Annotated in this window: 52 protein-coding genes and 1 tRNA gene; 19 read left to right on the forward strand and 34 right to left on the reverse strand. The window is 64.2% G+C overall.

What is annotated here, in order from left to right; translation table 11 throughout:
* Nucleotides 1-158: 158 nt before the first annotated feature.
* Complete coding sequence (gene murA, locus A9X01_RS15530) at nucleotides 159-1,412, reverse strand: UDP-N-acetylglucosamine 1-carboxyvinyltransferase (RefSeq protein ID WP_065038520.1); 1,254 nt, start codon at nucleotides 1,410-1,412, stop codon at nucleotides 159-161.
* An 82-nt stretch (nucleotides 1,413-1,494) separates the two neighbouring features.
* Here murA and A9X01_RS15535 point away from each other — a divergent pair, with 82 nt between their 5' ends.
* Complete coding sequence (locus tag A9X01_RS15535; RefSeq protein ID WP_065121642.1) at nucleotides 1,495-2,082, forward strand: cob(I)yrinic acid a,c-diamide adenosyltransferase; 588 nt, start codon at nucleotides 1,495-1,497, stop codon at nucleotides 2,080-2,082.
* An 82-nt stretch (nucleotides 2,083-2,164) separates the two neighbouring features.
* Here the strand turns inward: A9X01_RS15535 and A9X01_RS15540 are convergent, their stop codons facing one another.
* The 21 genes from A9X01_RS15540 to argS form a co-directional block, all read right to left on the reverse strand.
* Entirely contained in the window at nucleotides 2,165-2,617 is a 453-nt protein-coding gene (locus tag A9X01_RS15540) for a DUF2550 domain-containing protein (protein WP_065121601.1), read from the reverse strand.
* A 9-nt stretch (nucleotides 2,618-2,626) separates the two neighbouring features.
* On the reverse strand, nucleotides 2,627-2,992 hold the full coding sequence (locus A9X01_RS15545; RefSeq protein WP_065121602.1) for a F0F1 ATP synthase subunit epsilon: 366 nt from the start codon (nucleotides 2,990-2,992) through the stop codon (nucleotides 2,627-2,629).
* Nucleotides 2,993-3,026: 34 nt separating this feature from the next.
* Nucleotides 3,027-4,481, reverse strand: coding sequence for a F0F1 ATP synthase subunit beta (gene atpD / locus A9X01_RS15550; protein WP_065038517.1), 1,455 nt, complete (start codon nucleotides 4,479-4,481; stop codon nucleotides 3,027-3,029).
* A 26-nt stretch (nucleotides 4,482-4,507) separates the two neighbouring features.
* Nucleotides 4,508-5,425, reverse strand: coding sequence for a F0F1 ATP synthase subunit gamma (locus tag A9X01_RS15555; protein WP_065121603.1), 918 nt, complete (start codon nucleotides 5,423-5,425; stop codon nucleotides 4,508-4,510).
* Nucleotides 5,426-5,431: 6 nt separating this feature from the next.
* Nucleotides 5,432-7,099: a F0F1 ATP synthase subunit alpha gene (gene atpA / locus A9X01_RS15560; protein WP_065121604.1), complete on the reverse strand. Its 1,668-nt coding sequence runs from the start codon at nucleotides 7,097-7,099 to the stop codon at nucleotides 5,432-5,434.
* Nucleotides 7,100-7,180: 81 nt separating this feature from the next.
* On the reverse strand, nucleotides 7,181-8,524 hold the full coding sequence (locus tag A9X01_RS15565) for a F0F1 ATP synthase subunit B/delta (protein WP_065121605.1): 1,344 nt from the start codon (nucleotides 8,522-8,524) through the stop codon (nucleotides 7,181-7,183).
* Between the two features lie 8 nt (nucleotides 8,525-8,532).
* The gene (locus tag A9X01_RS15570) at nucleotides 8,533-9,051 is read right to left on the reverse strand and encodes a F0F1 ATP synthase subunit B (RefSeq protein WP_065121606.1); all 519 of its coding nucleotides are present in this window, start codon (nucleotides 9,049-9,051) and stop codon (nucleotides 8,533-8,535) included.
* Between the two features lie 9 nt (nucleotides 9,052-9,060).
* The gene (locus A9X01_RS15575; protein ID WP_003406686.1) at nucleotides 9,061-9,306 is read right to left on the reverse strand and encodes a F0F1 ATP synthase subunit C; all 246 of its coding nucleotides are present in this window, start codon (nucleotides 9,304-9,306) and stop codon (nucleotides 9,061-9,063) included.
* A gap of 46 nt (nucleotides 9,307-9,352) precedes the next feature.
* Nucleotides 9,353-10,108, reverse strand: a complete 756-nt coding sequence (atpB, locus tag A9X01_RS15580; protein WP_065121607.1) for a F0F1 ATP synthase subunit A — start codon at nucleotides 10,106-10,108, stop codon at nucleotides 9,353-9,355.
* Nucleotides 10,101-10,595, reverse strand: a complete 495-nt coding sequence (locus tag A9X01_RS15585) for an ATP synthase subunit I (RefSeq protein WP_065121608.1) — start codon at nucleotides 10,593-10,595, stop codon at nucleotides 10,101-10,103. The genes atpB and A9X01_RS15585 overlap by 8 nt, the downstream gene beginning before the upstream one ends.
* Nucleotides 10,596-10,823: 228 nt before the next feature.
* The gene (gene rfe, locus A9X01_RS15590) at nucleotides 10,824-12,014 is read right to left on the reverse strand and encodes a UDP-N-acetylglucosamine--decaprenyl-phosphate N-acetylglucosaminephosphotransferase (protein WP_065038512.1); all 1,191 of its coding nucleotides are present in this window, start codon (nucleotides 12,012-12,014) and stop codon (nucleotides 10,824-10,826) included.
* A 128-nt stretch (nucleotides 12,015-12,142) separates the two neighbouring features.
* Nucleotides 12,143-12,796: an L-threonylcarbamoyladenylate synthase gene (locus tag A9X01_RS15595; RefSeq protein ID WP_065121609.1), complete on the reverse strand. Its 654-nt coding sequence runs from the start codon at nucleotides 12,794-12,796 to the stop codon at nucleotides 12,143-12,145.
* Nucleotides 12,789-13,640, reverse strand: coding sequence for a peptide chain release factor N(5)-glutamine methyltransferase (prmC, locus tag A9X01_RS15600; protein ID WP_436405272.1), 852 nt, complete (start codon nucleotides 13,638-13,640; stop codon nucleotides 12,789-12,791). The genes A9X01_RS15595 and prmC overlap by 8 nt, the downstream gene beginning before the upstream one ends.
* Nucleotides 13,641-13,927: 287 nt before the next feature.
* Nucleotides 13,928-15,004, reverse strand: a complete 1,077-nt coding sequence (gene prfA / locus A9X01_RS15605; RefSeq protein ID WP_065121611.1) for a peptide chain release factor 1 — start codon at nucleotides 15,002-15,004, stop codon at nucleotides 13,928-13,930.
* 91 nt (nucleotides 15,005-15,095) lie between these two features.
* Entirely contained in the window at nucleotides 15,096-15,329 is a 234-nt protein-coding gene (gene rpmE / locus A9X01_RS15610; RefSeq protein WP_065038508.1) for a 50S ribosomal protein L31, read from the reverse strand.
* Between the two features lie 87 nt (nucleotides 15,330-15,416).
* Nucleotides 15,417-17,339, reverse strand: a complete 1,923-nt coding sequence (gene rho, locus A9X01_RS15615; RefSeq protein WP_065121612.1) for a transcription termination factor Rho — start codon at nucleotides 17,337-17,339, stop codon at nucleotides 15,417-15,419.
* 260 nt (nucleotides 17,340-17,599) lie between these two features.
* Nucleotides 17,600-18,553: a homoserine kinase gene (gene thrB, locus A9X01_RS15620; protein ID WP_065121613.1), complete on the reverse strand. Its 954-nt coding sequence runs from the start codon at nucleotides 18,551-18,553 to the stop codon at nucleotides 17,600-17,602.
* Nucleotides 18,553-19,635, reverse strand: a complete 1,083-nt coding sequence (gene thrC / locus A9X01_RS15625) for a threonine synthase (RefSeq protein WP_065038506.1) — start codon at nucleotides 19,633-19,635, stop codon at nucleotides 18,553-18,555. The genes thrB and thrC overlap by 1 nt, the downstream gene beginning before the upstream one ends.
* The gene (locus A9X01_RS15630) at nucleotides 19,632-20,957 is read right to left on the reverse strand and encodes a homoserine dehydrogenase (RefSeq protein WP_065121614.1); all 1,326 of its coding nucleotides are present in this window, start codon (nucleotides 20,955-20,957) and stop codon (nucleotides 19,632-19,634) included. The genes thrC and A9X01_RS15630 overlap by 4 nt, the downstream gene beginning before the upstream one ends.
* A 3-nt stretch (nucleotides 20,958-20,960) precedes the next feature.
* A complete protein-coding gene (gene lysA / locus A9X01_RS15635; RefSeq protein WP_253849149.1) occupies nucleotides 20,961-22,292 on the reverse strand; it encodes a diaminopimelate decarboxylase in 1,332 nt (443 codons plus the stop codon).
* Between the two features lie 83 nt (nucleotides 22,293-22,375).
* The gene (argS, locus tag A9X01_RS15640) at nucleotides 22,376-24,028 is read right to left on the reverse strand and encodes an arginine--tRNA ligase (RefSeq protein WP_065121616.1); all 1,653 of its coding nucleotides are present in this window, start codon (nucleotides 24,026-24,028) and stop codon (nucleotides 22,376-22,378) included.
* A 124-nt stretch (nucleotides 24,029-24,152) separates the two neighbouring features.
* Here argS and A9X01_RS15645 point away from each other — a divergent pair.
* The 4 genes from A9X01_RS15645 (at nucleotide 24,153) to A9X01_RS15655 (ending at nucleotide 26,250) form a co-directional block, all read left to right on the forward strand.
* A tRNA-Arg gene (locus A9X01_RS15645) sits at nucleotides 24,153-24,225 on the forward strand.
* Nucleotides 24,226-24,512: 287 nt separating this feature from the next.
* Entirely contained in the window at nucleotides 24,513-24,722 is a 210-nt protein-coding gene (locus tag A9X01_RS29195) for a helix-turn-helix domain-containing protein (protein ID WP_081282411.1), read from the forward strand.
* Nucleotides 24,723-24,808: 86 nt separating this feature from the next.
* A complete protein-coding gene (locus tag A9X01_RS15650; RefSeq protein ID WP_155772111.1) occupies nucleotides 24,809-25,432 on the forward strand; it encodes a hypothetical protein in 624 nt (207 codons plus the stop codon).
* The gene (locus A9X01_RS15655; RefSeq protein WP_128107515.1) at nucleotides 25,429-26,250 is read left to right on the forward strand and encodes a hypothetical protein; all 822 of its coding nucleotides are present in this window, start codon (nucleotides 25,429-25,431) and stop codon (nucleotides 26,248-26,250) included. Before A9X01_RS15650 ends, A9X01_RS15655 begins: the two co-directional genes overlap by 4 nt.
* Here the strand turns inward: A9X01_RS15655 and A9X01_RS15660 are convergent.
* From A9X01_RS15660 to A9X01_RS15675, 4 genes are all read right to left on the reverse strand, one after another.
* Nucleotides 26,237-26,461 (reverse strand): hypothetical protein, encoded by a 225-nt coding sequence (locus A9X01_RS15660; RefSeq protein ID WP_065121619.1) that lies wholly within the window; start codon nucleotides 26,459-26,461, stop codon nucleotides 26,237-26,239. The two genes, A9X01_RS15655 and A9X01_RS15660, sit on opposite strands and share 14 nt — an antisense overlap.
* A 15-nt stretch (nucleotides 26,462-26,476) precedes the next feature.
* Entirely contained in the window at nucleotides 26,477-27,970 is a 1,494-nt protein-coding gene (locus A9X01_RS15665; protein WP_155772112.1) for a hypothetical protein, read from the reverse strand.
* Between the two features lie 610 nt (nucleotides 27,971-28,580).
* Entirely contained in the window at nucleotides 28,581-28,841 is a 261-nt protein-coding gene (locus A9X01_RS15670) for a hypothetical protein (protein WP_065121621.1), read from the reverse strand.
* Between the two features lie 10 nt (nucleotides 28,842-28,851).
* Nucleotides 28,852-30,171, reverse strand: a complete 1,320-nt coding sequence (locus A9X01_RS15675) for a hypothetical protein (RefSeq protein ID WP_155772113.1) — start codon at nucleotides 30,169-30,171, stop codon at nucleotides 28,852-28,854.
* A 121-nt stretch (nucleotides 30,172-30,292) separates the two neighbouring features.
* Between A9X01_RS15675 and A9X01_RS29200 the strand changes: the two genes are divergently transcribed.
* The 3 genes from A9X01_RS29200 (at nucleotide 30,293) to A9X01_RS32375 (ending at nucleotide 34,281) form a co-directional block, all read left to right on the forward strand.
* Complete coding sequence (locus A9X01_RS29200) at nucleotides 30,293-30,565, forward strand: helix-turn-helix domain-containing protein (RefSeq protein ID WP_081282412.1); 273 nt, start codon at nucleotides 30,293-30,295, stop codon at nucleotides 30,563-30,565.
* Nucleotides 30,566-30,893: 328 nt separating this feature from the next.
* Nucleotides 30,894-31,781 (forward strand): hypothetical protein, encoded by an 888-nt coding sequence (locus A9X01_RS32370; protein WP_065121623.1) that lies wholly within the window; start codon nucleotides 30,894-30,896, stop codon nucleotides 31,779-31,781.
* Between the two features lie 1,480 nt (nucleotides 31,782-33,261).
* Nucleotides 33,262-34,281: an AICE element replication initiation protein gene (locus A9X01_RS32375; RefSeq protein ID WP_495524978.1), complete on the forward strand. Its 1,020-nt coding sequence runs from the start codon at nucleotides 33,262-33,264 to the stop codon at nucleotides 34,279-34,281.
* A 487-nt stretch (nucleotides 34,282-34,768) separates the two neighbouring features.
* Here A9X01_RS32375 and A9X01_RS29950 read toward each other — a convergent pair whose 3' ends face one another.
* Entirely contained in the window at nucleotides 34,769-35,749 is a 981-nt protein-coding gene (locus A9X01_RS29950) for a hypothetical protein (RefSeq protein WP_128107520.1), read from the reverse strand.
* Nucleotides 35,746-37,014, reverse strand: coding sequence for a tyrosine-type recombinase/integrase (locus tag A9X01_RS15695; RefSeq protein WP_366663644.1), 1,269 nt, complete (start codon nucleotides 37,012-37,014; stop codon nucleotides 35,746-35,748). The genes A9X01_RS29950 and A9X01_RS15695 overlap by 4 nt, the downstream gene beginning before the upstream one ends.
* A gap of 470 nt (nucleotides 37,015-37,484) precedes the next feature.
* Between A9X01_RS15695 and rimI the strand changes: the two genes are divergently transcribed.
* Nucleotides 37,485-37,976, forward strand: coding sequence for a ribosomal protein S18-alanine N-acetyltransferase (rimI, locus tag A9X01_RS15700; RefSeq protein ID WP_065121626.1), 492 nt, complete (start codon nucleotides 37,485-37,487; stop codon nucleotides 37,974-37,976).
* Here the strand turns inward: rimI and A9X01_RS15705 are convergent.
* The 4 genes from A9X01_RS15705 to A9X01_RS15720 form a co-directional block, all read right to left on the reverse strand.
* Nucleotides 37,973-38,278, reverse strand: a complete 306-nt coding sequence (locus tag A9X01_RS15705; protein ID WP_036357835.1) for a hypothetical protein — start codon at nucleotides 38,276-38,278, stop codon at nucleotides 37,973-37,975. The two genes, rimI and A9X01_RS15705, sit on opposite strands and share 4 nt — an antisense overlap.
* 113 nt (nucleotides 38,279-38,391) lie before the next feature.
* Nucleotides 38,392-38,979, reverse strand: coding sequence for a GNAT family N-acetyltransferase (locus tag A9X01_RS15710; RefSeq protein ID WP_065121627.1), 588 nt, complete (start codon nucleotides 38,977-38,979; stop codon nucleotides 38,392-38,394).
* Between the two features lie 100 nt (nucleotides 38,980-39,079).
* A complete protein-coding gene (locus A9X01_RS15715) occupies nucleotides 39,080-39,631 on the reverse strand; it encodes an MPT63 family protein (RefSeq protein ID WP_065121628.1) in 552 nt (183 codons plus the stop codon).
* Nucleotides 39,632-39,828: 197 nt separating this feature from the next.
* Entirely contained in the window at nucleotides 39,829-40,671 is an 843-nt protein-coding gene (locus A9X01_RS15720; protein ID WP_436405273.1) for a virginiamycin B lyase family protein, read from the reverse strand.
* Between the two features lie 191 nt (nucleotides 40,672-40,862).
* On the opposite strand from A9X01_RS15720, the gene A9X01_RS15725 reads away from it, so the two are divergent.
* From A9X01_RS15725 to A9X01_RS15750, 6 genes are all read left to right on the forward strand, one after another.
* Entirely contained in the window at nucleotides 40,863-41,453 is a 591-nt protein-coding gene (locus A9X01_RS15725) for a deaminase (RefSeq protein WP_065121630.1), read from the forward strand.
* Between the two features lie 76 nt (nucleotides 41,454-41,529).
* On the forward strand, nucleotides 41,530-42,054 hold the full coding sequence (locus A9X01_RS15730) for an Rv2253/PknI dimerization domain-containing protein (protein ID WP_065121631.1): 525 nt from the start codon (nucleotides 41,530-41,532) through the stop codon (nucleotides 42,052-42,054).
* Between the two features lie 70 nt (nucleotides 42,055-42,124).
* Complete coding sequence (locus A9X01_RS15735) at nucleotides 42,125-42,427, forward strand: ArsR/SmtB family transcription factor (protein ID WP_065121632.1); 303 nt, start codon at nucleotides 42,125-42,127, stop codon at nucleotides 42,425-42,427.
* A 16-nt stretch (nucleotides 42,428-42,443) separates the two neighbouring features.
* Complete coding sequence (locus tag A9X01_RS15740) at nucleotides 42,444-42,785, forward strand: DUF3703 domain-containing protein (protein WP_065121633.1); 342 nt, start codon at nucleotides 42,444-42,446, stop codon at nucleotides 42,783-42,785.
* A gap of 67 nt (nucleotides 42,786-42,852) precedes the next feature.
* The gene (locus A9X01_RS15745; RefSeq protein ID WP_155772116.1) at nucleotides 42,853-43,239 is read left to right on the forward strand and encodes a hypothetical protein; all 387 of its coding nucleotides are present in this window, start codon (nucleotides 42,853-42,855) and stop codon (nucleotides 43,237-43,239) included.
* A 92-nt stretch (nucleotides 43,240-43,331) separates the two neighbouring features.
* The gene (locus A9X01_RS15750) at nucleotides 43,332-44,078 is read left to right on the forward strand and encodes an SDR family oxidoreductase (protein WP_065121635.1); all 747 of its coding nucleotides are present in this window, start codon (nucleotides 43,332-43,334) and stop codon (nucleotides 44,076-44,078) included.
* A gap of 1 nt (nucleotide 44,079) precedes the next feature.
* Here the strand turns inward: A9X01_RS15750 and A9X01_RS15755 are convergent, their stop codons facing one another.
* Both A9X01_RS15755 and A9X01_RS15760 read right to left on the reverse strand, forming a co-directional pair.
* Nucleotides 44,080-44,604 carry a MarR family winged helix-turn-helix transcriptional regulator gene (locus A9X01_RS15755; RefSeq protein ID WP_065121636.1) on the reverse strand — a complete coding sequence of 175 codons (525 nt, stop codon included), beginning with the start codon at nucleotides 44,602-44,604 and terminating at the stop codon, nucleotides 44,080-44,082.
* Entirely contained in the window at nucleotides 44,594-46,243 is a 1,650-nt protein-coding gene (locus A9X01_RS15760) for an alkaline phosphatase D family protein (RefSeq protein WP_065121637.1), read from the reverse strand. Before A9X01_RS15760 ends, A9X01_RS15755 begins: the two co-directional genes overlap by 11 nt.
* 265 nt (nucleotides 46,244-46,508) lie before the next feature.
* Here A9X01_RS15760 and A9X01_RS15765 point away from each other — a divergent pair, with 265 nt between their 5' ends.
* The 4 genes from A9X01_RS15765 to A9X01_RS15780 all read left to right on the forward strand — a co-directional run.
* The gene (locus tag A9X01_RS15765) at nucleotides 46,509-46,895 is read left to right on the forward strand and encodes a hypothetical protein (protein WP_155772117.1); all 387 of its coding nucleotides are present in this window, start codon (nucleotides 46,509-46,511) and stop codon (nucleotides 46,893-46,895) included.
* Nucleotides 46,896-46,995: 100 nt separating this feature from the next.
* Entirely contained in the window at nucleotides 46,996-47,985 is a 990-nt protein-coding gene (locus tag A9X01_RS15770; protein WP_065121639.1) for an alpha/beta fold hydrolase, read from the forward strand.
* A 35-nt stretch (nucleotides 47,986-48,020) separates the two neighbouring features.
* The gene (locus A9X01_RS15775; protein ID WP_065121640.1) at nucleotides 48,021-48,740 is read left to right on the forward strand and encodes a DUF998 domain-containing protein; all 720 of its coding nucleotides are present in this window, start codon (nucleotides 48,021-48,023) and stop codon (nucleotides 48,738-48,740) included.
* Nucleotides 48,737-49,452, forward strand: a 716-nt coding sequence (locus A9X01_RS15780; RefSeq protein ID WP_065121641.1) for an alpha/beta fold hydrolase, incomplete at its 3' end; no start/stop codon positions are given. The genes A9X01_RS15775 and A9X01_RS15780, both read left to right, overlap by 4 nt.

The raw sequence follows: 49,452 nt of genomic DNA on the forward strand, positions 1-49,452 counted from the left end.
ACACACTATTGAGTTCTCAAACAACACTTCTAGCTTGTTTTTCGCCCGTTTTGGGGCAACCCTGCCAGCTTAATACAGATCCGGCAGGAGAGTCAAGCCCCGGTTTCGATCTCCTCCGGAGAGGTGACCGCGCCTGGTGGGCGTTGAACTGTCGGTCGCTACTGTACCCGTTCGATCTCAGCTCCCAAAATCCCCAGGTTCTCAACGAATAACGGGTAGCCACGGTCGATGTGAAACACGTCGTGGACCTCGGTATCGCCGTCCGCGACGAGCCCCGCAAGCACCAGGCCGGCGCCCGCACGGATGTCCGAACACCACACCGGCGCGCTCGAAAGTTGCGGCAGACCGCGCACCACGGCGTGATGGCCGTCGGTGCGCGCATCCGCCCCCAGCCGGATCATTTCCTCGACGAATCGGAAGCGCGCCTCGAAGACGTTCTCGGTAATCATCGAGGTTCCGTCGGCAATGGACGCCAGTGCGATCGCCATTGGCTGTAGATCGGTGGGAAATCCGGGGAACGGCAGCGTGGCCACATTCACCGCTTTGGGCCGCTCGTACTGGGCGATCCGGAAGCTGTTGTCGGTCTGGGTGACCGTGGCGCCCGCATCGTGCAACTTGTGCAGTACCAACTGCAGGTGGGACGGGTCTATTCCCGTCACGGTGATGTCGCCGCGGGTCATGGCGGCGGCAATGCCCCAGGTAGCGGCCACGATCCGGTCGCCGATGACGCGGTGCTCGGTCGGATGCAGCCGCGGAACCCCGGTGATGGTCATGGTCGGCGAGCCGGCGCCTTCCACCTGCGCGCCCATCTGGTTCAGCATCGTGCACAGGTCGACCACGTCGGGTTCGCGCGCGGCGTTGTGGATGGTGGTGACACCCTCGGCCACCACGGCGGCCATCAGGATGTTCTCGGTGGCGCCGACTGAGGGGAATTCGAGCTGAATCTCCGCCCCGCGCAACGTATCTGCCTGGGCCACCACACAGCCGTGTTCGATGTTGCACTGCGCACCCAGTTGCCGCAGGCCGGCCTGGTGCATGTCCAGCGGGCGCGACCCGATCGCATCACCGCCGGGCAGCGCGACCCTGGCCTTCTTGCACCGGCCGACCAGTGGACCCAGCACGCACACAGAGGCGCGGAACTGGCGCACCGCCGCGAAGTCGGCGTCGTATTTGGGCTCGTCGGGCGAGGTGATGCGGGCGACGTCGCCGTCGAGCTCGACGGTGGCACCCAGACCTCGCAGCACCTCGGCCATCAGCGGCACGTCAAGAATGTCGGGACAGTTGGTGATGGTGCTGGTGCCCTCGGCCAGCAGTGTCGCGGCCATCAACTTGAGCACACTGTTCTTGGCGCCCCCAACAGCGACTTCGCCTGACAACCGGTTGCCACCAGTCACCACGAATCGCTCCGCCACCCGCGTCAGTCTAGTGAAGCGGTATCGGGTTGTCAGTCAGCCCAGCCGCGTGCGGGCGGTGATCCCCGGTACGGTTTTGCTCATGGCAGTCCATCTGACCCGCATCTATACCCGGACCGGTGACGACGGGACGACGGGATTGAGCGATTTCTCACGGGTAGCCAAGACCGACGCCCGCCTGGTGGCTTACGCGGACTGCGACGAGGCCAATTCCGCCATCGGCGTGGCCGTCGCGCTGGGCGGTCCCGACGAGGCGCTCGCCGACGTGCTGCGTCAGATCCAGAACGACCTGTTCGACGCCGGCGCTGACCTGTCGACCCCGGTGGTGGAGAACCCGAAATATCCCCCGCTACGCATCAGCCAGGACTACATCGACCGGCTCGAGCGTTGGTGCGACAGCTACAACGAGAACCTGCCGGCGCTGAATTCCTTTGTGCTGCCCGGTGGTTCACCGCTGTCGGCACTATTGCACGTGGCCCGTACCGTGGTCCGCCGTGCGGAGCGCTCGGCGTGGGCGGCCGTCGACGCGCACGCGGACGGGGTGAGCGTGCTGCCGGCGAAATACCTGAACCGTTTGTCGGACCTGCTGTTCATCCTGTCCCGGGTGGCCAACCCGGACGGAGACGTGCTCTGGCGCCCGGGCGGCGGCAAGGATGCCGAGCAGACGTGAAAGCGCCTGAAAAGGGCACTTTTTAGGGGCTTTCGCGTCTGCTCGCGAGAGAACGCGCGGGAACGCGCGGGAACCTCTACAGCTACACGCTGCGGCGGCGGGAGCGCGGCGACGGCCGCGACTCCAGCCATGACTGGAACGCGGTCAAAGCCCCTCGGTCCAATGCGATTTCGTAACCCTCACGCCGATCCTGGGTGGTGTCGCGCAATTCCAGCACCACGATCTCCTCGGTCATGATGTCGAATTCGTCACCGCGCGGCGCCCGCCGGCCGACCACTTCCACCCCGCGCCGACTCAGCCGCCGATCCGGCCACAGGCGCAGGCTGGACAGTCGGTAGTACGCGGCTTCACCGCCGCGATAGCGGATCATGCCGTGGCGCCAGCCATGCCCACCTACCGCGGGGATGTCGCGCATGATGGCCGCCGTTCCGCCTTGGCGCAGTTTCCACAGCCGGTAGCTCAGCGCAAGGACGGCGGACCCCAACAGAACGACAAGGGCAACGAGCACGACCATGCCGACCATGGGCGCGCTCATCTTCGTCGATCAGTCGAGCGCGCCGATGGCGCGCAACCTCGCGCGCCCCCGAGCCGCGGTCTTCTCGTCGTCGGACTCCGAGTCCTGCCGTGCCGAGCTCTCGTCGATCTCCGACTCGAATTCGGCTGTCTCCGCAAGGATCGTGACGCCGTCCTCGGTCACCGACATGAACCCACCGTCGATGGCGACGCGCAGATCGTCCTCACCCTCGCGCTCCACCCGCACCATCGCGTCGTCGACCAATTGGGCCACCAACGGGATGTGGTGCGGCAGGATGCCGATCTCACCGACGGTGGTGCGGGTGAACAGAAACGTCGCTTCGCCCGACCAGATCTCCCGGTCGACGGCGACAATCGCCACATTCATTTCCGCCACGTCACACCACCTCTTGCCTCAGCCGCAGATCGAATCACAGCTTGACGTCGAAGGTCTCGGCCTTCTTGGCCAAGTCGTCGAGTCCACCGATCAGGAAGAACGCCTGCTCGGGCACGTGGTCGAAGTCGCCCTTGGTCAGCTTGTCGAACGCCTCGATGGTCTCCTTGACCGGCACCGTCGAACCGGGCTGTCCGGTGAACTGCTCGGCCGCCATCATGTTCTGCGACAGGAATCGCTCGATCCGGCGGGCGCGGTTGACGAGCTGCTTGTCCTCTTCGGACAGCTCGTCCACACCGAGGATAGCGATGATGTCCTGAAGGTCCTTGTAGCGCTGCAGGATTCGGATGACTTCCTGGGCGACGCGGTAGTGCTCGTCGCCGACAACGCTGGGGTCCAGGATGGTCGAGCTCGACGCCAGCGGGTCCACCGCCGGGAAGATGCCCTTGGAGAACACCGAACGCGACAGTTCGGTGGTGGCGTCCAGGTGAGCGAACGTGGTCGCCGGGGCCGGGTCGGTGTAGTCGTCGGCCGGCACGTAGACGGCCTGCATCGACGTAATCGACTTGCCTCGGGTCGAGGTGATGCGCTCCTGCAACTCGCCCATCTCGTCAGCCAGGGTGGGCTGGTATCCCACGGCCGACGGCATCCGGCCGAGCAGAGTCGACACCTCGGAGCCGGCCTGGGTGAAACGGAAGATGTTGTCGATGAACAACAGCACGTCCTGGCCGGCCTCGTCGCGGAACCACTCAGCCATCGTCAGCGCGGACAACGCCACCCGCATACGGGTACCGGGCGGCTCGTCCATCTGACCGAACACCAACGCGGTGTCCTTCAGCACGTCGGCTTCCTGGAGCTCGACCCAGAGGTCGTTGCCCTCACGGGTGCGCTCCCCGACGCCGGCGAAAACCGAAGTACCACCGAAGTTTCGGGCAATACGGTTGATCATCTCCTGGATCAACACCGTCTTGCCCACGCCGGCACCACCGAACAGCGCGATCTTGCCGCCACGCACGTAGGGCGTCAACAGGTCGACGACCTTCAGGCCGGTCTCGAGCATTTCGGTCCGGGGCTCGAGTTCCTCGAAGGACGGCGGCTTGCGGTGAATCGACCAGTGATCGAAGTCCTCGCCGTAGCCGGGCTCGTCCAGGCAGTGCCCCAAAGCGTTGAAGACGTGGCCCTTGACGTTCTCACCGACCGGCACCGTGATCGACTTACCGGAGTCGGTGACCTCGACGCCGCGCACCAGCCCGTCGGTGGGCTGCATCGAGATGGCGCGCACCAGGTTGTCACCGAGGTGCTGCGCGACCTCGAGCGTGAGGGTCTTCTTCAGCGACTCGTGATCGATCTCGGCATTGAGGGCGTTGAACAGTTCCGGCACGGACCCCCGCGGAAACTCGACGTCGACGACCGGTCCGGTGATCCGGACCACCCGGCCGTTGGTGTCGGAACTTCCCGACTTGTTCTCGGTCTTCTCGTCAGTAGCAGTCATGATGTGTACTTCGCTTCCTCGTGGGGCTACTTGGCGGCGTCAGCGAGCGCGTTTGCGCCACCGACGATTTCGCTGATCTCTTGGGTGATTTGGGCTTGGCGCTCGCGGTTGGCTTGCAGCGTCAGATCTTTGATGAGGTCGTCGGCGTTGTCGGTGGCCGACTTCATCGCGCGCTGACGCGAAGCCAGCTCCGATGCGGCGGATTCCAGTAGCGCCGCGTACACCCGCGTGGTGATGTACCGCGGCAGCAGCGCGTCGAACAAGCTGGTCGCGTCCGGCTCGAACGAGTACAGCGTGGACGGCCCGGTGTCTTCTTCGACGTACTCCACCACCAGCGGAGCCATCCGGTGGGCGACCGCCGCCTGCGACATCATCGACTTGAATTCCGAGTAGACGATGTGCAATTCGTCGACGCCCTGGACGTCGTCTTGATTACCTTCGTCGTCGTCCTCGCCCTTCATGAAGGCATCCACCAGCGCCGCGCTGATCTCGGCGGCGTTCTCAACCTGCGGTTGTTCGGAGAAACCTGTCCACGACTCGACGATGTCCCAATTGCGGAACGAGAAGTAGTTCTGCGCTTTGCGTCCCACCGTGTAGAGGACGGGCTGCTTGCCTTCTTCCCGCAGTAACGAGAACAGCTCCTCGGAGCGCCGGAAGATGCTCGAGTTGTACGCACCGCACAAACCGCGGTCGGACGACAGCACCAGCACACCGGCCCGCTTAGGGTTCTCCCGCTCGACGAGCAACGGGTGATCCAGAGCGGCTTCGGCCGACAACGTGTACAGCATGGTGGTGATCTGCAGGGTGTACGGCCGTGCGGCTTGCAGCCTCGTCTGCGCTTTACCGATGCGCGAAGTCGCGATCAGCTCTTGAGCTTTGGTGATCTTCTTGATCGACCCCGCCGAGCGGATTCTCGACCGTAGTTCGCGGAGTGTGGCAGCCATTGTTAGCTACTTCTTGTCCTTCTTCTTCGGCTCGTCCTTGGGCTTTTCCTTTTTGACCTGAACCGATTCCTTGCCGACTTCGTCCTCGTCCAGGGGCTCGACGTGCTCGTCGCGCACCACCGACTCGCCATCGCTGGCCGAGAAGCCCTTCTTGAAGTGGTTGATGATGTCGGTCAGCTTCTCTTCGTCCTCTTCGCCGAGCTTCTTGCTCTTGCGGACCTGCTCGAGGAACCCCTCTTCGGACGCCTTCATGTGGTCCAGGAGCTCGGATTCGAAGCGTTTGATGTCCTCGACCGGCACCGAGTCCAAGTGACCGCCGGTACCCAGGAAGATCGAAACCACCTGCTCCTCAACGGGCATCGGCTGGAATTGCGGCTGCTTGAGCAGCTCGACCAGGCGCTCGCCGCGGGCCAGCTGCTTCTTGGAGGTGTCGTCGAGGTCGGAGGCGAAGGCGGCGAAGGATTCCAGCTCGCGATACTGCGACAGGTCCAGACGCAGCGAGCCTGCCACCTCCTTCATCGCCTTGATCTGCGCGGCGCCACCGACGCGGGACACCGAGGAACCGACGTTGATGGCCGGCCGCACACCCTGGTTGAACAGGTCGGACTCCAGGAAGCACTGGCCGTCGGTGATCGAGATGACGTTGGTCGGAATGTAGGCCGAGATGTCGTTGGCCTTGGTCTCGATCACCGGCAGGCCGGTCAGCGAGCCGCCGCCGAGGTCATCCGAGAGCTTCGCGCAGCGCTCCAGCAGCCGCGAGTGCAGGTAGAACACGTCACCCGGGAACGCCTCGCGGCCCGGCGGGCGGCGCAGCAACAACGAGATGGCGCGGTAGGCGTCGGCGTGCTTGGTCAGGTCGTCGAACACGATCAGGACGTGCTTGCCCTCGTACATCCAGTGCTGGGCGATCGCCGAACCCGTGTAGGGCGCAAGCCATTTGAAGCCGGCGGAGTCCGATGCCGGGGCCGCGACGATGGTGGTGTAGTCCATCGCGCCGCCCTCTTCGAGCGCCTGGCGCACCGCGGCGATGGTGGTGCCCTTCTGGCCGATGGCCACGTAGACGCAGCGCACCTGCTGCTTCTCGTCGCCGGTTTCCCAGTTCTTGCGCTGGTTGAGGATGGTGTCGACGCAGACCGCGGTCTTGCCGGTCTTGCGGTCGCCGATGATCAGCTGGCGCTGCCCGCGGCCGATCGGCGTCATGGCGTCGATGGCCTTGATGCCGGTCTGCAGCGGCTCTTTCACGCCCTGCCGCTGCACCACGGACGGGGCCTGCAGCTCGAGCGCGCGCCGGGTGTCGGTCTCGATGTCGCCACCGCCGTCGATCGGGTGACCCAGCGGGTCGACGACCCGGCCCAGGTATCCGTCGCCGACCGGAACCGACAGCACCTCACCGGTGCGCTTGACCTGCTGGCCCTCTTCGAGCTGCTCGAAGTCACCCAGGATGACCGCACCGATGCTGTGCTCGTCGAGGTTCAGGGCGACGCCGAGAACACCGCCGGTGAACTCGAGCAACTCCTGGGTCATAACCGACGGCAGACCCTCGACGTGCGCGATGCCGTCCCCGGCGTCGACGACGGTGCCGACCTCTTCCCGAGAGGTCTCCGAGGTAAAGGACTCTACGTACTCTTCAATTGCGCTCTGGATGTCATTAGCGGAGATTGTCAACTCGGCCATGGCTTTTCGTCTTCCTACTTCGGGGTTGGTGCTGACTGGTTCGGGTTGTGTCGGGCTTCGTTGATCAGCTGGGGGTACTCGTTAATCGGGTAGTTGGGCCTCGGCTGCCGCCAACCGCGACTTGAGCGTTCCGTCGATAATCTCGTCACCCACAGCGATCAGCAGGCCACCGAGCAGTTCCTCGTCGGTCTGCAACTGGACTGTGACCGGATGACCGTAGATGCGGCTGAGCACTTCGGTGAGACGCGTGCGTTGTGCGTCGCTGAGGTCGGCCGCGGCACTGACCTGAGCGACGACCTCACCGCGACGGGCGACCGCAACCTCAGCAAGGAGCTGCAGCGCCTCATCGGCGGTCTGGTGACCGCGCAACAGGTCGATTGTGTGCGAAAGCAGTTTGGTCGCAACCGGATCGACACCACCGCCGGCACTGTCCAGGACCTTGTTGAGCAGGCCCACCCGACCTTCGGCCGGGGTGGTGTGGTCACCCAGCAGGATGGCCAGCCGCGGTTGCGCGTCGATGATGCGCGACACCCGGAACAACTGGTCTTCAACCTCGTCGACCTTGTTGTTGCGTTCGGCGACCGCCAGCAACGCCTGGCGCGAGAGATGCTCGACCGCATCCACCAGGTCGGCGTTTGCCGACCAGCGCTCCGCGACAGCCGTCCGCAGCACGCCGAGTGTGGAATCGGCGACCTTGCCGTCCAGCAGCCGCTCCAGCAACTTGACCCGAGGTCCCGAATCCTCGGCCGGCACAGTGAGGTAACGGGTGACCACCGTTTCGCGGTGCAGCAGCTTGGCCACCGAGACCAGTTCGTCCGCAAGCGATGTGAGGCCGTCGTCGTCCAGATCGCTGACGGCGGAATCGAACTGCTCCACCACGTTGCTCAGCGCCAGGCGACTGGACGAGCGCATCTTGGCCAGGACCGGATACTCGACGTCGGTCTCTTCCGGTGCCATCTGGTCGAGCTCGTCGAGGAACCGGTCGACGGTGGCCGATTGCTGGTCCTTGTCCGCGACGAAGCTGCGCACCAAATCCCCGGCCTGGCGGACGGATTCGTGCCCCAACTCCAAGCGGAGCTGGCGGCTCAGTTGCGCGCGCAGCAGTTCGGTCTGGCGAACGCCTTGGGCTTTGATGCGTTCCGCCTCAGAATCGGCCTGCGCCTTCATCTGCTCGGCAATGCGTTCGGAGTCGGCCTTGGCCTCCTCGACGAGTTGCTCGGCCTCTTCCTTGGCGGCCTGCACAGCCTTGCTGTGCGCCGTCGTTGACTCGGTCAGGCGTTGCGCGGCCTTGTCCGAATCTTCCAACTGCTGGCGCACCATCTCCTGCCGGTCGGTCATCAGTTTGCGCACTGGCGGCACGACGTACCGCCAGACCAGCGCCACGATGGCCGCGAATCCGATCAGCTGTCCGATAAATGTCGACATATGGTTGGCTACCTGGTCGCTGTTGAGGGGGTGACGTCGACTCCGAGGATCCGACTGGCCAGCGTCGCCGACATGGCACCCACGTTGGCCCGCAAATCCATCTCCACGGCGTCCCTCTCCCGCTTCAATTGCTCATTGGCCTGGGCCAGTGACTCCGCCACCTGCTGTTCGGCACGAGCGCGGGCGTCCTCGACTGTTTTGCGGCCCTCGATCCGGGCGTTGTCGCGGTAGGACCCCGCCTCGAGCCGGGCTTCCTTCATCGCTTCTTCGTAGTCGGCGTCGGCGGCAGCAAACTGCTCGGACGACTTCTTGTTGTCGGCTTGCGTCTTGGCGACCATCGCCTCGCGCTCCCGCAACACCTTCAGGATCGACGGCACGACGAATTTGCTGATGACGCCGAGCACGATCAGGAAGATGGCCAGCACGAAGAAGAACGTGCCGTTGGGGATGAGGAAGTTGCTTCCGCCGCCCTCCGCCGAGAACCTCACCGTCGAAGCAACGGTGCGCACTTGCCCGTTAGGACCCATCTCAGCGAATTACTTGACGGGAGTGGCAAAGACGAACAGCGCCATGAACGCCAGGTTGATGAAGTAGGCAGCCTCAACCAGACCGACGGTGATGAAGAACGGAGTGAACAGCCGTCCCTGGGCCTCGGGCTGACGGGCCACGCCGGAGATCAGCGCGTTACCGGCGACACCGTCACCGATACCGGCGCCGATGGCGCCACCGGCCATGATCAGTCCACCGCCGATGAGGGCGCCGGCAGCGATTGTGGGGTCCATTTTTTATCCTCCTTGATAACTCTGGTAGCGGTTTACCAGGATTTTTTTAGTGGTGGTCTTCTTCTAGTTCCATGGCTTGGCTGAAGTACAGGATCGTCAACAGCGCAAAGATGAAGGCCTGGATGGCGCCGACGAACAGGTCGAAGGACTTCCAGATCGCGTTGGGCAGCCACAGGATGTAGGGCGGGAACATCGCGATCAGCGCGACCAGGATGCCGCCGGCGAAGATATTGCCGAAGAGTCGCAGCGACAACGAGATTGGCTTGGCCAGTTCTTCGACGACGTTGATCGGCGCCAGGATCGCCACATGCCCCTTGAGCACCTTGACCGGGTGCCCGATGATGCCGCGGCGCCAGATCCCCGCCGAGTGGTAGCAGACGAAAACGAACAGGGCCAGCGCCAGAACGTAATTGATGTCGGCGGCCGCCGAGGAGAGCAACTCGCTTGTCTTGCCCTCCTCGTTCTTGTACTGCACCGGCAGCACCGACAGCCAGTTCGAGATCAGGATGAACACGAAGATGGTCACCGCGAGCGGCAGCACGAAGGGCGCGATCCGCATTCCGATCGCGGCTTCCACCTGACTGCGCATCTGGATGGTGATCGCCTCGAAGAACAGCTGCACCCCACCCGGCACACCGCTCGAGGTGACCTTGGAGCGCAACCAGAACGCCAGCGCCAGCACGATCAGCGCGGCGATCGCCGTCGACAGGATCGTGTCGGTGTTGACCGTCAAGCCGAACCACGTGGCGGTCTCGTGGTGGCCGACCTCGATTGAGCCCTCGGCCAGGATCGACTCAGTCATCGCCGGCGCTTCTCCCTTCCGTCCCGTCTGATCCGGTCAGTACCCCACCCTCGGGCGTCTCAAGCTGCCCGTCGGGATCCCCGGTCCGCAGCTTCTTCCACACCGGCAGGGCGGTCGATGCCACCAGTACCACCTGAAAGAGCGCCAAACCGAAGAGCACACCCAAGCCTTGAGGCCGGAAGATGAAAGCGATGACCAGCGCCAAAATGGTGATGATCGCGACCCGCGAGGCCGAGTTGATGGCCATCGACCTCTTCAGCGGGTGGTCCCGCGAGGTGATCGACTCCACCGAACGCCGCACCAGCAGCGCGTTGAGCAAACCCAGCAGCAACCCAATGCCGAAGAAGGCTCCGACCATTGGGTGGCCGGCGTACGCGGCGATCAGCGTCGCCACGGCGGTCAGCGCCATGCTGATGACGAACAGCCGAACGGGGCGGAACGCAACAGCGGGAAACACCAACGGCGCGTCCTGCGCTGGTGTCGTCACTGCAGCACCTCAATCCCGGGGTCTGGATGCGTGAACCACATCACTGTCTGATCTGTGGCCCGCCGAGCGTATCGCAAGGGTTCGCGCTGGAATCACCCAAGGGGTAGCTCCCTGTGTCGGTCGTAATTCGGCGCGACTGGATATGCATCCGACGGGCCGGGGGGCCGGCAACCCGCGAGGTTTAATTCGGGGCTCTACCAGGACCGTACCACACCAGACGCGGATCTACTACTCGTCGTCGTAGTCTTCGTCGCGACGGCGTAGCAGCGGGATCGCGGTGGCGACACCCGCGACGACGATCGCGCCCAACATCACCGCGGCGGTGTGGCGCGGGTCGAAAAAGATGGTGCTCGCCGCGCCGAAGGCCACGATGCCCACCCACAGGTAGATCAGCAGCACGACGCGGCGGTGGGAATGCCCAATCTGGAGCAGCCGGTGGTGCAGATGCATCTTGTCGGGGCTGAATGCGCTGCGACCGGCGCGGGTGCGGCGCACGATCGCCAACAGCAGGTCGAGCATCGGGACGAACATGACGGCCACCACCAGCAAGAACGGTGACAGCAGAGCAAACACGTCCCGGGCGCCGTAGGCGTTCTGGGAGATCGGGCCCGCGGCAGTCGTTGATGCCGCCGCAAGCATCAGCCCGACCAGCATCGACCCGGAATCGCCCATGAAGATCCTGGCCCGGTGGAAGTTGTGCGGCAGGAAGCCCAGGCAGGCCCCTGCCAAGACCACCGAGATCACCGCCGGCGGGTAATACAGCACGTCGCCGCCGTGGTCGCGCAGCAGGCCGACCGAGAACATGCAGATCGCCAGGGCCGTGATCAGGCCCAGTCCGGCGGCCAGCCCGTCGAGGCCGTCGACGAAGTTCATCGCGTTGACGATCGAGACGGTCAGCGCGAGGGTGAGCAGGATCGAAGAGGCCTGGTCCAGCACGATGGTGCCGACCCCGCCGACCGGGATGTACAGCACGCTCCAGGCGACACCCATGGTGACCAGCACGCTGGCGGCGGTGATCTGCCCGGCGAACTTGGTCAGGGCGTCCAGTCCCCACCGGTCGTCGATCAGGCCGATGCCCATGATCACCGCACCGGCGACCAAAACCGCGGGCATCCCGGTGGAATAGACGAACCCGCGCGTCAGGGCCGGCAACTGGGAGGCCAGGAAGACGGCGGAGACGACGCCCAGGAACATCGCCAGCCCGCCCATCCGCGGGGTGGGGGTGACGTGCACGTCGCGTTCCCGGGGATAGGCGACGGCACCCAGGCGGGTGGCCAGTACGCGCACCGGGCCGGTAGCGAAGTAGGTGATGATCGCCGCGGTCAAGCCGACCAGGGCAAGCTCCCGCAGCGGGACGCCGGCGCTGCGATCCGAGAGGGCGAGCAAACCACCGGCAAGGCTGGTTGGATCGCTGGACACCTCGAGACCCTACTTCACCGAGCTGAGCGTGCTCTGGGCGGCTTTGGGGCTCTCCCGTCGAGCGTGCGCCTTATGTACGCGATCCGCCGCGCGGAGGTACACAACCCCCACGGTCGGCGCAACGCGCGCTACTCGACGAGGCTGGCCGCGTCCACGCCGAGCACCTCGGCGACGCGGGCGACGCTCACCGGCCCCTCACGCAGGATGCGGGGTGTGTTGCCGCTGAGGTCGACGATGGTCGAAGCGGCTTGCTGGGCGGCGGGCCCGCCGTCGAGGTAGACGTCGACGAGATCGCCGAGTTGCTTGTGCGCCTCCTGGGCGTCGACGGCGGCCGGCTGGCCCGAGACATTGGCGCTGGACACCGCCATGGGTCCGACCTCGCGCAACAATTCGATCGCGACCGGGTGCAGCGGCATCCGCAGCATCACCGTGCCGTGCGCGTCGCCGAGATCCCAACGCAGCGAGGGTGCTTGGGTGACCACCAGGCTCAGCGCCCCGGGCCAGAAGGCGCGGACCAGGTCGCGTGCACCGTCGGGCATGCCGTACACCAGCCCCTCGATGGTGTGCCACGAGCCGACGAGCACGCCCACGGGCATGTCGCGGCCGCGGCCCTTGGCCGCAAGTAACGCGTCCACCGCGGTGCTGTCGAATGCGTCGGCTCCGAGGCCGTAGACCGTGTCGGTCGGCATGACGACCAGCCGGCCGGCTTTGAGGGCACCGACCGCGGCGGCGATCCCGCGGGCTCGCTGGTCGGGGTCGGCGCAATCGAAGATGTCAGACACGAGCGCCGCTCCTCTGGGCCGTCACGAATCGGGGCCGTCCGGCCAGGTCGTTGCGCGCCACGACGTCGTCGAAAGCCCCGGTCTGCGCGACGGCTTTCACGGTCGATCCCGATGTGCTGTCGTCGTGCTCGACGGCGAACAACCCGCCGGGTCGCAGCAGGCGTTCGGCCAGCTTCACCACGCTGGGTATCACGGCCATCCCGTCCGGGCCGCCGAACACCGCGCGCGGCGGATCATGTTGCGCCACTTCGGGTTCCACGTCGGTGCCGTCGGGCACGTAGGGCGGATTGGCGACGACCATGTCGACCCCGCCGTCGAGTTCCGCGAGCAGGCCTGGTGAACACACGTCGGCCCGGACCAGTTCGACAGCTGTTCCCGCGGCATTACGGCGCGCATAGTCAAGGGCTTCCTCGGAAACATCGACGCCGATTACCCGAGCGCCCGGCCAGTGCCGGGCCAACGCGATCGCCAGCGCACCCGACCCGGTACAGAGGTCCACGATGCACGGCTGCGAAGGAAGGCGTTGCGCGACAGCCCATTCCAGTAAGGACTCGGTCTCCGGACGCGGTATGAACACCCCAGGCCCGACGTGCAACAACAGCGGGCCGAACGCGACGGTCCCGATCAGATGCTGCAGGGGCACCCGTTGCGAGCGTGCGGCGACGGCATCGCGGAAGCGGTCGAAGAAATGCTCGGGCGGCGGCTCGAGCAGGGACAGCCGGCCGCGGTCGGTGCCGGCCAGGTGGGCGGCCAATTGTTCGGCGTCGACGCGCGCGGAGTCGATACCGGCTTCGGCCAGTTGCGCCGCAGCGGAGTCGATCGCCCGTCGCAGGCGGTCCTGGATTGTCCCGCTCCTCCTCATCGCTTCGCTCTGCATCGTCGCAGGGACGTCCTCTATTGTCCCGCTCCTCCTCATCGCTTCGCTCTGCATCGTCGCAGGGACGTCCTCTATTGTCCCGCTCCTCCTCATCGCTTCGCTCTGCATCGTCGCAGGGACGTCCTCTATTGTCCCGCTCCTCCTCATCGCTTCGCTCTGCATCGTCGCAGGGACGTCCTCTATTGTCCCGCTCCTCCTCATCGCTTCGCTCTGCATCGTCGCAGGGACGTCCTCTGTCCCGCTCCGCAGGGACGTCATGTCGCCTGTTGCAGCCGAGATTGTTTGTCCGCCTCGCTCAGCGCATCGAAGAGGGCATCCAGATCGCCGTCGAGCACCTGGTCGAGGTTGTGCGACTTGAAGCCGATCCGGTGATCGGTGATCCGGTTCTCCGGGAAGTTGTAGGTCCGGATGCGTTCGCTGCGGTCCACCGTGCGGATCTGGCTGGCGCGGTCGGCCGAGGCGTCGGCGAGGGCCTGCTCCTCGGCCAGCACCTGCAGACGCGCAGCCAGCACCTGCAACGCGCGGGTCTTGTTCTGCAGCTGCGACCGCTCGTTCTGGCAGGTGACCACGATCCCGGTGGGCAGGTGGGTGATTCGCACCGCGGAGTCGGTGGTGTTCACACCCTGGCCACCCTTGCCCGACGAGCGGTAGACGTCGATGCGCAGATCCGATTCGTCGATCTGCACCTCGCCCACCTCTTCGGGCTCCGGGTAAACCAGCACACCGGCAGCCGAAGTATGCACGCGCCCTTGGGATTCCGTGACCGGCACGCGTTGCACGCGGTGCACACCGCCCTCGAATTTCATCCGCGACCAGACCCCGTCGGCCGAGTCGCCTTTACTCGCAATGGCCAGCGTCGCGTCCTTGTAGCCGCCCAGGTCCGAAGTGGTCTCACCCAGCACCGTCACCGTCCAGCCGTGCCGCTCGGCATAGCGGATGTACATCCGGGCCAGATCGGCGGCGAACAACGCCGACTCCTCGCCACCCTCGCCGGATTTCACTTCCAGCAGGATGTCGTCGGGGTCGTGCGGGTCGCGCGGGGCCAGCATGTCGGTGAGCTGGGTGTCCAGCTCGGCGACCCGGGCCTCGAGCTCGGTGACCTCCTCGGCGAACGAGTCGTCATCGACGGCCAGCTCACGCGCAGTCTCCAGGTCTTCGCGCGCCGACACCAGTTTGCGGTGGGTGGCGACGATCGGGGCCAGCCGGGCGAATCGACGCCCCGCTTTGCGGGCTTCGTCGGGCCTGCTGTGCAGTTCGGGATCGGCCAGGGCGCGTTCGAGCTCCGCATGCTCGGCGAGCAGGACGTCAATCGTCTGCACCGGCTGCGTCATGTCTCACCTCCCACTGCGAAGCTCTTACCCCAAACGCGAACCGACGCCCGGCCTGTGCGGATGATGCACAGTTCGGGCGTCGGAAAGCCAGCTACTTGTCCGCGGCGTCCGCTGCGGTCTTGCGCTTGCCGTAGCGCTTCTCGAAGCGGGCCACGCGGCCGCCACTGTCGAGGATCTTCTGCTTGCCGGTGTAGAAGGGGTGGCACTGCGAGCAGACCTCGGCCACAATCCGTCCGCCCGGCTTGGTGCTGCGGGTCTGGAACGAGTTCCCGCAACCGCAGACCACGGTGGTCTCCTCGTAGGCGGGATGAATGTCAGTTTTCATGCTGTCCTCTTCGTCGTCGAGCGCCCATTATGCCAGGTCAACTACTGTCTCCCAAAACAGCGGGAGGCGCGCTGGTATTCCTGGGGACTAATCGTTGTCCATGCTGCCCGGTGTCGTCTTGGACACCTGCACCAGGAACTCGTAGTTCGTCTTCGTCTTGCGCAGCTGCGACATCAGCAGGTCGATGGCCTGGTGCGAGTCCAGACCCGACAGCACGCGGCGCAGCTTGTGCACGATGCCGAACTCGTCGGGCGAGAGCAACAGTTCGTCCTTGCGGGTACCCGAGGGGTTGACGTCGACGGCCGGGAACACCCGTCGCTCGGAGATCTTGCGGTCCAGCTTGAGCTCGGCGTTACCGGTGCCCTTGAACTCCTCGAAGATCACCGTGTCACCGGTGGATCCGGTCTCGACCATCGCGGTGGCGATGATGGTCAGCGACCCGCCTTCCTCGATGTTGCGCGCGGCGCCCAGGAAGCGCTTGGGCGGGTACAGCGCGGTGGAATCGACACCACCGGAAAGGATCCGGCCCGACGCGGGTGACGCGTTGTTGTAGGCGCGGCCCAGTCGGGTGATCGAGTCCAGCAGCACCACAACGTCCTTGCCTTGCTCCACGAGCCGCTTGGCGCGCTCGATGGCCAGCTCGGCTGCCTGGGTGTGATCGGACGGCGGGCGGTCGAAGGTGGAGGCGATGACCTCACCCTTGACCGAACGCTGCATGTCGGTCACCTCTTCCGGGCGCTCGTCCACGAGCACGACCATGAGGTGGCATTCCGGGTTGTTACGGGTGATCGCGTTCGCGATGTCCTGCAGGATCGTGGTCTTACCGGCCTTGGGCGGCGACACGATCAGCGCACGCTGACCTTTACCGATCGGCATGATCAGGTCGATGACCCGGGTGGTCAGCCGGTCGGGCGTGGTCTCCAGCCGCAAGCGCTGGTTGGGGTACAGCGGCGTCAGCTTCTGGAAGTCGGGGCGCTTCTTGGCGTCTTCGACCGGTCCGCCGTTGACGCTGTCCAGGCGGACCAGCGGGTTGAACTTCTGGCGCTGGTTGGGCTGTTCGCCGTCCTTGGGCACCCGAACGGCGCCGGTCACGGCGTCACCGCGGCGCAGGCCGTTCTTGCGCACCATGTTCATCGACACGTAGACGTCGTGCGGGCCGGCCAGATAGCCGGACGTGCGCACGAAGGCGTAGTTGTCCAGCACATCGAGGATGCCGGCCACCGGTTGGACGACGTCGTCCTCGCGTAGTTCGGCTTCACCGCCGCCCTCGCCGGTCCGTTCACCACGGCGCCGGCGGTCGCGGAATCGCCGTCCGCGCCGGCCACCGCGGCCCTCACCGTCGTCGTCCTGCTGGTTCGAGCCGCCGCGCTGCTGCCCGCCGCCCTGCTGGTCACCGCCCTGCTCGTTACCCGAGTCGGACGAGCGCTCTTCGGTCTTGGCGTCGCGCTCGTTGCGGCGCTCCCGGTCGCCTCGTTGCTGCTCATCGGGCTTGTCAGACTTGTCGGGCTTGCCGGCGCCCTCGGAGCTCTCACCCTTGCCCTGCTCGGCCGCACCGGCCTGCCGGTTGGCGCTCCGCCGTTCGCGGCGACGCGGCTCGTTGGGCGCGCTGTCCTGCGTGTCCTGCGCCGGAGATTCCGGGGTGGACTCGGCAGCGGACTGCGGTGCCTTTGACTCCTGGGGGGGAGCCTCGGTTGCCGACGGCTCGTTCTGCGCCGGCGTGTCGGCCTTCACGGTCTCGGTGGCCGGAGCGTCACCGGACGGCTTGCCGTTGGTCTGTCCGCGAATCTCCTGGATCGCGGCAATAAGCTCGTTCTTCCGCATTCCGGACGTGCCCTTGACGCCGGCTTGGTTGGCCAGGGCGCGCAGTTCGGGCAGCACCATGGTGGCCAGTGAGCCCGTCGGCGCGTTGGATTTCGCCTCCGGGACATCGGAAGTAGGTGTGGTCACGGCGCCCGACAGATTTTCGGAATCGGTGCTTTCGCCAGCCGTGATGAGGTCCGTATCAGTCACGGATTTCCTTTCTTGCCCCGCTGATCACATCAATCGGGGATTTCTGCATTGGACAGGCAACCAGGCGATTCGCCGAGTGCGCCCAATAATCGACTCTGAAACGATGGTCGCCAGGATCTGCGACGAAGTCCGAGAAGAATTGGTGTTTGTCCTAGCGTCAACGCAGTATGGATGCAGATGCAGATGCTGCAATTGCTGGACGGGTCCGAGGATAACCCGCTTCCTGGCGGGAAGCAAGCAACCCACCGGCAGGCTGTGGATCAACCCGAGACTGTCACTCCCGGCTTCCAGCGAACTCCGTCGCCGGCCGTCATCTTCCTGATGGTGAATCCGTTCGCGGTTCCGTATTCCACCGCTTCGACGGGCAGTTCCGGCTCGGTACTCAACACGATCAGCGAAGGACCAGCCCCGGACAGCGCCGTCGCAACATTGAGACGCCGCAGCAGCCCCAAATATTCCGCAGAAGACGGCATCGCCGGTGCACGTTGCGGCTGATGCAGCACGTCTTCGGTGGCGGCCATCAGCAGGTCCGGTCGCTGGGTGAGCGCGACGACCAGCAACGCGACGCGGCTGACATTGAACCGGGCGTCCTCGTGGCTGACATGGGCGGGCAACAGGACCCGCGTCTCGGCGGTCAGGGATCGCTCTTGCGGGATCGCAGCGAACAAATGGATGTCTCGATGTAGGGGCAGTGAGACCGCGGCGTAATCGGGCCGGCCGTCGCGCTGGTCGACCCAGGTGACCACCGCTCCCCCGAGCACGGCGGCCGCGGCGTTGTCGGGATGTCCTTCGAACTCCGAGGCCAGCTGGATCAGCTGGGTATCGCTGAGCGGCTTCGAATCCGTCTGCACGGCAAGGCCGTTGACCGCCGCCAGACCGCTCACCACCGCCGCCGCCGAGGAACCCAGGCCCCGGGAGTGCGGAACGTCGTTGCGGCACCGGACCACCAGCCCGGCAGCGTGCAGGCCCACCGCGTCCAGCCCACGTTGGATGGCGCGCACCACCAGGTGGTCCGGACCGAGCGGCACCTGGCCGGCGCCCTCCCCCTCGACGATCACCACCAAGCCGGAACCCGTTGTCTCCACGACGATCTCGTCGCACAGGCTCAACGCCAACCCGAGGCTGTCGAATCCCGGGCCGAGGTTGGCGCTGGACGCCGACACCACGGCACTCGCCACCAGGCCCGCGGGCAGGACCGTCGCGGCGTCGACCACTATTCCAGGCCCAGCTGCTCGACGACCAGGACCGGGTCGACCGGCAACGGGGACACCTTGGGCATGTCCTTGAGCGCCGTGTCGGGATCTTTGAGGCCGTTACCGGTAACCGTGCAGACCACGGTCGAGCCTCGCTGCACCCAACCGTCGTCGATCGACTTGAGCAGGCCCGCGATGCTGGCCGCCGACGCGGGTTCGACGAACACCCCTTCGGCGCTGGCGACCAGGTGGTAGGCCTTGAGGATCTCCTCATCGGTGGCGGCCAGGAAACGCCCGTTGGACTGCTGCTGAGCCTCGACCGCCGCGGTCCACGAGGCCGGGGCGCCGATGCGGATCGCGGTGGCGATGGTTTCGGGGTTAGACACCGGTTCCCCGTGTACCAGGGGCGCGGCGCCGGCCGCCTGCGTGCCGAGCATGCGGGGCAGCTTGTCGATCAGCCCGTCGCGGTGGTACTCGGTGTAGCCCTTCCAGTAGGCGGTGATGTTGCCGGCGTTGCCGACGGGCAGCGCGTGCACGTCGGGCGCGGTGCCGAGCGCGTCGACGATCTCGAAGGCTGCCGTCTTCTGGCCTTCGATGCGCACCGGGTTGACCGAGTTCACCAGCGAGATCGTCGGGAAGTCGTTGGTCATCTTGCGGGCCAGTTCCAGGCAGTCATCGAAATTGCCGTCGATCTGGATGATCTTGGCGCCGTGCATGACCGCCTGCGCCAACTTGCCCATCGCGATCTTGCCCTGCGGAATCAGCACAGCGCAGGTGATCCCGGCCCGGGCGGCGTAGGCCGCGGCCGACGCCGAGGTGTTCCCGGTGGACGCGCACAGCACCGCCTGCTGGCCGCGGGCCAGTGCGTCGGTGACGGCCATGGTCATGCCCCGGTCCTTGAAGGAGCCGGTGGGGTTGAGGCCCTCGACCTTGAGATGGATGGTGCAACCGGTCAGCTCGGACAGCCGCGGCGCCGGGATCAACGGCGTCCCACCCTCGAACAAGGTGACCGGCGTCCAGTCGTCGCCCACCGGCAGCCGGTCCCGGTATGCCGCGATCAGACCCAGCCAGGGTTGGTGCACGGCCGTTCGCGGGGCGCTCATAGGTCGGTTCCTTCCAGTCGCAGCACGCTTTCCACGCCCTGCACGACGTCCAGGTCAGCCAGCGCGTCAACGGTTTCCGACAGCGCAGCGTCGGTTGCCTGGTGGGTGACCACGACGATTCGGGCGCCCACGCGTTGGCCGCCCTGGTCCACCACGCCTTCCTGGCGGACCTCGGCGATGCTCACCTCGCGTTTGCCGAATTCGGCTGCCACCGCGGACAACACGCCGGGCTTGTCGGCGACGTTCATGCTGACGTAGTAGCGGGTCGCGATGAAACCCATTGGCGCGATGGGCAGTTGGGCGTACTTCGATTCGCGGGGGCCCCGGCTGCCCAGCACCCGGTTGCGCGCAGCCATCACCAGGTCGCCGGTCACCGCTGACGCGGTGGGCGCGCCACCCGCGCCCTGGCCGTAGAACATCAGCCGGCCGGCCGCCGCGGCCTCGACCACAACCGCGTTGAAAGCGCCGTTGACCGAGGCGAGCGGATGCGACAACGGCACCAGGGCCGGGTAGACGCGGGCTGAAACCCGTTGTTGGCCTTCGTCTGTGGTGATGCGTTCGCAGATGGACAGCAGCTTGATGGTGCATCCCAGCGACTTGGCGGACTCGAAGTCCTCAGGGGTGATCTTGGTGATGCCCTCGCGGTATACGTCGTCGGCGGTGACCCGGGTGTGGAAGGCGATGGACGCCAGGATCGCCGCCTTGGCCGCCGCGTCATACCCTTCCACGTCGGCGGTCGGGTCGGCTTCGGCGTAGCCCAGCGCGCTCGCGTCGGCCAGGGCGGTGTCGTAATCGGCGCCGGTGCTGCCCATTTCGGACAGGATGTAGTTGGTGGTGCCGTTGACGATGCCTGCGACCCGCAGCACCGTGTCGCCGGCCAGTGACTGGGTGAGCGGGCGGATGACCGGGATGGCACCGGCCACCGCGGCTTCGAAATACAGGTCGACGGCTTCGCTTTCTGCGGCTGCGGCCAATTCCCCGCTGGCGATGGACATCAACGCCTTGTTCGCGGTGACGACGGACTTGCCGTGCTTGAGAGCGGACAGGATGGCTTTGCGGGCGGGCTCGACCGGACCCATGACCTCGACGACGATGTCGACGTCGTCCCGCGAGACGAGTTCGTCGATGTCGTCGGTCAGCAGTTCCACCGGCACGCCGCGGTCCGCCGCGACGCGGCGCACTCCGATGCCGCGCAGCTTCAGCGGGGCGCCGATGCGCCCCGCCAGGTCGTCGGCGCTCTCGTTGATGATGCGCACGACTTCGCTACCGACTACACCCAACCCGAGTACCGCTACACCAACGGCCTTTTCGTCACCGGCCACGGGTCACCTCACCTCCAAACTCAGCAGATCGTCGACGGTCTCGCGACGCAGGATCAAGCGGGATTTACCGCCGTGCACCGCTACCACGGCGGGACGGCAGATCATGTTGTAGCGGCTCGACAGCGAATAGCAGTAGGCGCCGGTGGCGGCCACCGCAATCAGATCGCCGGGCCGAATGTCGTCGGGCACCCAAGTGTCGCGCACGATGATGTCGCCGGTCTCGCAATGCTTCCCGACGAGGCGGGCCTGGGTGGCCGGCGCATCACTCACGCGCGACACCAGCCGCGCGTCGTACTGGGCGTCGTACAGCGCGGTGCGGATGTTGTCGCTCATGCCGCCGTCGACGCTGACGTAGCGCCGGTGCGCGCTGGCACTCACGTCGACGTCCTTGACGGTGCCGACTTCGTACAGCGTGATGGTGCCCGGCCCGGCGATGGCGCGGCCGGGTTCGACCACCAGCTTCGGCGTCGGGAGCCCGGCGGCGGCCGATTCGTTGCTGACGATGGCGCTCAGCTTGGCCGCCAGCTCGGCGATCGGTGGCGGATCGTCGGCCGCCAGATACGAGATGCCCAGTCCCCCACCGAGATCGACGGTGGAAACTTGCGCGGTCTTGTCGACGCCGAATTCTTCGACGATCTGGCCCAGCAGCCCGATGACCCGGTGCGCGGCGATCTCGAATCCCGCGACGTCGAAGATCTGCGAACCGATGTGGCTGTGCAGACCGACCAGCCGCAGGTGGTCGGCGGCGAACACCTGACGCACCGCGGCCATCGCCGCGCCGCTGGCCACCGATAACCCGAACTTCTGGTCTTCGTGGGCGGTCGAGATGAACTCGTGGGTGTGAGCCTCCACGCCGACCGTCAGACGTACCAGGACGTCCTGGACGATGCCGGCCTCGGCCGCGATGGCGTCTAGCCGCTCGATCTCGAGCATGGAGTCCACAACGACATGCCCAACACCGGCTTTCACGGCTGCGGTGAGCTCGGCCACCGATTTGTTGTTGCCGTGCAACGTGATTCGCTCGGGCGGGAAGTTCGCGTGCAGCGCGACCGCCAGCTCGCCGCCGGTGCAGACGTCTAGTGAGAGACCTTCCTGCTCGATCCACCGGGCGATCTCGCTGCACAGGAAGGCTTTCGCCGCGTAGTGCACGTGGACGCCGCCGCCGAACGCGGCGGCCGTCTCCTGGCAGCGCGAGCGGAAATCGTCCTCGTCGATGACGAACAGCGGCGTCCCGTACTCGGCGGCCAGGTCGGTGAGCTTCACACCGGCGATTTCCGCAACCCCGGCCTCGTCACGAACGGTGTTGCGCGGCCAGACATTCGGCGCCAACCGCAGTAGCTCCTCGGCTGACTGCGGGCGGGGCGGTCCGCTGACGTGCCGGGCGTCCTCGGCGTGGCGAGGTCCGGCGGGATGGACGTTCACATTCGCTCCGGGGCGGTGACTCCGAGGATGGCCAATCCGTTGGCAATGACCTGGCGGGTCGCCTGGCACAGCGCCAGCCGTGCGATGTGTAGGTCGGTGGGCTGCTCATCGCCTTGCGGGAGCACCCGACACGAGTCGTAGAACCGGTGGTAGTCGCCGGCGAGGTCTTCGAGGTAACGGCATACCCGGTGCGGTTCGCGCAGGGCCGCCGCGGTTTTGAGCACCCGGGGGAACTCGCCGATGGTGCGCAGCAGCGTGCCCTCTTTGTCGTGGCTGAGCAGCTCGAGGTGGCCGGTGTCGGGAATCAGGCCGAGTTCGGCGGCGTTGCGGGCCAGCGCCGAGAGCCGGGCGTGCGCGTATTGCACGTAGTAGACCGGGTTTTCGTTGGACGCCGAGGACCACAGCGCCAGGTCGATGTCGATCGGGGTGTCCACCGAGGAGCGGATCAGGCTATAGCGGGCGGCGTCCACGCCGATGGCCTCGACCAGGTCGTCGAGGGTGATCACAGTGCCGGCCCGCTTGCTCATCCGGACCGGCTGGCCGTCGCGGACCAGGTTGACCATCTGGCCGATCAGTACCTCGACAGTGGCCGGGTCTTCACCGAACGCTGCCGCCGCAGCCTTGAGCCGTGCGATGTACCCGTGGTGGTCGGCGCCGAGCATGTAGATGCACAGGTCGAATCCGCGGGCCCGCTTGTCCAGGTAGTAGGCCAGGTCACCCGCGACGTAGGCCGGCTTGCCGTCGCTCTTGATCACGACGCGGTCTTTGTCGTCGCCAAAGGCGCTGCTGCGCAACCATGTTGCGCCGTCCTTCTCGTAGATGTTGCCGGTCTCACGCAGTTTCGCGATGGCCTCGTCGACGCGGCCGCTGGTGTGCATCGAGTCTTCGTGGGTGTAGACGTCGAAATCGGTGCCGAATTCGTGCAGCGACTCCTTGATGTGAGCAAACATCAGGTCGACGCCGATCTCGCGGAAGGTCTCGCGCATTTCGGCGGGCGGCAGGCTCAGCGCGTCGGGTGATTTCTGCAACACCTGCGCGGCGATATCGCTGATGTAGGTGCCCGCATACCCGTCCTCCGGTGCGGGCTCACCCTTGGCCGCGGCAACCAGGGAGTCGGCGAAGCGGTCGATCTGTGCGCCGTGGTCGTTGAAGTAGTACTCCCGGACCACGTCGGCGCCCTGCGTGGTCAGGAGCCGGCCGAGTGCGTCACCGACGGCGGCCCAGCGGGTGCCGCCGATGTGGATGGGACCGGTGGGGTTGGCGGAGACGAACTCCAGGTTGACGTGGTGGCCCGCCAGCAGCTGGGAATGACCGAAGCCGTCGCCGGCGTCGATGACGTCGTTGACGATCTTGGCTTGGGCGGAAGTCTCCAGCCGCATGTTGATGAAGCCCGGTCCGGCCACCTCGGCACTGGCGATGCCGTCGGCCTTCGTCAACGCCTCGGCCAGCCATCCGGCCAGCTCACGGGGGTTGGCGCCGACCTTTTTGCCCAGCTGCAGGGCCAGGTTGGAGGCGTAATCGCCGTGCTCGGGGTTGCGCGGGCGTTCTACGGTGACCGTCTGAGGCAACGCGGACACGTCGAGGTCATGCTCGGCCAGCACCGCGGAGGCGGTGATTTTGAGCAGCTCGGCGAGGTCGGCGGGGGTCACGAGCGTCCATCCTATTGGCTGAGGGCCTCGCGCCCCGAATCCATTACCGGTGGTCGGATGATCACCCGGATGCGTTAGTCTGGCGGGGCTGTTCAAGCCCCATGGCGCAACGAGTAGTGAGTGCGCCCCCGTAGCTCAGGGGATAGAGCGTCTGCCTCCGGAGCAGAAGGCCGCAGGTTCGAATCCTGCCGGGGGCACCCATATCACCGCAGCTCAGAGGTGGTTTTAGCGAACCTCTCGCGAATTTGTCTGATCCGCGTCTGATGCGTGCCTGCTCCGCTCGTTTGCTGGGCTCGCGCAGCTTGTCCGCGCCCACTGAGCCTCCGCGCGCTTGCCACCACGTGAATAGCGCATGGGGCATTTGGCACTAACATACCGGTATATTGATAGGTGCCAACCCCGGTTGGCGACAGACATAGACACTGATGGCGGCTCAGTATAAACGCACCTGAATTGCAGTCGAATTCTTCTGAGAAGGTGTCTCTTGTCGCGTCTCGATTCCGCCACAGTTTCCACACACACGCCCCGTTGGCTTTCCACGTCGCAAGCCGCCGAATATCTCGGCGTATCAGTCAACACGGTTCGTAATTACATTGCAGATGGACGCCTAAAAGTTCATCGGATGGGACCGAAGTTACTTAAATTCGACCGTGCCGAGCTTGATCGTTTCGTGGAGGGCAAGGCCAGGCGGTAAGCGCAATATCGGCACTCTGGCCTGCAGTAACGACGGGCAACCCCCTAGGGAGCGGGTAGACGACGCGTGTTGTTCGCGGCGCGGAAATGCAATATCTGGGAGAATTGAGAGCTATGGGAGCACGTATTCCGACCGGTCCTAATGCGCTGGCATTACGCTGCGATGAGTGCGACAAACGGGTTAGAAGCGATGGATACATCAAGCTTAATCGCGAGGCCGTGGCGCGGAGTGCAATTGCGGTCGGCGATCAGGAAGCAATTAGCCCCGCTACTCTGCGCGTTTACTGGAAGATCTTGCATCCCGACTGCGATGCCGACGCCAAGCCGAATGATTTTCGAATCTCAGCGCGAAAAATACCCACAGAAAGCGACCTACTGCAATGCACGGCGTGGCTTCTGCGCAATCAACCCGAGTTGATCGCCGCAAGTAACTGGCACGGGTTGATCGGTCGCGTCTTAGCCGACACCCAAGAGCATGCGGATCGGCTCGCTAGTCCCGGACGCACCGAAGCCAACGAAGCTAGAAAGCACCGCGCCGAGAGGCGCAAACGAGAACTAGACGACAACCCCGACGATCCACGACACGGCACAGTCACCGGCTATCAATACGGCTGCAAGTGTGACCGCTGCAAAGCCGCCAACGCGGAGCAATCGCGGCGAGACCGCGCCAACCGCAACGGACACAACGACCGCGAATTGATTTCAACATGACGACCGAAGCGACGACGCCCCACACGACAGCCACAAAAACAGCGAAGGTTCCCGCGAAATGGTCCGAAGACTGGTGGGCCACCGTGGCAAGTCCGACGACACAGCGTTGCACCGCGCACAGCTCGCGCACCGGCCAACGCTGCGGGAAAGCTGCGATGGACGGCCAACGGGTCTGTGGCTCTCACGGTGGTCGTGCTCCCCAGGCCAAGCGCGCAGCGCGCAAGCGTCTTGAGGAAGCCGCTGACCGGATGGCCCGCGAATTGCTCAAGATGGCAACCGACGGCAACGTGCCCGAACACGTTCGAATCAACGCGATCAAAGACGCCTTGGACCGTGCCGGAGTCTCGGCGAGAACCGCTGTCGATGTTGAAGTCACGGCCAAGCCGTACGAACGCATGTTGGACAGCGCGAGCCTTGTTGGCGGCAGCCGCGCCGAATGGCGCCGCTCCCAAGGCATTCCCGACGATCCACCGAAAGCGTTGCCGGTCACCGACCCAACGCAACCGATGGACGCCGAAGTGATCGACGTAGAACCAGACCAAACGGACTGCGATTCGCCCGTAGCGCCGGGTTACGGCAACGGTCGATCTAACTCACCAGACGGCGACGAAGCGCAGTCAGGCGAGCGTCCACCGCTTTACGATCCGTTAGCCGACACGCTGAGCCCGTTCGGAGCGACCGACCCGCCACCTGACGAACTTCTGACGCTCGATGAAGCCGTGATCCGTGCGGCTCGCATCAACAACATGGGCGCTGCCGGTCACGCACGCTTGCACCGACCGCAGCGAGCGTTACCGCGTGGCGTTAGTTCTCGATGACGCGGCGCACCCAATCGCTAATGTGTGCGTCGACTACCCGACCGGTTCCGTCCTCGGCCCAGAGCAGCACACGATCCAAGTGGTGCGGATGCCGAGAGACGCTGTGCACCCGCCACGTTGTTTCGGTGCCGTGTTCGTCGGTATCGAGCAACTGCGCACCGGGCGTAATTCCGTGTGCCATGACCGGCTGAGTCGCTGTGTTCGTCGTCATGGTGCCGACGTTAGATTAAACCGGTTTGTTCTGCTGCACAGCTTCGCCGTGGGCTGCCTGAGCTTCAAGCGAAGCTTCAAAGTCTGCGTAGGAAATGAGGTCTGGCAGAAGTTGCACTGAAGCCACCTTTTGAACGACGTCGTCGAGGCCTGAGAACTCGTATAGGGCTCGTTCAACCTCGCGAGACACCTGACTTGACGGCATGCCGAGGCGAAAAGTCTCGCCTGTAGGCCAAGCAACTTTACAAGAATAGGGATAAGCGTCGTCTCTTGGTTCGCCATTCATTCCCGTGACGTTAAAGCCCCGTTCGGCCAATGCAGCATCCAATAGGCCGTAATTAACCGTCGCTACCATAAGCAGACGATTCCGCAGGAGGTCGGCGATTGCATTTTGCGGAATCTTGTAGCTAAAGAAGCGCATGAAAGGGAAACCTTCTACGTCGTACTCTTCCGCCATGGGCAGCTCGCGAACTAGCAGAAAGCCGCCCCCTCCGTGCGCTAGCAGATCATTTTGAACATGTTCGACCATCGGCTCGCGGAATTTCGAAATGTGTTCTTCGGTGACACCTTCCTTTCGATAGAATATCGTGTAACCGATGAAGTGATCGATTGAAAAGAACGCGCAACCATCGCGCCGAGCATTTCGAATTGCGCGTCGAAGGTCTGCCCAGTGGTGCGTATCCTCGTGGGGCAGTCGAAAAACGACGTTCGGAATGCCGTCAACCGTGGTAATCGCGTTGTCTTTCATGTCCCGCTGCGCGATCATTTTGTCGAGCCGCTGAAATTGCTTCTTGAGACGGCGATCTTGTTTAGCAGGCACAGTCGCACCGAGATTTTCGGGCGTGGTCGATGCAGCTGCCTCAGCCTTGGGTGTATTTTCGAGTCCCTTTAAGAGATCCATGGGTTCGTTGCTGTACACGTTGACAGTGACGTTGGCCTGAATAACGCCGTCATCCAACGTCTCGCTATCATTGACCGAGCTCTTCAATTCAACCGTTTGGAAGCCCCACGACTTTCCCTCTTTCTTTGGCTGCATAAAAGTGATGTCGCCAATGCGCAACCAATTGGTTATGTCGTGAATGATCGGGACGCCGAACTGCTGACTCAGCAAGTATCCGGCCATTGAAACAACGGCCTGGTGGCTTGTAGTTATCGCCGCAATAGGCTGTCTGGTGCCCGTCATTAATGCGGCTATTGTCTTCCTATCGAAGAGAAGCACCTCCCAGGCCAGCGCGTCTCCTAAACACCGCGAATACCAGCGCAGCCGACGCAACCAATCCAGCGCTGGTATTGCTTTTTTGTCCTTTCGCACCGTTTTCTTTAGCTCACCGATATCTCTTTGAATCTCTGCTTGCAGACGAGCGAGATCGTCCTGAAAGCCGATAAAAGCATCGGGACCCTCGGCGAGCAGGTCCACCATGTGCACGCGACGGGCTAGCCGCTCGATCCTTCGTTGGAAGGCAGTGACTCTTCTGGCTGAGTAGGGCTCGCCAGCGACGTATCGCTTCACGACAAGCCATCGTACGAATGGACACAGACACCCGTCGCATCATTTCGGCTTTGTCGGTCACCGTGTCATCGAGAGTTTCGAGCCGCTTTCCGCACTGATCTGACACCCTTCCGGTACCCCTTCGTCAACGCGCGGCCTTCGGCCCTCGCGGTCCTGGCGTCGAACTTCGGCCCGGTCGACGTAGGGAACGCGCGAGCCCGGATCGAGGTCAGTCGCTCATGATCGGTGCGGGCTAGCTCGACATGGCGGGACACGATGCGGCGGCGCTGAACCCCCGTACGCGTGCGCGAGGTCGGTCGAACCTGACTGCCTGCCACCGCCCCGACCGCGACCGCTGAACCGGCCACAGCCACACGACGGCGCTTGCGTTTGCGCTTGTCGTGGTCGGATGCAACACCGCCGGTCGGCGCAAAACGACCCCGCGCGTCACGACGGTAAACGCGTTTTCCTCTGCGACGACCAGGACGACGGCGCGCCACGGCTACCGCCTCTTTTTGCGCCGCGTACGGCTCGCTGCAGCCTTGCCGACCCTGCTCGAACCCTTCGCCCTAGCCTGACGGGCGAATTTCGCTCTCGCGGCCTTCTGCTTTTTCGTAGCCATGGTTGCCTCTCAGTCAGCGAGCTTGATCGACGGCCCGTCAGGCTTGCCCACGGTGCCCCGATTCACCTTCACGCGCGTTTCGCCGGATGTGATCGGGTTGTAGTGACGCGGCTGACCTGGGCCACCCGACAACTCGCCGTCACCCACGCGCCGAGGTTCGCCGCGCATCGCGGCACCGAGCCCGACCGCAAGCGCATCAGGCGCAACCGGTCGGGGATCGCGCTGGGCGTCCAACATCGCGGATTCAACCCACGGAGGGAGCGCGGTCATAGTTCGATCCCTACCGGTGCGTGATGAAAGCGGGCGCGGTGTACGCCGGTTCGGTCGTGATCTGACACACCGCAGCACCGCCACGACGACGCACGCCGGTACCGAATCCGCGTGTTGCGAACGATTCCACCAGCGGGACACCCGACCAGTTACCGGGCATCAGACGCAAACCCTGTTGCGAAGCGTCGGGCCACTCACGGAAACCAACGACATTACGGTCGGAATTCGGCCCGTAAGTCGCAACAGCCGCGATGTAACCCGATGGCACGTAATCGCTTTGAATCACCAGAGCTTCGCCGTACGAGCCGAGAACGGGGATGTCGTGGAACGAACCGGGCACCGGTTCACCGATCAACTCGCCACCGTCACCCGACAGATACGGCGGTTGCGACTCGCTCGGTACGAAATCCCAGCGCGCCACGGGAACATCATCGATGGTCTCTGCGCCTTCGGGCGGACGCGACGGCTGATTGGCCCGCCAACTCATCACGTGCTCAGCCTCATCGGGATTGCACAACAGAAGCAACGTCGCCCCGGTCTCCTTGCTGAAACCCTTGCGAGTCACCAACCGAATCAGATGCTCGGCGTCCCCTGCGTCCACTTGCTCGGTGGCGCTTGTGATGTAATGCGTTTCCTCTGTGGGAAATTGCCGACCAAGGTACGGCGGGGGTCCCGGGGCAACACCGTCGTAAAGGTCATAGACGGTGAATCCTTCGGGATTCTTTCGCCGCGTCTTGCCGAAGATTGACTTGAGGATTTCACCGGTCGTCAATGTGGTGTCGCCGGTCAGAATATTGTCCATGATCGCGCGGACCTGACGAACGTCAGCACCGCGCAGGAAAAGCCGCGTGAGGCGAGTCGCGATGTCGTAGTCGGTGAACTGGTATCCCAGCATCAGCGAATCACCGGGCGTGCCAGCAGCTTGCGGGACACCGATTTCAGTTGCCTGTTCGAATAGCGCCGGAGTGATGTTCTGCGGTACCGCTTCGCCTGCGTTGACCGTGCGGAACGCCAACAGATCGGTGAGCTTGCGCCTGTCTTTGTTCCAGATGTCCAGAACCTCAGAGAATTCCGTCCACACTGCGGCCAGATCAGTACCGTCGCGCAGCGTCGAAAGAACCGGCGCGACTTCGCCAGTCGTGGTGATGCCGTACTGACCGGTGGGCACGGTGGCCCCGTAGATCGGCCATGCGGCCAGAGCAGCAGCCTTGGCGTTGTCGCGCAGTGTCGTCGTGTTCATCAGTGACCCCAATCGGTGCAGACTTGGCCTCGATTCTACGCCGTCTGAATCTCCGAATGCTGTTGGTATAGACGGAATGTCGGACCACACCGCACATGCTGAACCGTTCGCGCGCGCTCGTCATTGTGCTATTCTGGGACACAGCCGGTCGCGAGCCGTGCGGGTGTTCACCGGGAACCTCCACCAATGGTCCATAGAAGGGTGACACCGCATGTCTCGCACATCATCCCCGTTGACGCGCAGCGATTCTCAACATGACCGGCCCGCAGCAACTACCGACGCTGATCCTGTTGATTCTGTCGCTGAATTGATTTCCACCAAAGACGCCGCGAATCGCTTGCGAATCTCGCCGAACACTTTGCGCAAGTACGTCGCGCTCGGCTTGATTCCGGCGCATCAAGTCGGGTTGCGGCTACTCAAGTTCGATCCCAACGACGTTGACAAGCTCGTGCGAAAAATCGACAACCGCACGGCCGGCGCATGACAACGATTCGCGGTGTCACCGACTCGCAGGCGCGAGCGAGACAGTCGCGCGCTCGCCGTGAGCTTGCGCAGATACAACGCGAAGACGCCGCGCGCTTCGCCGCTGTCACTAAGGCACTGGCTGAATCTGACGCGATACCAATGCATATGAAAGCTATTTACGCACAGACGATTTGCAGCCACGACACACCACCACTACGAAAGGGCGAAATCCCATGAGTCGCAGACCACACCTAGCCGAAGTCACCACACCGCTTGACCCCGCAATCAGGCAGCGCATACACGACGCAACACGTCATTGCATCGACAGCCCACCGGATGCCACGCCCATGATTGCCACCGAACAACAGGTGCAAGACGTACTGCGGTCGTGGGTCGGTACCGAAGCGGTAGAAGAACGTTTCTATGAAACCAATCCCGAACGGCGCTGGATTCAACTGCTGACTCCGGTGGCCGATGCGTTGCGTCGTCCCGCCGATCAAGCCGCCGAAGCGTTTCGGTTTGCGACCGCTCCCGATCTTCCGGCGATCCTTGCCACATGCCGACCGCATGAACCATGGGTGATGCACAGCGCCGACGACCTTGATCATGCTTACGCGGCCGTCGCAAACGAAATCCACTGCGATTTGCAGATCAACGGGCCGGTGGTCATCGACCGTAAACGGCACGCCAGTTGTGTCGATTGGTTCGCGCATTGCCTGCAAACCGTGAGACGGGCGGACGGTCCCAACAGGCAACTTGAGCGCGACTTTTTCGCACAGAACTTTCTCACGATTCCCGTAGCGCGCGGCGATCTGGTGATCCTGATGCGGGTCTGCTGCTGGTGTTTGGGAGCGTTTCTCGGGCAAAACGCGGTCGATCCTGCGAAATGCATCGTAGAGCAGGGCTATTCGGATGGATTCGGGACGTTGTCGTGGCGAGTGATCGAGACGCCGGCCACCGACGAATCAACCGACGATCCTTCATGCAAAACGATCTGCGCCGATGACGACGACGACGGCCGAAAGTGGGAGAACCCGCCCGGTGACTACTCCGAGCGGGTCATGTCCCAGTCAACAGCTTCGAGTTCAGAGAGACCACACCATGATAACCCCCAGCACCGACAACCTCGATTCCGAAACGATGGAAACACCAAGGCCGGTGCTGCGGTTGGTGTGCAGCGACGCCAGAGCGCGCGCCTTCGCCGCGTGGCCAATATTCGGCGGCGAGACCTCTGAGCACCAGCCACCGCTCGACCTCGCCGGGTTGCTGCGGGTGCTCGGCTTCACCACAGGCGAGTTCGTGGCCTTCGGGTACAAGCTCGGTCCCGATGGCCGGTTCAACTCGCGGGTGTGTGACGCTTCCGATGCAGCGGCCACGTTGGCGAGCCTGCCCGGTGGCGCTGACATATGGTTTGGCGTCAATCCAACGCGCGGGCCAGCTCGCAAGAATGCTGGGCGTGGCAGCACCGCAGACGTAACGCGCCTGTCGTCGCTGTATGCCGATCTAGACGTCAAAGACGGCGCATGCACCAGCACCGACGTGGCGAACGCGATCATTGACGACTTGTCGGTGATTATGGGCACCGGGCCAGCAGCGATCACCTACAGCGGTAGCGGCGGTTTACATCCCTACTGGCCGGTCACTGACGGCCATGTGGACGGCTCGGACGACATCGACCTTTCGCACCTGTTGAACCGATGGAAGCGGTTGGTGAAGCTCGTCGCGAGGCAACGCGGCGCGCAGGTCGATTCCGCATTCGATCCAGCGCGGGTGCTGCGAGCACCGGGAACTTTCAACCACAAGCCCGAAGCCACCGGAGGTCGAGCGATACCAGTCACCTGCGTTGCCAACGGAGGCAGGCCGCTCACGCTGGCTGAAATCGACAAGCGTCTTGACGCCCACGGCATCCGCGAGATTGCCGACTATCCCCGCGACAACGCACGCAAAAGCGACCCGGATTCGTGGCGCTTCGCTGGCGAAACATGCGCCTACGCGCAGGCGATGATTCGCGGATGGGCCGACCCCGACACCATCCAACTCGGCACCGGACGCCACCAATGGCTGTTGGCTCAGGCCACCCGGTTGTATTGCGCGAAGTTCGGCGGCTGCATTACAGAAGACGACTTCAATCACGCCAGGGACGTTCTAGAGACGACGTTTCGTCATCTGCGCGCGACGCGTGAACCGGTTAACGTTGTGCCGCCCGGTGAATTGCCCGATGCCTTCGGTTTTGGTCTCGCGAAGGCCGCGACGAAGACGAAAGATGCCGCACGCAACGAACTTGGTGACCACGACCACGACCAGCCCGCACAACGCAGCCAAGCATCACGACTGGTGGACATCGCCCTAGAGTCCTACCGGCTCGGCGTGAGCACCGATGGCCGACCGTTCGGCTTTCACCCTGACACGCCGCATGTGGTGATGGATCTGCGCGGGACCAAGCTGGGTTTGCGTCAAGCGATTGCGCGCGACTACTTCAAACGGTTTGACGCCGCCCCGACACAATCAGCGGTGTTGGCGGCTATGGGTGTGTTGGAAGGCATGGCGCTAGAACAAATCCCCGAGCCACTGCACATTCGAATAGCCGGAGACGTCAGCAGAATTCATATCGACATGGCCGACCCCGATAACCGCGTCATCGAAATCAGCGGCGGTGCTTGGCGGGTCGTCTACGAATCGCGCTACAAATTCCGGCGAACCGAGCTGACAGCGGCGATGCCTGAGCCCAAGCAGGGCGGCGACGTGGATCGACTGTGGTCTTATCTCAACATCGCCGCCGAGGATCGACCGCTAGCGTTGGCGATTGCGATTGATGCGCTGATTCAACCGGGCACGGCCAAACCGATTACCGGATTCACCGGCGAACACGGCACGGCCAAGTCATCGACTTCAAAGCGTTTCCTTTCACTGATTGATCCGTCGACGCTTGACGAGATGCATGGCCCGCCAACCGATCTAGAACGCTGGCTGAGCATCGCCGGGGGTAGTTGGGCCGTAGGGCTGGACAACATGTCCCACGTTCCCGATTGGCTCTCGGATGCGTTTTGCCGCGCGTCCACCGGAAGCGGCAGCGCCACGCGCACGCTTTACACCAATGATGGATTGTCGGTGATCAAGTTTCGCCGGTCGGTGATCTTCAACGGCATCGAACTCGGTGGATTGCGCGGCGACTTCGCAGACCGATTGATTTCGTTCGAGCTGCACACCATTGAGAAGCGTAAGGCCGAAGCCGACTTGAACGCCGCATGGCAGACCGATTGGCCGGTTGTGTTCGGTGGCCTGCTCGACCTTGCGTCGAAGGTCCACAAGATGCTTCCCGACCTGGCAGACACCGCACCATTGCCCCGCATGGCTGACTTCGGGCGCGTACTCGCCTGCGTGGATCACATCACCGGCAGCACCGGCATGGCACGGTATCGCGAGCGCATCAGAAGCGGACTGCGGGAGAGCACGTCGACAAGTTCGTTCATTCAGGCCGCGATCGATCTGCGCTACGACACCGGCAAGGCAGGCAAGACCGCAGCCGAGATTTTGAACGACGTGAACCAGCGATGGCCGATTGTCGCGATGAGCGCCACGACACCGCGCGATTGGCCGCGTTCCCCGAGATCGGTCACCAGTGCACTCAAACGCAATGCGCCTGGACTGCGCTCGATGGGTTGGCACGTCGATGACGACGGCGCGCGCAATCTGGCCTGCGTGATGCGATGGACCCTGCGACCTCCTGCCGGCTGATTAGCTCATCTAACCGACAGGGAAACAAGGCAAATATTCCCTGTCTCTACTTGATGTCTTTGAGTCGGTGAGAGGGATAGGAACATGGGTAGGAAAGGAACAAGCGAACCCCGCAGTCGAGGTTAAGGAAATCAGACAGGGATTAAGTTCCCGGTATCCCTGTCTGACGGTCGTCACTCCATCCCATAACGCCACCCATGGACGTGCGCACCCATGGTCAACGGTCCCCCGCCCCCCGGCCCGGTTCGCCGCTGAAAAACGACGCACACACTCCGGTGGCCGTACGCAAACGGCTACGCCTTCGAGAACGGGTGTGAAATCTGTTGTGGCACAGGCTATTTCATATGAACACCGCGATGGCATCCGACACGCATCCGACACCCATAGGTATAGTATGTCGCTGACCTGCGAATACGTGCCTTAATCCGGCAGTTGTTGATCCTGCGGGGTGGCGACTACCGTGGCCGGTTTTCGCGGCTCCGGTGCCTCACGGTTTTGGCTTACGAGGCTGCGCAGCAAAGAATGCGTTTCCTTGCCACCGTGGAGGGTCATTGTCGAAACCGCTGAATTCAAAGGTGATTCCATTGTTCATGATCCACCCTCCCGGATTAGCCACGGACGGTCCGTAGATCATTCCGGGTGTCAGCGCAAAGGGCGTCGATATGGTCAATAGGCTCGCGAACTGTTCGTCTCCGTCAGCCATCGCCTGTTGGTGCAGTGCGGCCTGCCGTGCCGGATCGGCAACATGCAGCGCCGTTCGCACGTTGCGATTTTGATTGTCCAGCACAACCGTCATCACGTCTTCGCCCACAGATGCTGGTACAAGCGAATGGGTTTCTAGAACAGCATCTTTCAAGATATCGCGCACAGTGTCTGCGAGTTCTTCAGGCGGGCAGTGAAGTGCTCTTATTCGGTCCTGTGCCCGGTCGAGTGTCGGTCGGTGTGTCATTCCCACGGCATAAACGCGAAAGGCTCTGAAATCGTCAACAGTTGGCCCTAACTCTGCACTCGCCACGGAGTCTCCACGCGCAGTCGTTCGGAACATCACTTTGTGAACTTTGCCGCCCTTACGCTGTATGCCAGCGCCTAAAACGGTCGTCGCGTATCTACTCGCAACCGATTTCGGAAGCGTTGCGTAGGCGCTTCCTAGCTTCGCCTCGACGCGATCACGAATCTCGCGATAGTGCAGATCAGTCGGCGGTTGCCAATACGTGAATGCTGCGTCTGACAGGTCATCGTAACCACTGACCGCTTCCGCAATGAGTTGATCGGTCGGCCTACCGGCAAGGTATGCCAGTCCCGTGTAACCCATGACGACCCAGCACTCGCGGGCACAAACGATGACGGTCTTATTACTGTGCGCGTCGTGCTCGATTGGCTCAGCTGCGGGCGTCCGCTTTTTGCCGACGAGCCGGTCACTCGCATGGATTGCCCAATTGCCGACGACAGCCGAAACGATGAGCGTCAAGTTTGCGGCTCCGTTTCGATTGCATCGGCCACCGCATCAGCAACGGGCTTTGTCGTCGTCGCAAGTGTTGACAGCGCTTGGGCGATGACGGCCTGGCGCTCACTGACGGCAGCCTGATACATCAGCGACGCTCGCGACGTGGAATGACCAAGGCGAGCCATTGTCTCCGAAATCGATCCACCGACGCGCGCCGTCATGGTTCCCGCGAAGTGTCGCAAGTGGTGATGCGTGGCCGACTCACGCCCGATTGATTTGAGAGCCGGTTTCAAATACGAATCGGCGAAAGTCTTGTTATCCAAGTGGCAGCCCCCACGCACCGGAACGAACAGCGGCGCATCGGCACCGGCTTTCGTATGAGTGTCCAAGTGCGCTTTGATGTCAGCTCGTATGTGCGGAGGGATCACCACCAGTCGCGCCTTATCGCTCTTGGTCGTGTCAATCGTGCATGTCCCACTGCGATGGTTGACCGCACGGGAAACCGTCACCGTTTCGCAGCCAGGCCCGAAATCGCTGCGCCGCAATTCGGCGACCTCACCCCAGCGCAATCCGCACCACGCCGAGAGCAGCACCAGCGCGCGCCAACGCTCCCCGATTGCGTCAGCCAGCGCGGCAATCTCGCTCACTTCCAGAATCACCGGCTCGCGCTTGCGGTTGGAACTCATGGCCCGCTTGATTTGGCACGGGTTGCGGTCGATCAATTCATCTTCAAGCGCCGTCTTCAAAATCGCGTGAAGCAACCCGTATGCCGCGCTGTTGCGCCGTGGCGTGTCGGCGGGCAGGCCAGCGTGCCACCCGCGAATCACTTCGCTTGTCAGGGATCGCAGCGCAATCGGTCCCAGTTCCGGCAGAATTTCGTGCTCGGATAGCGATTCGTATTCCAGACGGGTCCGCGGTTTGATGTTGCGCTGTTCGATCCATGTCTTTGCGAAGTCTTCGAGCGTGATCGATTGCGCCTGCTGCGTGGCTGCGCGTTGTTTCGGTGAGGTCCACGTTTCGCCGGTCATGATCGTGCGCTCTAAGAATGCACGCTCGTTGGCAAGCCAGCCTTCGGCGGTCGTCTTCACGGTGAAAGTCTGTGGCGCGTAGTGGCGCTTTTTGTCCGGCCCGATGTAGCTGGCTTCAAATCGCTTGGACTTGTTCGGCAACTGGACGACGTAACCCCAGCTTCGGTGTCCTTTTCTGGCTGCCATGGCGTGCAATTCCAATCGGTTTCCGCTGTGATTCCTGCCGGGGTACTTCCCTACCAGCGGGATTTGCACATTCATACTACCAACATCGGATGCGTTGGGTAGAGCCGTTGGTATCAGTTGGTATCAAATGGTGCGTCCAGCTCGGATCTATGCCACAGAGCCACAACAGTTTTCGACTACTCTGGCTGTTCAGAGTGCCAATCCGCATTTCGCGTCGCCGCAGGTTCGAATCCTGCCGGGGGCACTCGTGGTTTGATTCGGCCTCGGCCGGATCGCCATCCAACGAGCGGGTAAGCACCTCGGTGCGGGTGAGCCACAGTATGCCGCCGGGTCCGCAACAGTGATCGACGGCTTGCTCTGCGGCCCAACCGGATAACGGACGAGATCAGCTGGCGTAGCATCGCAAGTCCAAGCAGGTCGGGCCGGTTCGCTGCACGGCCAGCATGAAGGGGACCTCGACGAGCGCTGACGATCCGATGCCGAAGCCGCTTCCTGAGCCCCCTCCTCGTCCCTCGATATCGGGCCACAGCGGCCGTCGTGGCCCGATGGCCGAGCCAGTGGAGCCGGTGGTGATCGGTGCGCTGTTGCCGTCGGACGTCAGCAGATGCGCCGAGTTGGACGCCGTTCTGTTCGCGGGCGACGAGCCGTGGTCGGCGGCCATATTTGAACGCGAACTGGCCAACACGGACGGTTATTTCGTGAGCGCACGCACGGCCGGAACGCTGATCGGTTACGGCGGCATCGTGCGTTTGGGCTCCACGGGTTTCACCGGTGTGTCGTTCTACGAGGTGCGCAATATCGGTGTGGACCCGGCGCACCAAGGACACGGCATCGGCCGCCGGCTGTTGAACGAGCTGCTGGAATTCGCCGCGGGCGGCACCGTATATCTGGAAGTTCGCTACGACAACGAAGCCGCCATCGCGATGTACCGCGATGTGGGATTCGACCAGGTTGGCCTGCGCCCCGGGTACTACAACGGCGTCGACGCGTTAACGATGCGGCGCGAGCCTCGGGTTAGCACCCAACAATCGTCCTAGCCCAGTTGCCGCCGGTAGCGGCGAACGGGCACATGGCCCCTGATCTTGACTTCGACATCAGCGCCGGCACCGCCGACCTCTTTTACGGTGAACTTGTACAGATCGCCCAGCGGACTGCCCAGCATGGGTTCCCCCAGCTCCTCGACATACCACTGCACCCCCGGCTGGTCGCACGGCGGCCTCGATGCCCTGTTCTCGTCGAAGTGCCACTTCACGTCTGGATTGCCCGCAGGGAATTCGATGTTGTCGTCGCGCTTGATCTCCGCAGCGGGAATCGTGTCAAAATCCTGGCCCGTCGTCACCGCTATGAGGGTAGTCCTGGGAGGTCGGTCGACCTCAGACCCTTGGAACGGCGCCGCCCAAACGATCGGGGTAAAGCGCGGCACTGGCTTGGACTCCCGGAGCACGCCCAAATTCAGCGCGGCTTGCGCAGCATCGGCCAGATTGGCGGCGAACCGCCGGCCTGGATGACGCCGAGCTCCTCAAACCCGTGCGCGGCGTAGAGCCGCCTGTTGCGAGGGTCGGTCGCTTCGAGGTAGGCGGGCAAGCCGTCACGGTCGCAGCGCGACGCAGCGTGCCGCAGTAGCGCCGAGCCGAGGCCGCCGCCCAGCTTGGGCGCGTCGACGCCGATCAGCGGGAGGTACCAGTGTCGTTCCGTTGGGTGGTATTCGCCCATCTGCCCCAAGACGCCAAAGACTTCTTCCTGGTCGTGCTCCGGTACGGCCTCTACCGCAATGGACGCCATCGCCTCGTCGTCCGAACCGACGTCGGGTGGCAGCCACAGGGCCACTCCTGCACAGTCACCGACCGAGTCAGCAGTGCCGGCCGCGAACGCATTCCCGGCCAGAGCACTCACGAATTGCGGCCAGTACGTCAAGTAGCGACTTGCATCAGGCAGAAACCAGCGGGCGACGGGATCGCTGCTGAACGCGATCGTAAGAGTGGCGATCGCGCTGCGCTCGTCGGTAGTCGGAGTTACTGGGCTAGCCTCCGAAGTTCTCATGCGCTGACGATACGCAGTGTTCGCCCGATGAAACAGCGGCTCACACCGCTGGAAACTCCCCGCGCCACTGCTGTGGCACGGGGAGTCGGTGGACAGCGGATCAGCTTGCCGGTGCGGGAAGCCCACCCGGTGCCGGACTCGACGGCGACTCGCTAGGGGTCGCTTCCCCGGGGATATTCGAAGTCCAGATGAGGATGTCCTGGAGTCCGTCGTTGTAGACGACACCGTTGGCCGGCGCACCCGTCACGTCGAAGTAGAGCGTGCCGGTCGATTCGCTGCCCTGCGGGATGGGAGCCGGGTTGAGGCCTCCCGGGACCTGTGCCTTGTCGATCAGCTTGTAGGTCTGACCGTTGGGTCCGCGGGCGCTGAAGTTCTTGACCATCGGAGTGACCGTGCCGGCGTCCGACCTGGCGGTGATGTCCGCCTGGTAAAGGGTGCCCTTAGGGGTGTAACCAGGAATTGCGACAGTGCTGGGCTGCAGATTGCTCACCGTGTAAGTGATAGTCATTGGCCCATTGATCAGCTGTTGACTGGACCCGAAGGGTTGGACATTCGGCGGCGCGGCAGAGGCGACTCCTGCGCCGAATACGGCTGCCGCAGCTATTCCCGCAGCACAAATGACCGCCTTGAGTGTGGCGATGGTGAACCTCACGATGGGCTCCTTTTTATTTACTCCGCGATTGTTCGAGCGGTCGCCCAAATGTCGGCGGGACAGACCGCACTTGAGTGGCATAACCAAAAGCAGCTGCCCCAAACCTTTTTGCCTCGGAAATTGCGTCGCCAGGTGCGGATTCTGACAAGTCAAACCGAATGGTTCTGCCGAGCAACGGGATTGACTGATTCTTGCCGTCAGACCGTGGGCAGTCGCATGACGTATCCCGCCTCGAGCGCTACCCACAGCGCACCGTCGGGTCCGATCGCCAGCCCGTGCGGCTCGCTGCCCGCAGGCAGGTCGATCAACGTGACCTCACCGTCGGCGGTGACACCGGCGATCTGGTCGCTCCCCCACAAGCTCACCCAGACACCGCCGGTGGGATTGGCGACCACCGCGTGCGGTTTGCCCGGCAAATCGAGTTCTTGGATGGCGTCGTCGATCGGGATACGGCCGAGCTTGTCGGCCAGGATCTCGGTGAACCACACCGCGTCGTCGTGGGTGGCGGCTATGCCGACTGGACCGGCGCCCGGCGTCGGCAGGTCGCGAATGATGAGGTCGCCCGACGGCTCAAGTCGGCCGATGGCATTGGCCTGGTTCAGTGTGAACCACAGCGCTCCGTCGGGACCGGTGGCGATCATCGACGGCGTACCGCCTGGAGCGGCCACCTCCGTCACTGCCCCGTCGACGTCGATCCGACCCACCACGCCGGACGTCATCGCGGTGAACCACAGCGCCCCCTCCGGCCCCGCTACGAGGCCGAAAGGAGCACTGCCACTGGTCAATTCGAAGGCGCTCAGGTCACCGCCCAGGCTGATGCGCCCGATCCGGTCGTCACCGGTTCGGGTAAACCACAATGCACCGTCGGGTCCCGCGACGATGATCGACGGCTTACTCTGCGGCGCAACGGGATACACATCGAGGCCACCATCGCTCCTCACGCGAGCGATCGAACCGCTTTGGACCAGCGTCACCCACATTGCACCGTCGGGCCCTGCGGTCAGCGCGTACGGCCCGCCCGTCACGGGGACTTCGAGAATGCGGTTCACGCGAGCGAGCCGGGGCTCGAGTCGGTGGCGGTTCTGCTGAGCCCCATCGGTTCGTTATCTGCTTGCATCACTGAGCCACCGACCCCCCGTCGCGGATTCGACTGTTGCACTCGCCATGGCGTTTTGCCGACCAACCTACTGAAAGGCCTCGGTAGGCGGCACCTTAGCGATACGCTGACGCGATGCGGGAAAACGCCGCAACCGCGACTCGCTTGCTCGATGTTATGGAACGCGACATCCTGCCAATGACCGCGCGGGGAGTCGCGCAGGGCAACAAGATCTTCGGCGCCGCCCTGCTGCGAAAGTCCGATCTATCGGTCGTCATCACGGGCACCAACGCAGAGACCAATAATCCGCTGCTGCACGGAGAGATCAGCACGCTGAACCAGTTCTACGAGTTGCCGGACCGGCCGTCGACGCGCGATTTGATCTTCCTGTCCACACACGAACCGTGCCCGCTGTGCCTATCCGCCATCACCTGGGCCGGATTCGACAACTTCTACTACTTCTTCAGCTACGAGGATTCCCGGGACGCGTTTGGTATTCCCCATGACCTCCGGATCCTCAAAGAAGTGTTCGGGGTGGAAAACGGCGACTACCGGGCGAGCAACGCCTTCTGGTCGGCGTATTCGATTCCGGAGCTGGTCAACACCGAACCGCAGCAAGAACGCGAATCGCTCCGTCAGCGCGAGCAGCAAATCCGGGCCCGCTACGCCGAGCTTTCTGACCAATACCAACTCGCCAAGACCGACAACAACATTCCGTTCAACTGACTGGCGCAAAGCCCTTGCGACGGCCCCCTCACCGGCCGACAATCGGTTGATAGCAAATTGATTGAGAGCCGCCGTTATGACCAATTCTCGCATTCTCCTGGCGGCTGCCGTCGCGGTCGCCCTCGGCCCGGCAATCCCGTTAGCAATACCGGGTGTTGCGTCAGCCTCGGCATTGGCCGATGGAACGTACCGGTTCGACTTCGACGGCAGTAAGCAGACGGTCGACGGTGCGCCGAAGCCAACAGGTTCGCACTCCACATTGATCGCTATGCGCTCCGCCTGCCCACCTTCCGGATGCGTCGCGACTGCCTGGGACACCTCGATCGGCCCCACCTGGCTGCAACCACCCGAGGAAGGAGCGCTCGTCTTCCGCGAGAACCGCGACCAGTGGGTGGCGACCAGGTGGAAAATGTTCACCTGCAACAACACGATCAAGCAGGGGACCGAAACTCTCTCCTTCCAAGTGAAAGCCGACGGAACCTTCGTGGGCGTCAGCACTCAACTGGAGGCGCCCTGCGCACCCATCGTCATTCCGTTCACCGCGACGCGGGTAGGCGATGTGGGCCCGGATGTCCAGGTGGCCGACCCCAATAGCGCGTAAACCGGCATCCTGGAGTGCCACATAAAGTACATGGTTTTCTGAATACAGAATTTTATGTACTATTGCTCCCATGCTGCAGGTAAGCCATATCGATGCGTTGTCGCGCTTCGGCCATGCGCTGTCCGACTCGACCCGGACCCGGATCCTGCTCAGACTCAATCGTGAACCCAGTTACCCGGCGGAGTTAGCCGACCAGATCGGCGTCTCGCGTCAGATCCTGTCGAATCACCTGGCCTGCCTGCGTGGCTGCGGCCTCGTCGCCGCAGTCCCGGAGGGCCGCAGGATGCGCTACGAGCTCGCCGACCCCCGGATCGGGCACGCGCTCGACGACTTGATGGGCCTGGTGCTCGCGGTCGACCCGAACTGCACGTGACGGCGAAGGAAAGCGGATGTCTCGAATCACCCCGCAAGCCCGTGCCGTCTACCGCGATGAGATGGTCGCGGCCAAAAGAGCCGACACCACAGACGTCCGCTGGCATCACCTCGAACGCGCACACATCGTTTCGCAACCGGACCCATGGCTACACACCCATAACCACGTTGCGATGCTGATTCTCGCGGTCCGTCAACACGACCGGCGAGAAGCGTTCGGACAGCTGGTGCGCATCGTCTTAGCGGCGCCCGGATCACTGACCGGGAGATATCCCGAGGGCAATACCGGCCGAACCTCGGCCGGGCTCATGACACCGATGCCTACGCCGCCGGACCTCGCCAAAGCCCTTGCCGGATAGGCCAAAGCCCTTGCCGGATAGCCTGTGAGGCACAGACCTTCGTCCCGGTTCCGATGAGGTGGTCAACGTGACAGGTACGCAACGCGGCGACGACGGCGACCGATCGCTGATCGAGGACGCGCTCAGCCACGTCCGCGATGCGGCGCCCGTCGGCTGGCAGCGGGTGCGCGTCGAATTCATGTCGGCCGCCGAGCCGCCGTTCGCGCGCGGATGGGCGGTGGTCGGGTCGGACACCCTGCCAGTGCCGGTGCTACCCCAAGCACTTGAGTTGCTTACGGAGTATCAGCGCCGCGCGGTGGCCGGCGGTGGGGCCGGATTCCGCAAGGTCATCGTCGAATGCGACTACCTGGAGGCGGTGAGCGTGCACACCGAACCCGCACACACGTCGGGCCGGGCGGCAGGCTCGAGCACAGAGCGCGGGGGCCGGCTTCGCCGAATGTGGTCGCGCCGATAGCGAACGCACTACGCCACGATTCCCGGAATAGGTGACATGTCACGCATGTTGCAGGGTGTATCCGCACATGCGAACGACGAAGGGAATCGATGATGGGTCAATTGGACGGCAAGACGGCGTTGGTCACTGGCGGCACGTCCGGCATCGGACTGGCCGCCGCCCAGCGACTGGCAGCCGAGGGAGCGCACGTATTCCTCACCGGACGTCGCCAAGATGTCCTGGACGAGGCGATCGCCTCCATCGGCGACGCGGCAACCGGGGTGCGCAGCGACGTATCGCGGTCCGAGGACCTCGACGCCGTGGCGGCGGCGATCCGGGCGCGCGGACGGGGGCTGGACATTGTTTTCGCCAACGCCGGCGGCGGAAACTTCGCGGCACTGGGCGACATCACCGTCGAGAACTTCAACGACACCTTTTCCATCAACGTCGGCGGCACGTTGTTCACGGTGCAGAAGATGCTTCCGCTGCTGAACCACGGCGCCTCGATAGTTCTGACCGGCTCGACGGCGGCATACAACGGGACGCCGGCGTTTAGCGTGTACGCGGCCAGCAAGGCAGCGATCCGCTCGTTCGGACGGACATGGGCCGCGGAGCTTGCCGAACGCGGGATTCGAGTGAACACCGTCGTCCCGGGTCCGGTGGAGACCCCCGGCCTCAAGGGACTCGCACCCGCCGGCTCTGAGCAAGAGTTGCTCGATGCCGAAGCGGCGAAGGTGCCGATGCGGCGGCTCGGACATCCCAGCGAGATCGCCGCCGCAGTTCTGTTCCTGGCGTCAGAGGAGAGCAGCTTCATGACCGGCGCCGAGCTGTTCGTCGATGGCGGCGCAGAACAGGTGTGAATTATTCAGAGGCCTGCGGTCCGAAATCAGGCTTGGGAAGGGCTCCTTCGCGCAGGATCGTCTCGTAAACGGCGGTCAGTATCTCAGCGAGCTGACGCTCTTGGTCGCTGTCTATGCCGGCGAAGAACAGCCGCTTGACATGAGCCGCGTGCTTGGGGGCGGCACTGACGAGTTCGTCCTCCCCTTGCGCGGTCAGCACCACGTCCGTGCCACGCCCATCACTGTCCGAGGCAACGCGATCGACCAGACCGCGTCGGCTCATCCGTTGCAGATGGTGAGACAGCCGGCTGCGCTCCCAGCCGATCACCGTCGCCAGGCTGGACAGCTGGGCACGGCGCCCGGGCGCGTTCGATAAGGCGTTCAGCACGGTGTAGTCGCTGAGCGACAAGCCGCAGTCGAGTTGGAGTTGGCGGTTCATCTCGTACTCGAGGCGATGGTAGACCCGCATGTAGCTCAGCCAGGCTTCTTGTTGCAGACGGCTCAGCCGGCCCGGGTCCGGGGACGAGCCGCCCGAGTCAGTGCGCATTCAGCGAGACCCGGCCCACCTCGGCCAAAGCCGATGTCCCCCGGGGCTGTTCGAAGATCACCACCGCTTTGCGCCCATGGATTTCCAGCGTCGCAATGGTATTGCCGAACAGCGGCCCGCAGACGTTGGCCCACCTCATCGGCGGCGAGGGGAGCCCCCGCCTACGCAACCACCACCGGGTGAGAGCGGCCGCGGGCCGAGTCCAACCCAGCATGAAGGCCGGCTTGATGAACAGCGGCACATAGTTGTGCACCGGCGAGCACACCAGCTGGTGCACGGTCGCCCCGTCCGGTTCCACTCCTTCGAGCTGCGCGCGTGCGGCGTAACTGTGGTGCACATCGCCGGACAGCACACTGATCGTTGCCGGGCCGCGGGGATGGTTCGCGATCCGGGTGATCATCTGCGCCAGCCGCACAAACGACTTGCGAAACGCCGGCCAATGCTCGAAATCCACCTCCTGGCGGATCTTTTCGGCAAACCTTCCCCGCCGGCCGGGCAGGTCCGCCGCATGCTCGTTGAGCGATTCCAGGTCGCCGATGGCCGGGGGCATCAACCAGGGCACCGACGTCGCCAGCATCAGGTGGTCGTAGCGATCCGGGTGTTCCTCGGCATTCGACTCCACCCAGGTGAACTCCTCGTCGCCGATCATCATCCGCTCGCCATGCTCCAGGATGCGACCGTTGCGCGAGTCGATCATGATCAGCCGGGTGCGGCCCAGCTCCCAGCGGTAGCTGAACCGAACTCCCTTGTGCGAGTCCACTTCTCGGTCCGCCCGCTCGGCGAGTTCGGCGAGGATCGGCCAGGTGTCGCCATCGGCGGCGAGCAGGCGCTGAACGTCTTGGTCGCCCGCCAAGTCCTCGGGGCTCAGATTGCCCAGGTGTTGGTACACCCAGTACGACGCCAACCCCGCCTTGATCCGCTCACGCCACCATGGCACCTTCGCCATTTCAGCCCGCCACGGAGCCGAGGTGTTCCAGTCGTCACGGATGTCGTGGTCGTCGAAGATCATTGCGGTCGGCACCGTCGACATGAGCCACCGGATTTCCGGGTCGCCCCACGAATGGCGATACAGCCGTTCGTATTCGCCGAAACTGACCACCTCGTCTGGTGGGCGGCGGCCGCGCTTGTTCCGCCGCACCCGGCGGTCGGCCACCCGACGCTGCTCGTCGGGTGGCAACTCGTCGGCGTAAAGCTGATCGCCGAGCATGATCGCCGCATCGGGCCACTCGTCGATCGGCAGCCCGGCCATTCGCCCCGCATAGCAATCCAGCGCGTCGAGCTTCAGCTTGGCCTCGAGCTTCTTGTCATCTGTCTTCGGGTAGCGGCACGACCCGAAGATGGCCCGCACCCGTTCCGCACCGGCGGGGCCGCGGGTCCGAATCACGCTCGGGGGAAACTTCGCGAACTCGGGATCCTCCAGCGGCCACGCCGTGCGGCCGTCGACCCGCACTTCGTACTCGGTCACGCTGTCGGGATCCAGACCCGTCACCAGGACGAGGGCGAAATGAAAGCCCTGCACCTCGAAGGTCCGCGCCGAACAACCGAGAACCTCGACGGTGCCCGGGTTCTCGGTCTGCACCCAGATCAGCGCCGTCGTATCGGCGACGTGCCGTAACGCCGGACCAAGGACTAACCCCATCGGACTCACCTTATGGGTAGCTTCCGACACCCGGAAGCGTCCGGCCGCCGCCAACGAGTTTTTGCGCAGGCTGATTGAAATCTGCCGAACCCCTGTGAGTGTTTTCTATGAACAGCCAGACTAGGGGTGTAAGCTGCGATTTTGCCGATACACTTTGGCTACATTGCCCATAGGCAATGAAATTTCGGCGTGAGGCAGTGACATGTTCAGAAATGCAGTACTTGCCGCGGTTGCACTAGCATCAGGAGTTTTGTTCAGTCCGGCGGTGCCGACGGCCGCTGCCGAGGTTCCGAAGATGCAGGGCGTCTACGCCTACACCGAATCCGACGGCGTGGCCGGCACCTGGACCATCACCACGACGTGCACGCCGGACTGCGTCGCCCATGTCACGACCTCGCCCGGCCACGGGTTCGCCGCTCCCCTGGTCAATGGCCGGCACGTCGTCACGCGCAGCGTCCCCGACGGCGTGACGTGCCCGCCGTACCAGCTCGGCGACAACGGCTCGTTGTGGGACGGCGGCACCTGGCCGGTGACCGTTCGGCAATGGTGGGACCCGGTCACTTTGAATGGCGGCGTCGATTTCCTGGACAGCGTGTCACCCTGCGGAATTCCGAACCCGCGGACGTCGTTCACGCTCAGCCGTATCGGCTAGCAACCGTCAAGGATTCTCCAAGAAGTCCCCAAGAACTCCCCGGCAACCTGGTTCTCAACACCCCGCTTCGGCGGAGGAGACCAAAGGGGAGAGGGACATCATGGCGAACCAATCACGCCGGCACCTGCGGCCGGTCCGCGACGTCACAGCGCCGAAGCTGCAGTTCCGCACCATTCACGGCCACCGCCGCGCCTTCCGTATCGCCGGCTCCGGTCCGGTCATCGTGCTGCTGCACGGGGTGGGCGACAGCTCCACCACGTGGGAGCCCGTGCACGCCAAGCTTGCCCAGCGCTTCACCGTCATCGCCCCCGACATGCTGGGGCACGGCGAGTCGGACAAGCCCCGCGCCGACTACTCGCTGGCCTCGTTCGCCAACGGTCTGCGCGACCTGCTCACCGCGCTCGAGATCGACCGCGTCACGCTGGTCGGGCACTCGCTGGGCGGCGGTGTCGCCGCACAGTTCGCGTACCAATACCCGCAGTTCGTCGAGCGCATCGTGCTGGTCAGCGCCGGCGGGGTCACCAAGGACGTGAGCATCGCGCTGCGCTTCGCGGCCATGCCGCTGGGCGCCGAGGCGCTCTCGATGCTGAGGCTGCCGGGAGCGGTCCCCGCGCTGGGACTAGTCAGCCGCGCCGTCGGCACCGTAGTGGGCTCGACCCGGTTCACCCGCGACGTCACCAGCCTGCCCCGCCTGGTCGGCGGCCTGAGCAAGCCCGGCGCCGTGTCCGCCTTCGCACGCACGCTGCGCGGCGTCGTCGACACCCAAGGTCAGTACGTCACCATGCTGGACCGCAGCTACCTGATGCACGGCCTGCCGGTGCAGATCATCTGGGGTGAGGACGACCTGATCATCCCGGCCAGCCACGCTCGGCTGGCACACCGGCAGATCCCCGGCTCGCGGCTGGAGATCCTGCCCGAGTCCGGCCACATGCCGCACGGTGACCACCCGGACCGCTTCGTCCAGATCGTCCACCAGTTCATCGACTCGACCGAACCCTACGAGTCCGACCCGGAGCTGGTGCGCAAGGCGCTGCAGACCGGCGTCGCGCAGTACGCCGATTACTCGCCGGCCGACAGCGACCTCGCTTAACCCGAACAGCGATTCGCGCGCGGCATGATGTCTTTATGGCCGTGCCGCAACGCTCTCGCCCGGCGCCGGATACCGGCCGTAAGCCCCCAGAGCTGCTGCGGTGGGTCGCCGTCGTCGGTGCCGTGCTCGGGGCAATTCTGTACTCGAATTGGATTCTGGAAGTCGTCTTCACCCGCACCTTGCCCGACCCCGATCTGTACATCAGCGAACTCGCCGCGGCCGACCAGCCGTATGCCGAGTGGTTCCGGTCCTGCGACCTGGCCGCGGCGGTAGTCCTCGTCATCGCGGCCGCCGCAGCCCTGATCGGCCTCCGCGGCGGGCAATGGAGCCGGCTCGGTTGGTGGGCAGTGGTGCTATTCGCCGCCGCGACGATACTGGACAGCACCCTGTGGCGGCTCGTGTGCGCACCCAGTTCCGATGCCGTGTGCGCTGCCCGGGAAGGCTCGCGCACCGTGCCGATCGGCCATCAGCTGCACTGGTTCAGCAGCGGGACCGTGCTCACCGCAGCGATCGCGTCGTTGCTGGCCTTCGTCGTGGCCGATCTGCGCGAGGGCGCATCGCCGCGGGTTCGTCGCCTCGGGCGATTCATGTTGGGGGCATTGATCGGAACGTCGATACTGACCGGGATCGCCATCCTGGTCGACAGCGCCGACGTCGTCGGTGTGGTCGGGATCGCGCAGCGGGCCGAGCTCGCCGTGTTCGCCGGCTGGCTGATCTACGTCGCGTTGCGTACCGCCCGCGCGCCCACCCCATGACGGACCGCGTCGAGGTCGAGACCGGCGGGTACCGGACGCGGATCCTGGTGGACGGACACACTGGTCCCGTCGTGGTGTTGTGTAGCGGCCTGGGCGGGCGCGCCCTGCACTGGAGCGACACCGCCGCGCACCTCGCCGACGACCACACGGTGGTGCGCTTCGATCGGCCGGGCGTTCCGGTTACACCGCCCCTGGGCGGCCGCCGCACGGTCCGAGCGGAGGCCGACCGGATCGCGGCCGTGCTCGACGCGGTGCGCCGTCCCGAGGAGGCGTTGTTGGTGGGGCATTCGGTCGGTGGCTTCTACGCCGAAGCCTTCGCGCGGCTGTACCCGCACCGCACCCGCGCATTGTTGCTGCTCGACTCCAGCATCGCCCCCGACCACCGATGGCTGCCCACCTTGCCGCTGCCCAACAAACTCGCCGCCGCCACCGCCACGCTGAACGTGCTGGACAAGCTGCGACTGCAGCCGCCGCTGAGCCGGGTGGGCCTGCAGCTGGTGCAGCGGCGACGACCTGGCGGGCTCGACACCGCAGCCCGCAGCGAATTACGTTGCGCTGCAACAGACTCGGGGTTCCCACTGGCCGTGCTCGCGGAATACCTCGGCTATTACGAACTGGCGGCCGAACTGTGCACACTGCGGGCCGTCTACCCACTACCGCCGGTGCCGCGGGTCGTCGCCACTGCCCACGCGGGTTGGCGCACCCATCGCTG

This window comes from Mycobacterium asiaticum, from assembly GCF_001668675.1.
In the GTDB taxonomy this organism is placed as follows: domain Bacteria; phylum Actinomycetota; class Actinomycetes; order Mycobacteriales; family Mycobacteriaceae; genus Mycobacterium; species Mycobacterium asiaticum_D.

Coding starts and splice junctions, on each gene's coding strand:
- A9X01_RS15695 (WP_366663644.1), bottom strand. CDS start 37,014: ATGAATGTGCAAATCCCGCTGGTAGGGAAGTACCCCGGCAGGAATCAC.
- A9X01_RS15650 (WP_155772111.1), top strand. CDS start 24,809: ATGCAATATCTGGGAGAATTGAGAGCTATGGGAGCACGTATTCCGACC.
- A9X01_RS15555 (WP_065121603.1), bottom strand. CDS start 5,425: ATGGCTGCCACACTCCGCGAACTACGGTCGAGAATCCGCTCGGCGGGG.
- rpmE (WP_065038508.1), bottom strand. CDS start 15,329: ATGAAAACTGACATTCATCCCGCCTACGAGGAGACCACCGTGGTCTGC.
- A9X01_RS15535 (WP_065121642.1), top strand. CDS start 1,495: ATGGCAGTCCATCTGACCCGCATCTATACCCGGACCGGTGACGACGGG.
- rimI (WP_065121626.1), top strand. CDS start 37,485: ATGGCCGAGCCAGTGGAGCCGGTGGTGATCGGTGCGCTGTTGCCGTCG.
- A9X01_RS15575 (WP_003406686.1), bottom strand. CDS start 9,306: ATGGACCCCACAATCGCTGCCGGCGCCCTCATCGGCGGTGGACTGATC.
- A9X01_RS15710 (WP_065121627.1), bottom strand. CDS start 38,979: ATGAGAACTTCGGAGGCTAGCCCAGTAACTCCGACTACCGACGAGCGC.
- A9X01_RS15660 (WP_065121619.1), bottom strand. CDS start 26,461: ATGACGACGAACACAGCGACTCAGCCGGTCATGGCACACGGAATTACG.
- prfA (WP_065121611.1), bottom strand. CDS start 15,004: ATGACGCAGCCGGTGCAGACGATTGACGTCCTGCTCGCCGAGCATGCG.
- atpA (WP_065121604.1), bottom strand. CDS start 7,099: ATGGCCGAGTTGACAATCTCCGCTAATGACATCCAGAGCGCAATTGAA.
- A9X01_RS15725 (WP_065121630.1), top strand. CDS start 40,863: ATGCGGGAAAACGCCGCAACCGCGACTCGCTTGCTCGATGTTATGGAA.
- A9X01_RS15740 (WP_065121633.1), top strand. CDS start 42,444: ATGTCTCGAATCACCCCGCAAGCCCGTGCCGTCTACCGCGATGAGATG.
- A9X01_RS15760 (WP_065121637.1), bottom strand. CDS start 46,243: ATGGGGTTAGTCCTTGGTCCGGCGTTACGGCACGTCGCCGATACGACG.
- A9X01_RS32370 (WP_065121623.1), top strand. CDS start 30,894: ATGATTGCCACCGAACAACAGGTGCAAGACGTACTGCGGTCGTGGGTC.
- A9X01_RS15670 (WP_065121621.1), bottom strand. CDS start 28,841: ATGACCGCGCTCCCTCCGTGGGTTGAATCCGCGATGTTGGACGCCCAG.
- A9X01_RS15730 (WP_065121631.1), top strand. CDS start 41,530: ATGACCAATTCTCGCATTCTCCTGGCGGCTGCCGTCGCGGTCGCCCTC.
- A9X01_RS15565 (WP_065121605.1), bottom strand. CDS start 8,524: ATGTCGACATTTATCGGACAGCTGATCGGATTCGCGGCCATCGTGGCG.
- A9X01_RS15570 (WP_065121606.1), bottom strand. CDS start 9,051: ATGGGTCCTAACGGGCAAGTGCGCACCGTTGCTTCGACGGTGAGGTTC.
- A9X01_RS32375 (WP_495524978.1), top strand. CDS start 33,262: ATGCCTGAGCCCAAGCAGGGCGGCGACGTGGATCGACTGTGGTCTTAT.
- thrC (WP_065038506.1), bottom strand. CDS start 19,635: ATGAGCGCCCCGCGAACGGCCGTGCACCAACCCTGGCTGGGTCTGATC.
- A9X01_RS15540 (WP_065121601.1), bottom strand. CDS start 2,617: ATGAGCGCGCCCATGGTCGGCATGGTCGTGCTCGTTGCCCTTGTCGTT.
- A9X01_RS15770 (WP_065121639.1), top strand. CDS start 46,996: ATGGCGAACCAATCACGCCGGCACCTGCGGCCGGTCCGCGACGTCACA.
- A9X01_RS15775 (WP_065121640.1), top strand. CDS start 48,021: ATGGCCGTGCCGCAACGCTCTCGCCCGGCGCCGGATACCGGCCGTAAG.
- A9X01_RS15750 (WP_065121635.1), top strand. CDS start 43,332: ATGGGTCAATTGGACGGCAAGACGGCGTTGGTCACTGGCGGCACGTCC.
- atpB (WP_065121607.1), bottom strand. CDS start 10,108: ATGACTGAGTCGATCCTGGCCGAGGGCTCAATCGAGGTCGGCCACCAC.
- A9X01_RS15735 (WP_065121632.1), top strand. CDS start 42,125: ATGCTGCAGGTAAGCCATATCGATGCGTTGTCGCGCTTCGGCCATGCG.
- atpD (WP_065038517.1), bottom strand. CDS start 4,481: ATGACTGCTACTGACGAGAAGACCGAGAACAAGTCGGGAAGTTCCGAC.
- A9X01_RS15755 (WP_065121636.1), bottom strand. CDS start 44,604: ATGCGCACTGACTCGGGCGGCTCGTCCCCGGACCCGGGCCGGCTGAGC.
- A9X01_RS29200 (WP_081282412.1), top strand. CDS start 30,293: ATGTCTCGCACATCATCCCCGTTGACGCGCAGCGATTCTCAACATGAC.
- A9X01_RS15655 (WP_128107515.1), top strand. CDS start 25,429: ATGACGACCGAAGCGACGACGCCCCACACGACAGCCACAAAAACAGCG.